The organism is Streptomyces griseofuscus, assembly GCF_014673495.1.
In the GTDB taxonomy this organism is placed as follows: domain Bacteria; phylum Actinomycetota; class Actinomycetes; order Streptomycetales; family Streptomycetaceae; genus Streptomyces; species Streptomyces murinus.
Genome location: NZ_CP051006.1, coordinates 4,278,669 through 4,335,336 on the forward strand (window position 1 = coordinate 4,278,669; position 56,668 = coordinate 4,335,336).

The 56,668-nt window shown below is 71.4% G+C and carries 53 protein-coding genes, 3 tRNA genes and 1 pseudogene (2 of these 57 only partly in view); 26 read left to right on the forward strand and 31 right to left on the reverse strand.

The features are described from left to right. Window positions 1-463 (forward strand): annotated as a pseudogene (locus tag HEP81_RS18985) (IS5 family transposase); it begins 367 nt to the left of the window's first position. Between the two features lie 13 nt (window positions 464-476). Here HEP81_RS18985 and HEP81_RS18990 read toward each other — a convergent pair. Both HEP81_RS18990 and HEP81_RS18995 read right to left on the reverse strand, forming a co-directional pair. Beyond that, on the reverse strand, window positions 477-1,067 hold the full coding sequence (locus tag HEP81_RS18990; protein WP_037650279.1) for a TetR/AcrR family transcriptional regulator: 591 nt from the start codon (window positions 1,065-1,067) through the stop codon (window positions 477-479). Further along, window positions 1,064-2,578, reverse strand: coding sequence for a 3-hydroxyacyl-CoA dehydrogenase (locus HEP81_RS18995; RefSeq protein WP_037650280.1), 1,515 nt, complete (start codon window positions 2,576-2,578; stop codon window positions 1,064-1,066). The genes HEP81_RS18990 and HEP81_RS18995 overlap by 4 nt, the downstream gene beginning before the upstream one ends. A gap of 159 nt (window positions 2,579-2,737) precedes the next feature. On the opposite strand from HEP81_RS18995, the gene paaN reads away from it, so the two are divergent. Then, complete coding sequence (paaN, locus tag HEP81_RS19000) at window positions 2,738-4,429, forward strand: phenylacetic acid degradation protein PaaN (protein WP_037650282.1); 1,692 nt, start codon at window positions 2,738-2,740, stop codon at window positions 4,427-4,429. Window positions 4,430-4,480: 51 nt separating this feature from the next. Here paaN and HEP81_RS19005 read toward each other — a convergent pair whose 3' ends face one another. Genes HEP81_RS19005 through HEP81_RS42365 form a run of 3 tightly spaced genes read right to left on the reverse strand, consistent with a single transcriptional unit; the run spans window position 4,481 to window position 6,980 of the window. Continuing rightward, a complete protein-coding gene (locus HEP81_RS19005; RefSeq protein WP_037650285.1) occupies window positions 4,481-5,233 on the reverse strand; it encodes a TrmH family RNA methyltransferase in 753 nt (250 codons plus the stop codon). Next, window positions 5,230-6,429, reverse strand: coding sequence for an HTTM domain-containing protein (locus HEP81_RS19010; protein WP_037650288.1), 1,200 nt, complete (start codon window positions 6,427-6,429; stop codon window positions 5,230-5,232). Before HEP81_RS19010 ends, HEP81_RS19005 begins: the two co-directional genes overlap by 4 nt. Next, entirely contained in the window at window positions 6,426-6,980 is a 555-nt protein-coding gene (locus tag HEP81_RS42365; protein WP_338058749.1) for a DUF5819 family protein, read from the reverse strand. Before HEP81_RS42365 ends, HEP81_RS19010 begins: the two co-directional genes overlap by 4 nt. A 971-nt stretch (window positions 6,981-7,951) precedes the next feature. On the opposite strand from HEP81_RS42365, the gene paaA reads away from it, so the two are divergent. The 6 genes from paaA (at window position 7,952) to HEP81_RS19045 (ending at window position 12,856) form a co-directional block, all read left to right on the forward strand. Further along, window positions 7,952-8,986, forward strand: a complete 1,035-nt coding sequence (gene paaA / locus HEP81_RS19020) for a 1,2-phenylacetyl-CoA epoxidase subunit PaaA (RefSeq protein WP_037650290.1) — start codon at window positions 7,952-7,954, stop codon at window positions 8,984-8,986. After that, on the forward strand, window positions 8,983-9,270 hold the full coding sequence (gene paaB, locus HEP81_RS19025; protein ID WP_014673816.1) for a 1,2-phenylacetyl-CoA epoxidase subunit PaaB: 288 nt from the start codon (window positions 8,983-8,985) through the stop codon (window positions 9,268-9,270). The genes paaA and paaB overlap by 4 nt, the downstream gene beginning before the upstream one ends. Continuing rightward, window positions 9,267-9,998, forward strand: coding sequence for a 1,2-phenylacetyl-CoA epoxidase subunit PaaC (gene paaC / locus HEP81_RS19030; RefSeq protein ID WP_078967090.1), 732 nt, complete (start codon window positions 9,267-9,269; stop codon window positions 9,996-9,998). The genes paaB and paaC overlap by 4 nt, the downstream gene beginning before the upstream one ends. Next, complete coding sequence (paaD, locus tag HEP81_RS19035; RefSeq protein WP_037650294.1) at window positions 9,992-10,537, forward strand: 1,2-phenylacetyl-CoA epoxidase subunit PaaD; 546 nt, start codon at window positions 9,992-9,994, stop codon at window positions 10,535-10,537. Before paaC ends, paaD begins: the two co-directional genes overlap by 7 nt. Next, window positions 10,537-11,601: a 2Fe-2S iron-sulfur cluster-binding protein gene (locus tag HEP81_RS19040; RefSeq protein ID WP_037650297.1), complete on the forward strand. Its 1,065-nt coding sequence runs from the start codon at window positions 10,537-10,539 to the stop codon at window positions 11,599-11,601. The genes paaD and HEP81_RS19040 overlap by 1 nt, the downstream gene beginning before the upstream one ends. 112 nt (window positions 11,602-11,713) lie before the next feature. Continuing rightward, window positions 11,714-12,856, forward strand: coding sequence for an acyl-CoA dehydrogenase family protein (locus HEP81_RS19045; protein ID WP_037650788.1), 1,143 nt, complete (start codon window positions 11,714-11,716; stop codon window positions 12,854-12,856). 28 nt (window positions 12,857-12,884) lie between these two features. On the opposite strand, the gene HEP81_RS19050 is transcribed toward HEP81_RS19045, so the two are convergent. The 5 genes from HEP81_RS19050 to HEP81_RS19070 all read right to left on the reverse strand — a co-directional run bounded on the left by HEP81_RS19050 (window position 12,885) and on the right by HEP81_RS19070 (window position 18,213). Next, on the reverse strand, window positions 12,885-13,214 hold the full coding sequence (locus HEP81_RS19050) for a rhodanese-like domain-containing protein (protein WP_037650299.1): 330 nt from the start codon (window positions 13,212-13,214) through the stop codon (window positions 12,885-12,887). Between the two features lie 49 nt (window positions 13,215-13,263). After that, window positions 13,264-14,076 (reverse strand): hypothetical protein, encoded by an 813-nt coding sequence (locus HEP81_RS19055; protein WP_037650302.1) that lies wholly within the window; start codon window positions 14,074-14,076, stop codon window positions 13,264-13,266. Between the two features lie 212 nt (window positions 14,077-14,288). Further along, on the reverse strand, window positions 14,289-15,773 hold the full coding sequence (locus HEP81_RS19060; RefSeq protein WP_078967091.1) for a DUF2252 domain-containing protein: 1,485 nt from the start codon (window positions 15,771-15,773) through the stop codon (window positions 14,289-14,291). A 172-nt stretch (window positions 15,774-15,945) separates the two neighbouring features. Then, entirely contained in the window at window positions 15,946-16,485 is a 540-nt protein-coding gene (locus tag HEP81_RS19065) for a MarR family winged helix-turn-helix transcriptional regulator (protein ID WP_037650792.1), read from the reverse strand. Window positions 16,486-16,740: 255 nt separating this feature from the next. Beyond that, complete coding sequence (locus HEP81_RS19070) at window positions 16,741-18,213, reverse strand: MFS transporter (protein WP_051849802.1); 1,473 nt, start codon at window positions 18,211-18,213, stop codon at window positions 16,741-16,743. Between the two features lie 474 nt (window positions 18,214-18,687). Between HEP81_RS19070 and HEP81_RS19075 the strand changes: the two genes are divergently transcribed. Both HEP81_RS19075 and HEP81_RS19080 read left to right on the forward strand, forming a co-directional pair. Next, window positions 18,688-19,737 (forward strand): helix-turn-helix transcriptional regulator, encoded by a 1,050-nt coding sequence (locus tag HEP81_RS19075; protein ID WP_051849804.1) that lies wholly within the window; start codon window positions 18,688-18,690, stop codon window positions 19,735-19,737. A gap of 111 nt (window positions 19,738-19,848) precedes the next feature. After that, window positions 19,849-20,361 (forward strand): hypothetical protein, encoded by a 513-nt coding sequence (locus tag HEP81_RS19080; RefSeq protein ID WP_037650304.1) that lies wholly within the window; start codon window positions 19,849-19,851, stop codon window positions 20,359-20,361. A 14-nt stretch (window positions 20,362-20,375) separates the two neighbouring features. Here HEP81_RS19080 and HEP81_RS19085 read toward each other — a convergent pair whose 3' ends face one another. Next, on the reverse strand, window positions 20,376-20,624 hold the full coding sequence (locus tag HEP81_RS19085; protein ID WP_051849806.1) for a response regulator transcription factor: 249 nt from the start codon (window positions 20,622-20,624) through the stop codon (window positions 20,376-20,378). Between the two features lie 713 nt (window positions 20,625-21,337). Between HEP81_RS19085 and HEP81_RS19090 the strand changes: the two genes are divergently transcribed. Next, a complete protein-coding gene (locus HEP81_RS19090; protein ID WP_154822859.1) occupies window positions 21,338-22,156 on the forward strand; it encodes a hypothetical protein in 819 nt (272 codons plus the stop codon). A gap of 22 nt (window positions 22,157-22,178) precedes the next feature. Here HEP81_RS19090 and HEP81_RS19095 read toward each other — a convergent pair whose 3' ends face one another. Both HEP81_RS19095 and HEP81_RS19100 read right to left on the reverse strand, forming a co-directional pair. Continuing rightward, complete coding sequence (locus tag HEP81_RS19095) at window positions 22,179-22,520, reverse strand: helix-turn-helix domain-containing protein (RefSeq protein ID WP_063755169.1); 342 nt, start codon at window positions 22,518-22,520, stop codon at window positions 22,179-22,181. Window positions 22,521-22,880: 360 nt separating this feature from the next. Then, a tRNA-Leu gene (locus tag HEP81_RS19100) sits at window positions 22,881-22,964 on the reverse strand. A gap of 652 nt (window positions 22,965-23,616) precedes the next feature. On the opposite strand from HEP81_RS19100, the gene HEP81_RS19105 reads away from it, so the two are divergent. The 6 genes from HEP81_RS19105 (at window position 23,617) to pknB (ending at window position 31,863) form a co-directional block, all read left to right on the forward strand. Continuing rightward, window positions 23,617-24,507 (forward strand): FhaA domain-containing protein, encoded by an 891-nt coding sequence (locus tag HEP81_RS19105; RefSeq protein ID WP_037650307.1) that lies wholly within the window; start codon window positions 23,617-23,619, stop codon window positions 24,505-24,507. 10 nt (window positions 24,508-24,517) lie between these two features. After that, entirely contained in the window at window positions 24,518-25,054 is a 537-nt protein-coding gene (locus HEP81_RS19110; protein WP_037650310.1) for an FHA domain-containing protein FhaB/FipA, read from the forward strand. A gap of 140 nt (window positions 25,055-25,194) precedes the next feature. Then, complete coding sequence (locus HEP81_RS19115) at window positions 25,195-26,757, forward strand: Stp1/IreP family PP2C-type Ser/Thr phosphatase (protein WP_172624428.1); 1,563 nt, start codon at window positions 25,195-25,197, stop codon at window positions 26,755-26,757. Between the two features lie 27 nt (window positions 26,758-26,784). Next, entirely contained in the window at window positions 26,785-28,224 is a 1,440-nt protein-coding gene (locus tag HEP81_RS19120; protein ID WP_037650314.1) for an FtsW/RodA/SpoVE family cell cycle protein, read from the forward strand. After that, window positions 28,221-29,696 (forward strand): peptidoglycan D,D-transpeptidase FtsI family protein, encoded by a 1,476-nt coding sequence (locus HEP81_RS19125; RefSeq protein ID WP_037650318.1) that lies wholly within the window; start codon window positions 28,221-28,223, stop codon window positions 29,694-29,696. Before HEP81_RS19120 ends, HEP81_RS19125 begins: the two co-directional genes overlap by 4 nt. A gap of 169 nt (window positions 29,697-29,865) precedes the next feature. Next, a complete protein-coding gene (gene pknB, locus HEP81_RS19130) occupies window positions 29,866-31,863 on the forward strand; it encodes a Stk1 family PASTA domain-containing Ser/Thr kinase (protein ID WP_037650320.1) in 1,998 nt (665 codons plus the stop codon). A gap of 71 nt (window positions 31,864-31,934) precedes the next feature. Here the strand turns inward: pknB and HEP81_RS19135 are convergent, their stop codons facing one another. From HEP81_RS19135 to HEP81_RS19160, 6 genes are all read right to left on the reverse strand, one after another. Further along, on the reverse strand, window positions 31,935-32,687 hold the full coding sequence (locus tag HEP81_RS19135) for a class E sortase (RefSeq protein WP_037650324.1): 753 nt from the start codon (window positions 32,685-32,687) through the stop codon (window positions 31,935-31,937). A gap of 15 nt (window positions 32,688-32,702) precedes the next feature. Beyond that, window positions 32,703-33,767 carry a class E sortase gene (locus HEP81_RS19140; RefSeq protein WP_375139839.1) on the reverse strand — a complete coding sequence of 355 codons (1,065 nt, stop codon included), beginning with the start codon at window positions 33,765-33,767 and terminating at the stop codon, window positions 32,703-32,705. Then, on the reverse strand, window positions 33,764-34,405 hold the full coding sequence (locus HEP81_RS19145; RefSeq protein ID WP_037650328.1) for an aminodeoxychorismate/anthranilate synthase component II: 642 nt from the start codon (window positions 34,403-34,405) through the stop codon (window positions 33,764-33,766). Before HEP81_RS19145 ends, HEP81_RS19140 begins: the two co-directional genes overlap by 4 nt. Beyond that, on the reverse strand, window positions 34,402-34,563 hold the full coding sequence (locus HEP81_RS19150) for a hypothetical protein (RefSeq protein ID WP_037650331.1): 162 nt from the start codon (window positions 34,561-34,563) through the stop codon (window positions 34,402-34,404). Before HEP81_RS19150 ends, HEP81_RS19145 begins: the two co-directional genes overlap by 4 nt. A 61-nt stretch (window positions 34,564-34,624) precedes the next feature. Beyond that, complete coding sequence (locus HEP81_RS19155) at window positions 34,625-35,323, reverse strand: class E sortase (protein ID WP_037650333.1); 699 nt, start codon at window positions 35,321-35,323, stop codon at window positions 34,625-34,627. A gap of 20 nt (window positions 35,324-35,343) precedes the next feature. Beyond that, window positions 35,344-36,132, reverse strand: a complete 789-nt coding sequence (locus HEP81_RS19160) for a DUF881 domain-containing protein (RefSeq protein ID WP_037650335.1) — start codon at window positions 36,130-36,132, stop codon at window positions 35,344-35,346. A 152-nt stretch (window positions 36,133-36,284) separates the two neighbouring features. On the opposite strand from HEP81_RS19160, the gene crgA reads away from it, so the two are divergent. After that, complete coding sequence (gene crgA / locus HEP81_RS19165; RefSeq protein WP_037650339.1) at window positions 36,285-36,539, forward strand: cell division protein CrgA; 255 nt, start codon at window positions 36,285-36,287, stop codon at window positions 36,537-36,539. 235 nt (window positions 36,540-36,774) lie between these two features. Here the strand turns inward: crgA and HEP81_RS19170 are convergent, their stop codons facing one another. Then, complete coding sequence (locus HEP81_RS19170; RefSeq protein ID WP_037650343.1) at window positions 36,775-37,695, reverse strand: rhomboid family intramembrane serine protease; 921 nt, start codon at window positions 37,693-37,695, stop codon at window positions 36,775-36,777. Window positions 37,696-37,790: 95 nt separating this feature from the next. After that, complete coding sequence (locus HEP81_RS19175; RefSeq protein ID WP_037650345.1) at window positions 37,791-38,321, reverse strand: peptidylprolyl isomerase; 531 nt, start codon at window positions 38,319-38,321, stop codon at window positions 37,791-37,793. 202 nt (window positions 38,322-38,523) lie between these two features. Between HEP81_RS19175 and HEP81_RS19180 the strand changes: the two genes are divergently transcribed. Further along, on the forward strand, window positions 38,524-39,171 hold the full coding sequence (locus HEP81_RS19180) for a DUF5324 family protein (RefSeq protein ID WP_051849809.1): 648 nt from the start codon (window positions 38,524-38,526) through the stop codon (window positions 39,169-39,171). 78 nt (window positions 39,172-39,249) lie between these two features. Here the strand turns inward: HEP81_RS19180 and HEP81_RS19185 are convergent, their stop codons facing one another. Both HEP81_RS19185 and HEP81_RS19190 read right to left on the reverse strand, forming a co-directional pair. Further along, window positions 39,250-39,678 carry a DUF7144 family membrane protein gene (locus HEP81_RS19185; protein WP_243279486.1) on the reverse strand — a complete coding sequence of 143 codons (429 nt, stop codon included), beginning with the start codon at window positions 39,676-39,678 and terminating at the stop codon, window positions 39,250-39,252. A gap of 183 nt (window positions 39,679-39,861) precedes the next feature. Beyond that, window positions 39,862-39,934, reverse strand: a tRNA-Ala gene (locus HEP81_RS19190). 181 nt (window positions 39,935-40,115) lie between these two features. Between HEP81_RS19190 and HEP81_RS19195 the strand changes: the two genes are divergently transcribed. Together HEP81_RS19195 and HEP81_RS19200 are read left to right on the forward strand one after the other, a co-directional pair. Beyond that, window positions 40,116-40,664 (forward strand): helix-turn-helix domain-containing protein, encoded by a 549-nt coding sequence (locus HEP81_RS19195; RefSeq protein ID WP_037650348.1) that lies wholly within the window; start codon window positions 40,116-40,118, stop codon window positions 40,662-40,664. Between the two features lie 66 nt (window positions 40,665-40,730). Then, window positions 40,731-42,071 (forward strand): serine/threonine-protein kinase, encoded by a 1,341-nt coding sequence (locus HEP81_RS19200; protein WP_037650352.1) that lies wholly within the window; start codon window positions 40,731-40,733, stop codon window positions 42,069-42,071. Here the strand turns inward: HEP81_RS19200 and HEP81_RS19205 are convergent. Continuing rightward, window positions 42,035-43,315 carry a hypothetical protein gene (locus tag HEP81_RS19205; RefSeq protein WP_051849811.1) on the reverse strand — a complete coding sequence of 427 codons (1,281 nt, stop codon included), beginning with the start codon at window positions 43,313-43,315 and terminating at the stop codon, window positions 42,035-42,037. The genes HEP81_RS19200 and HEP81_RS19205 overlap by 37 nt on opposite strands. 284 nt (window positions 43,316-43,599) lie before the next feature. Beyond that, window positions 43,600-43,728, reverse strand: a complete 129-nt coding sequence (locus HEP81_RS41545) for a DLW-39 family protein (protein WP_003999697.1) — start codon at window positions 43,726-43,728, stop codon at window positions 43,600-43,602. A gap of 349 nt (window positions 43,729-44,077) precedes the next feature. Between HEP81_RS41545 and HEP81_RS19215 the strand changes: the two genes are divergently transcribed. Together HEP81_RS19215 and HEP81_RS19220 are read left to right on the forward strand one after the other, a co-directional pair. Further along, on the forward strand, window positions 44,078-44,473 hold the full coding sequence (locus HEP81_RS19215; protein WP_037650356.1) for a DUF6344 domain-containing protein: 396 nt from the start codon (window positions 44,078-44,080) through the stop codon (window positions 44,471-44,473). A 188-nt stretch (window positions 44,474-44,661) separates the two neighbouring features. Then, window positions 44,662-45,438 (forward strand): glycosyltransferase family 2 protein, encoded by a 777-nt coding sequence (locus HEP81_RS19220; RefSeq protein ID WP_051849834.1) that lies wholly within the window; start codon window positions 44,662-44,664, stop codon window positions 45,436-45,438. 25 nt (window positions 45,439-45,463) lie between these two features. Here HEP81_RS19220 and HEP81_RS19225 read toward each other — a convergent pair whose 3' ends face one another. After that, entirely contained in the window at window positions 45,464-45,652 is a 189-nt protein-coding gene (locus HEP81_RS19225; protein WP_037650358.1) for a ferredoxin, read from the reverse strand. Between the two features lie 64 nt (window positions 45,653-45,716). Next, window positions 45,717-46,229, reverse strand: coding sequence for a hypothetical protein (locus HEP81_RS19230; protein ID WP_037650362.1), 513 nt, complete (start codon window positions 46,227-46,229; stop codon window positions 45,717-45,719). Window positions 46,230-46,777: 548 nt separating this feature from the next. On the opposite strand from HEP81_RS19230, the gene HEP81_RS19235 reads away from it, so the two are divergent. From HEP81_RS19235 to HEP81_RS19245, 3 genes are all read left to right on the forward strand, one after another. Beyond that, a complete protein-coding gene (locus tag HEP81_RS19235) occupies window positions 46,778-50,857 on the forward strand; it encodes an nSTAND1 domain-containing NTPase (protein ID WP_037650365.1) in 4,080 nt (1,359 codons plus the stop codon). A 179-nt stretch (window positions 50,858-51,036) separates the two neighbouring features. Next, complete coding sequence (locus HEP81_RS19240) at window positions 51,037-51,576, forward strand: SigE family RNA polymerase sigma factor (RefSeq protein ID WP_037650367.1); 540 nt, start codon at window positions 51,037-51,039, stop codon at window positions 51,574-51,576. Then, window positions 51,573-52,385: a hypothetical protein gene (locus HEP81_RS19245; protein WP_037650370.1), complete on the forward strand. Its 813-nt coding sequence runs from the start codon at window positions 51,573-51,575 to the stop codon at window positions 52,383-52,385. Before HEP81_RS19240 ends, HEP81_RS19245 begins: the two co-directional genes overlap by 4 nt. A gap of 15 nt (window positions 52,386-52,400) precedes the next feature. Here the strand turns inward: HEP81_RS19245 and HEP81_RS19250 are convergent, their stop codons facing one another. The 4 genes from HEP81_RS19250 to gyrA all read right to left on the reverse strand — a co-directional run. Beyond that, window positions 52,401-53,291, reverse strand: a complete 891-nt coding sequence (locus HEP81_RS19250) for an acyl-CoA thioester hydrolase/BAAT C-terminal domain-containing protein (protein WP_243279487.1) — start codon at window positions 53,289-53,291, stop codon at window positions 52,401-52,403. A 90-nt stretch (window positions 53,292-53,381) separates the two neighbouring features. After that, a tRNA-Ile gene (locus HEP81_RS19255) sits at window positions 53,382-53,458 on the reverse strand. 88 nt (window positions 53,459-53,546) lie between these two features. Then, a complete protein-coding gene (locus HEP81_RS19260; RefSeq protein WP_037650374.1) occupies window positions 53,547-54,272 on the reverse strand; it encodes a DUF3566 domain-containing protein in 726 nt (241 codons plus the stop codon). An 18-nt stretch (window positions 54,273-54,290) separates the two neighbouring features. Then, window positions 54,291-56,668 carry the 3' portion of a DNA gyrase subunit A gene (gene gyrA, locus HEP81_RS19265; RefSeq protein WP_037650376.1) on the reverse strand. It continues 217 nt past the right edge of the window, so the window shows 2,378 of its 2,595 coding nt (coding positions 218-2,595); its start codon lies off the right edge, out of view; it ends in the stop codon at window positions 54,291-54,293.

The window sequence follows — 56,668 nt, forward strand, 5'->3', positions numbered from 1 at the left end:
CAGAGGCGGTCTGACCAGCAAGATTCACCTCGCCTGTGACGGCCTGGGCCGTCCCCTCGCCTTCGTGGTGACGGGCGGCAACACCAACGACTGCACCCGGTTCACCGCCGTGATGGAAGCGATCAGGGTGCCCCGGATCGGGCCGGGACGGCCCCGCGTCCGGCCCGATCACGTCCTGGGCGACAAGGGCTACAGCTCGAAGGCGATCCGCACCTGGCTCCGCCGCCGCGGCATCCCGCACACGATTCCCGAACGGGCCGACCAGATCCGCAACCGAGCCCGGCGGGGCAGCCGGGGAGGCCGCCCGCCGGCCTTCGACCGCGAGGCATACAAACACCGCAACGTCGTGGAACGGTGCTTCAACCGTTTGAAGCAGTGGCGCGGGATCGCCACCAGGTACGACAAGACCACTGAGTCTTACGAAGCAGCCGTCACCCTCGCCTCACTCCTGATGTGGGCGTGACATTTGACAGAACCTAGGCGGCCCGGCGCAGTCCGGAGAAGACCAGCTGGGCGACCGCGTCGGCCACCTCGCGGCCCGAGGCGCCGCGGGCCTCCGGCCGGTACCACTCCACGATGGAGTTGATCATGCCGAAGACCAGCCGGGTGGCCAGCCGCACCTCCACGTCGGGGCGTACGTCCCCGTCGGCGGCGGCCGCCTTGAGCAGCTCGGCGACCCGGTGGTCGAAGTCGCGGCGCCGCTCCAGCGCCCAGCGCTCGGTGGCGGTGTTCCCGCGCACCCGCAGCAGCAGGGTCACATACGGCAGCTCGGATATGAGCACCTCGACCATGCGGCGCACGACGTGCTCCAGGCGCTCCACCGCCTGCCCCTCGCGCGCCGCCGGCTCCTCCAGGATGGCGAAAAGGCCGTCCAGGGCGCGGCTGACGGCCCGCTTCAGCAGCTCCTCCTTGCCGCTGACATGGTGGTAGATCGACGACTTGGAGATGCCTGCCGCCTTGGACAGGTGCTCCATGGAGGTGCCGTCGTAGCCGCGCTGGTTGAAGACCTGGACGGCGACGGAGAGCAGTGTCTCGGGGGTGTACGTGTCGCGCCGGGGCGTGGTCATGAGGTGCCCTCCCGCTTGTCGTCGGCGTAGGCGTGGCGGTAGAGCGCGAGGGAGGGCGCGTAGCGTCCGGAGGGGTCGCGTTCGTGCATCGCGTCCAGGACGTCGTAGGCGAACTCGTCACCCAGCCTGCGGTCCCACGCGAAGGGGCCGAGCGGGTAGTTGACGCCGAGGCGCATCGCGGTGTCGACGTCCTCCTCGGTGGCGACGCCCTTGGCGACCGCGTCATGGGCGAGGTCGATGATCCGGGCCACCGTACGCGCCACGATCATGCCGGGGACGTCGCCGATGACGCTGACGTCCTTGCCGAGCGCCTGGAACAGGCCGACGGCCTCGGCGAGGGTCGTCTGCGAGGTGTCCTGGGAGGCGGACAGGGCGATACGGGTGGCCTTGCGGTAGTCGAGGGCGAGGTCGAAGTAGACGACGTCACGGAACTCCACCGAGGTCTGGCCGTCGGCGAGGACCAGCTGGCCGCCGCCGGGCAGCTCCAGGTGGCCGTCCTCGTCGCCGTCCTCCGTGCGGACCTGGATGCCCGCCTCGCGGATCAGCGCGAGCAGTTCGGCGGCGGGGCCGAGATCGCCCTCGGCGAGGACATAGGCGGGCGGCTGCTCCTTGTCGGCGGTGTGCGGCTCGGGCTTCTCGGCGCCCTCCCCGTGGTCGTACCAGCCGTGGCCGGCCTTGCGGCCCAGGCGGCCGGACTCCACCAGGCGGCGCTGGGCCAGCGAAGGGGTGAACCGCACGTCCTGGAAGAAGGACTGCCACACCGAGTGCGTCACCGCCTCGTTGACGTCCTGGCCGATCAGGTCGGTGAGTTCGAACGCGCCCATGCGGAAGCCGCCCGACTCGCGCAGGATCGCGTCGATGGTGGCCGGGTCGGCGGCCTGGGCCTCATAGACGGCGAACGCCTCGGCGTAGAAGGGCCGGGCGATCCGGTTCACGATGAAGCCGGGGGTGTCCGCACAGGCCACCGGGGTCTTGCCCCAGGCGCGCGCGGTCTCGTAGGCGCGGGTGGCCGAGGTGACGTCGGTGGCGAACCCGGAGACGACCTCGACCAGCGGCAGCAGCGGCGCGGGGTTGAAGAAGTGCAGGCCGAGGAAGCGGCCCGGATGGCGCAGGGCGCCGCCGATCGCCGTCACCGACAGCGAGGAGGTGTTGGTGGCGAGCAGGCAGTCCTCCTCGACGACGTCCTCCAGCTCGCCGAAGAGCCGCTGCTTGACGTCCAGCCGCTCCACCACGGCTTCCACGACGAGGCCGCAGTCGGCCAGCTCCGCGAGCGCCTCCGCGGGTTCGAGACGGGCACGGGCCGCGTCCCGGGCGGTGGCGTCGAGCCGGCCCTTCTCCACCAGCCGGTCCAGACGCGCGCCGATCGCCGCGGCCGCCTCCCGGGCCCGCCCGGGTGCGGTGTCGTAGAGCCGCACGGGATGGCCGGCGACCAGTGCGACCTGGGCGATGCCCTGGCCCATGGTGCCGGTGCCGACGACGGCCACGGGGCTGCTGAGGTCGAGTGCTGTCATGTGCGCGATCCTCCCGCACGGGGTTTTCCACAGATGCGGCGGACCCCCTTGAACCGACCGATCGTTCGGTTACTCTAGCCCTGACCGTCCCATCCCGCTGCTCTTTCCGCCAGGTCCGGAACTCGAAGACGAGTTCTCCAGACGAGGAGTTGGTCCCGCATGGCCGCCGAACTGACCGCCCCCGAGCTGATCGCGAAGCACCGGCCCACTCTCGACCAGGCCCTGGAAGCGATCCGCACGCGCGCGTACTGGTCCCCGCACCCCGAGCACCCCAAGGCTTACGGCGAACACGGCAGCCTGGACGCGGCCGCGGGCAAGGCCGCCTTCGACGCCCTGCTCGGCACCCGCCTCGACCTCGGCCAGGCGGGCACGGACGACTGGGTGGGCGGTGAGATCTCGCCGTACGGCATCGAGCTGGGCGTGAGCTACCCCCACGCCGACCTGGACGTACTGCTGCCCGCGATGAAGGCCGGGCAGCCGGCCTGGCGGGACGCGGGCGCCGAGGTGCGTGCCGTGGTCTGCCTGGAGATCCTCAAGCGCATCAGCGACCGCACGCACGAATTCGCGCACGCCGTCATGCACACCAGCGGCCAGGCCTTCCTGATGGCGTTCCAGGCGGGCGGCCCGCACGCCCAGGACCGCGGCCTGGAGGCGGTGGCGTACGCGTACGCGGAGCAGGTCCGCACCCCCGAGAGCGCCGAGTGGTCCAAGCCGCAGGGCAAGCGCGATCCGCTGGTGCTCACCAAGAACTTCACGCCCGTACCGCGCGGCATCGGCCTGGTCATCGGCTGCAACACCTTCCCGACGTGGAACGGCTACCCGGGCCTGTTCGCCTCCCTGGCGACCGGCAACGCGGTCCTGGTCAAGCCGCACCCGCGCGCGGTGCTCCCGCTCGCGCTGACCGTGCGGATCGCCCGTGAGGTGCTCACCGAGGCCGGTTTCGCCGCCGACCTGGTCGCGCTGGCCGCCGAGCGCCCCGGCGAGGGCATCGCCAAGGCCCTCGCCACCCGCCCGGAGATCCGGATCATCGACTACACCGGTTCGACGTCCTTCGGTGACTGGCTGGAGGCCAACGCCCGCCAGGCGCAGGTCTACACGGAGAAGGCCGGCGTCAACACGGTGATCGTGCACTCCACGGACGACTACAAGGGGATGCTGTCCAACCTGGCGTTCTCGCTGTCCCTGTACAGCGGCCAGATGTGCACCACCCCGCAGAACCTGCTGATCCCGCGCGAGGGCATCCTCACCGACCAGGGCCCGAAGACCTTCGACGAGGTCACCGCCGACCTCGCCCGCGCGGTCGATGGTCTGCTCGGCGACGACGCGCGGGCCAACGCGCTGCTGGGCGCGATCGTCAACCCCGACGTCAAGGCCCGGCTGGAGGCCGCGGCCGGTCTCGGCGAGGTCGCCCTCGCCTCGCGGGAGATCAGCAACCCGGAGTTCCCGGGCGCCGTGGTGCGCACCCCGGTGATCGTCAAGCTGGACGGCGCCAAACCGGACGCCGAGGCCGCCTACATGAGCGAGTGCTTCGGCCCGGTCTCCTTCGCCGTCGCCCTCGACTCGGTGACCGACGCGGTGGAGCTGCTGCGGCGCACGGTCCGCGAGAAGGGCGCGATGACGGTCGGCGCGTACACCACGGACAGCGAGGTGGAGCGGGCCATCGAGGAGGTGTGCCTGGAGGAGGCCGCCCAGCTGTCCTTCAATCTCACGGGCGGGGTGTTCGTGAACCAGACGGCCGCCTTCTCCGACTTCCACGGCTCGGGCGGCAACCCGGCGGCGAACGCGGCCCTGTGCGACGGCGCCTTCGTGGCGAACCGATTCCGGGTGGTCGAGGTGCGCCACCAGGGGTAGCGGAAAGGGCCGTCGGGGGAAGCGGGTTTTTTCTCCCGACGGCCGCGAAGGCTACGCGGCGGGTGCGCCCGCGGTGGCGCTCCAGTGGTACAGCGTCATCGCCACGCTGGTGGCGAGGTTGTAACTGGAGACCTGGGGACGCATCGGCAGCCGCAGCAGATGGTCGGCGCGCGCGCGTACCTCCGCCGAGAGACCGGTGCGCTCCGAACCGAACGCGAGCACGGCGTCGTCGGGCAGCTCGGTGCCCCGGATGTCCTCGCCCTCGGGATCGAGGGCGAACAGCGGGCCGGGCGGCAGCTCGTCGACGCCGAGGCGCTCCACGGCGGTCGCGAAGTGCAGGCCCGCGCCGCCGCGCACCACCGTGGGGTGCCAGGGATCGAGCGTGCCGGTGGTGACCACGCCGGTCGCCCCGAAACCGGCGGCCAGCCGGATCACCGCGCCCGCGTTGCCGAGGTTGCGGGGATTGTCGAGGACCACCACGGGTGCGGTGCGCGGCATCCGGGCGAGCGCCTCCAGATGGGCCGCACGCGCGGGTCGTACGGCGAGCGCGGCGACCCCCGTCGGATGCGGGCGGGCCACGAGAGCGGCGTACGTCTGCTCGGGCACCTCGATGAGCAGGCCGTCCAGGGTCTCCCGTACGTCCCCGGCCAGTTCCTCGGCCAGGGCGAGCGCGGCCCGCCGGTCGGTGGTGACCGCCACCGGCACCTCGGCCCCGAAACGCAGCGCGTGCTTGAGGGCGTGGAAGCCGTCGAGCAGCACGGCACCGGCGGCGTGCTCGCGCCAGCGGATCAACGGGTCGGTCATGCCGTGAACCCTACGCGGCCGGGCGTGCTGTCCTCCGGGGCGCGGGGCGCGGGCACCGTACCGTCCTCGCCGCCGCCCTTGCCGAACCGTCCCCGCGCGCGGGTGGCGAAGGCGCCGACCCGGCGCAGGAAGGACGTCGGCAGGAAGACCGCGTCCGCGGTGATCATCGCCAGCGAGAAGAACGGCAGCCCGAGCACGATCGCGATCACGAAGTGCTCCATCATCAGCAGCACCAGCAGCACGTTCTTCACCCGCCGGTTGAGCAGGGTGAACGGGAAGGCGACCTGCACGATGACGGTGCCGTACGCCACGACCATCAGGATGGTGCCGCTGGTGGACATCAGATCGGCGAGACCGGGCCAGGGCGAGAAGTAGTCCAGGTGCAGCGGGTAGTAGACGGCGGTGCCGTCCTGCCAGCGCGATCCCTGGATCTTGTACCAGCCGGCCGTGGCGTAGATCAGGCACGCCTCGGCCATGATCACCACGAGGGCCCCGTTGTGCAGGACGTTGGCGATCACGTCCAGCAGGATCCGCGGCTCGGCCGAGCGCGCCAGCCGCTGGACCAGCCACCACAGGGCGAGACCCACCCAGGCCGCCCACAGCAGGACGGGGATCAGCCAGGCGCTGTCGAAGAGCCGTCCCGCCGCGGTCGTCACGACCAGGACGAAGCCGAGGACCGTCCACAGGGCGAGGCCCGTCCAGTCGGTGGAGATCCGCTGTTCGCGCGCCTTGCGCCGCGCGTCTAGGGACCACACCTGTCCGCAGCGTGTGAACACGAGGTAGATGGCCATCAGGTGCAGCACGTTGTCGCCGCCGTCGCCGACGAAGACGCTGCGGTTCTGGAGCGACAGGACGCCCACCATGAACAGCACGGACGCCGTACGGGTGCGCCAGCCGAGCAGCAGCGCGGCGCTGGCGAGGATCGCGAGCGCGTAGACGCACTCGAACCACAGCTGCCCGCTCGACCACATGAGGGCCGTGAAAGCGTGGTTGTCCAGGGTCAGCCGCCGGCCCATGTTCCAGTCCCAGGGACCGTCGGGGCCGTACAGCTCCTGGCGGTGGGGGAACTCGCGCAGCAGGAAGAACAGCCAGGTACCGGCGAAGCCGATCCGGATCACGGCGCTCTGGTACGGCCCGAGCGCCGCCTCGGTGATACGGGCGAGCCCGCGCGAGAGGACCTGAGAGGGCTGGTTCACCGCACACCTCCGGCGGCCTCGACGGCGCTCACCGTCCACCAGGGCAGCATCCGGTAGACGGGCTTGTCGGGCACCTGTTCACCGCTCCAGGAGGGGGGCTGCACATTGAGGGTGCAGGAGCGGACCTGCACCCGCTGGATGACGCCGATCCGGCTGGTCGGATCGGTGCGGTACAGGCGCATCACCGCGATCCGGCGCAGGTACTCCTCGGCCAGCGCACCGCGCATGCCGACGGGGCGGTTGTCCGCGGTGTGCGTCGCGGTGACGAAGTCCCAGGCGCGGCGCAGCTCGTTCTGCTGGGTGTGGCTGGGCGCCGGGTTGCCCTTGATGGCGGCGCCGTCCTGGGCGGACAGGTCGGTCCAGCCGGTGGTGCGCACGCTGCCGTCCTTCATCCGCACATCGGCGCGCACCTGCACGGCGATGTTCTGCTGGAGCGGATTGGGAGCGAACAGCTTCCAGTTCTGTTCGAACTCCGGGAAGACCCATGCCTCGACGGCCTTGCCGTGCTGCTTGGACACCGTGTTCTGCGGCGCGAGGCTGAGGAACACCATCAGCAGGTGCACCCCGACGCCGACACCGATGACGGCGACCGCCAGCGCGGCGACGACCTGGTAGCGGGGGGAGAGAGCGGCGAGACCGCGGCGGGCGGTGTCGAGGGCCGGCGCCGGGGGCTGGTGGCTCGGGGGCTCGTGGGGTTCCTGGCCGTTCAGCTCGTCGCAGGTCGACTCCTGCCCCGTCGGCTCGTGGCCGGTCGACTCGTGATCCGTCGGCCCTTCGCCCGGCTCCTCGCCCGGCTCCTCGTCCAGCGGCGTCCGGCCCGGCGGAGTCCGGTCAAGCGGCGCCCGGTCCGGCTCCCGCTCGGCAGATCCGCCGGCGCGCTCGCCCTCCGGAAGGCGGCCCGGAGCGTCTTCAAGATTCCTCGGAGTCTCAGGACGGCCCGAATTTCCAGGGGCCCCCGACCTCTCAGGGGCCTCCGGGCTCTCAGGGGCCTCCGGGCTCTCAGGAGTGTCCGAACTCTCAGGTGTCCCCGAGTTCTCAGGGCCACCCGAATCTCCCGGGGCCTCTGCTTTCTCCGGGGGACGCGCCCCGGCCGACCCGTCCGGGCCGCGCGCGGCCCTCGGGTCCTCGTCGTACGCGTCCATTCCGCCCCGTCCCCCAATTCCGGCTCAGTCGTGGGTCGGCCCACCGGGCCGGCCCCAGAAGCCGGCCCCTTCGATACGGCCGCCCGGCCCGGGCGCCGCGCGGTGCGCGAGCGCCCCATCGCGGCACCTGCACGGAACGGTACTCAGCCCCGGCCACCGAGCGCAGCCCCGGGGCCCGGACCCCGCCGTCCCCGCACGCTTCGTCCACAGACACCGCTCGCCCGGATCCCGAGCCCGCGGATCGCGCTTGTCCACAGGTTCCGCGCGGAGTTTTCCACAGCGGTTGACACTGTCCCGCGGCCCGGCACACCATTGATGCGCACGGACCGAACGATCGGTCGGGAGAATCCCACCGCAGAGCCCGAGGTCAGGGGGATCGCATGGCCACAGCAGCCGCGCAGGGCACGGCCCGCCCGGAGGCGGACGGCGCCCGGAACACCACCGGGGACGAGGCGGAATACCAGCACGTCTTCGACGCGGCGGTGGCCGCCGACGAGCGCATCGAACCACGCGACTGGATGCCCGACGCCTACCGCGCGACGTTGGTCCGCCAGATCGCCCAGCACGCGCACTCCGAGATCATCGGGATGCAGCCGGAGGCCAACTGGATCACCCGCGCGCCCTCCCTGCGCCGCAAGGCGATCCTGATGGCCAAGGTCCAGGACGAGGCGGGACACGGCCTGTATCTGTACAGCGCGGCGGAAACCCTCGGCACCAGCCGGGACGAACTGCTCGACAAGCTGCACAGCGGCCGCCAGAAGTACTCCTCGATCTTCAACTACCCCACGCTGACCTGGGCCGACGTCGGCGCGATCGGCTGGCTGGTGGACGGCGCCGCGATCACCAACCAGGTGCCGCTGTGCCGCTGCTCCTACGGCCCGTACGCGCGCGCCATGGTGCGGGTCTGCAAGGAGGAGTCCTTCCACCAGCGCCAGGGCTACGAGCTGCTGCTGGCCCTGAGCCGGGGCACCCCGGAGCAGCACGCGATGGCACAGGACGCGGTGGACCGCTGGTGGTGGCCCTCGCTGATGATGTTCGGCCCGCCCGACGACGAGTCCCAGCACTCCGCCCAGTCGATGGCCTGGAAGATCAAGCGCCATTCGAACGACGAGCTGCGCCAGCGCTTCGTCGACATCTGCGTCCCCCAGGCCGAGTCCCTGGGCCTCACCCTCCCCGACCCGGACCTCAAGTGGAACGAGGAGCGGGGGAAGTACGACTTCGGCACCATCGACTGGACGGAGTTCTGGGAGGTCCTCAAGGGCAACGGCCCGTGCAACGAACAACGCCTGACCCAGCGCAGACGCGCCCATGACGAGGGCGCGTGGGTACGGGAAGCGGCCGCCGCCCACGCGGCCAAGCACAGCGGCGGCACCGAGGCCGCCGGACACCGGACGACGGGAGCGGAGCGAGCATGAGCACCACCGACTGGCCCCTGTGGGAGGTCTTCGTGCGCTCGCGCCGCGGCCTCTCCCACACCCACGCCGGCAGCCTGCACGCGCCCGACGCCGAGCTGGCGCTGCGCAATGCCCGCGATCTGTACACCCGCCGCGGCGAGGGCGTCTCCATCTGGGTCGTCCCGGCAGCCGCGATCACCGCGTCCTCGCCGGACGAGAAGGACCCCTTCTTCGAACCGGCCGCCGACAAGCCGTACCGGCACCCGACCTTCTACGAGATCCCGGAAGGGGTGAAGCACCTGTGACCGCCACCGGCCCCGTCACCGTCCCGGTGACCGCCGCGCTCGCGCTCGGCGACGACGCCCTGGTGCTCTCCCACCGCCTGGGGGAGTGGGCCGGGCACGCCCCCGTCCTGGAGGAGGAGGTCGCCCTCGCCAATATCGCCCTCGACCTGCTCGGCCAGGCCCGGGTGCTGCTGTCCCTGGCGGGCGACGAGGACGAGCTGGCCTTCCTGCGCGAGGAGCGGTCCTTCCGCAACCTCCAGCTGGTCGAGCAGCCGAACGGCGACTTCGCCCACACCATCGCCCGCCAGCTGTACTTCTCCACCTACCAGCACCTGCTGTACGCCGAACTCGCCGCCGGTGACGGCCCGTTCGCCCCGCTGGCCGCGAAGGCCGTCAAGGAGGTCGCCTACCACCGCGACCACGCCGAGCAGTGGACCCTGCGCCTCGGCGACGGCACCGAGACCAGCCATGAGCGGATGCGGCGCGCCTGTGACGCGCTGTGGCGGTTCACCGGGGAGATGTTCCAGCCCGTGGAGGGACTGGACGTCGACTGGGCGGGCCTGGAGTCCCGTTGGCTGGAGTCGGCCACAGGGGTGCTCGACCGGTCCACCCTGACCGTCCCCGAGGGGCCCCGCACCGGGGCCTGGTCGGCGGGCGCCGGGCGCCAGGGCGTCCACACCGAGTCCTTCGGCCGGATGCTCGCCGAGATGCAGCATCTGCACCGCAGCCATCCGGGTGCGTCATGGTGACCGCCACCGCCCTGGAGGCGGAGCTGCTGGAGCTGGCCGGCTCGGTCCCCGACCCCGAGCTCCCGGTGCTCACGCTCCATGACCTGGGCGTGGTGCGCGCGCTGCGCCTGCACGGCAGCGATGCAGCCGAGGTCGATCTGACCCCCACCTACACCGGCTGCCCGGCCATCGAGGCGATGGCCCTCGACATCGAACGGGTCCTGCGGGAGCACGGCCTGCGCGAGGTCTCGGTGCGTACGGTGCTCACGCCCGCCTGGTCGACCGATGACATCACCCCCGAAGGCCGCCGCAAACTGCGGGAGTTCGGCATAGCTCCGCCGAGGACACGCGAGGCCTCCGGTCCGATACCGCTGACCCTCGGCCCGACCCGCACCGGGGCCGCCGGGGCCGCCGACACCGCCGAGGCGGAGCCGGTGCACTGCCCGCACTGCGGCTCGGCCGACACCGAACTGCTCAGCAGGTTCTCCTCCACCGCGTGCAAGGCGCTGCGCCGCTGTCTGTCCTGCCGCGAACCGTTCGACCACTTCAAGGAGTTGTGATGGCGCGCTTCCACCCGCTCCAGGTGGCCGCGGTCGACCGGCTCACCGACGATTCCGTCGCCCTCACCCTCACCGTCCCGGCCGAACTGCGCGCGGAGTACCGGCACTCGCCCGGTCAACACCTCGCGCTGCGCCGCCGGGTGGACGGCACCGAGGTGCGGCGGACCTACTCGATCTGCTCCCCCGCCCCCGCCCCGGACGGCGAGGGCCCGAGCAGCCTGCGCGTAGGAGTGCGGCTGGTGGAGGGCGGCGCCTTCTCCACCTACGCGCTGAAAGAGATCAACATCGGGGACGAGCTGGAGGTCATGACCCCGGCCGGCCGCTTCACCCTGGAACCGGCACCGGGGCTGTACGCGGCGATCGTCGGCGGCAGCGGCATCACCCCGGTGCTGTCCATCGTCTCCACCCTGCTGGCGCGGGAGCCGGAGGCCCGGTTCTGCCTGATACGGGGTGACCGTACGGCCGCGTCCACGATGTTCCTGGAGGAGGTCGCCGATCTGAAGGACCGCTACCCCGAGCGGCTTCAGCTGGTGACCGTGCTCTCCCGGGAGGAGCAGCAGGCGGGTCTGCCGTCCGGTCGGCTCGACCAGCGGCGGCTCACCGAACTGCTGCCCGCGCTGCTGCCGGCCGAGCGAGTGGCGGGTTGGTTCCTGTGCGGGCCCTACGGGCTGGTGCAGGGCGCCGAGGGGGCGCTGCGCGAACTGGGCGTGGACCGCGCCCGGATCCACCAGGAGATCTTCCATGTGGACTCGGGTCCGACCGCCGCGGGCGTCGCACCGGGGGCCGCGCACAGCACGGTCACCGCCCGGCTCGACGGACGCGGCGGCACCTGGCCGGTGCAGGAGGGCGAGTCCCTGCTGGAGACCGTGCTGCGCAACCGCCCCGATGCGCCCTACGCCTGCAAGGGCGGGGTGTGCGGCACCTGCCGGGCCTTCCTGGTCTCCGGCGAGGTCCGCATGGACCGCAACTTCGCCCTGGAAGAGGAGGAGACGGACGCCGGGTACGTACTGGCCTGCCAGTCCCATCCGCTGACCGAACAGGTGGAGCTGGACTTCGACCGCTGAGGAAACCCCATGGAACGCTCCACGGAGGGGGCCGTCGAGGTTCCCTTCTCCTAGAACCTGTTCTATCTTGACGGCCCGTCAGATGACGACCGCACCGTCGGAGGGACAGGCCGTGGACTTCACCTTCACCGAGGAGCAGCAGGCGGCGGCCGAGGCGGCGCGGGGGGTGTTCGCCGGTGTGGCGCCGGACGCGGTGCCCAGCCCGGCGCTGACCCCGGGCGCCGTGGCCGAGGGCCTCGACCGGGAGCTGTGGTCCCGGCTGGCCGGCGCGGATCTGCTGAGCCTGTTGCTCGACGAGGCGTACGGCGGCGCGGGCCTGGACGCGATCGCCCTGTGCCTGGTGCTGCGGGAGTCGGCGAAGGTCCTCGCGCGGGTGCCGCTGCTGGAGCACAGCGCGGCGGCCGCGGTCGTCGGGGCCTATGGGAGCAAGGAGTCGGGGGAGCGCCTGCTGGAGCGGGCGGGGCGCGGGGAGCTGGTGCTGACCGTCGCCGCGAGCGGTCGCAGCGGCCATGACCCCGCCGAACTCGCCGTCACCGCACGGCGGGAGGGACCGGGTTGGGTGCTGGACGGGGTGCAGACGGCGGTGCCCTGGGCGTACGACGCGGATCTGGTCGTCGTACCGGCGCATATCGAGGGCGCGGCGGCCGGGGGAAGTGTGCTCGCGCTGCTGCCCCGGGGGCTGGGCGGGGTGACGCTCGTCGAGCAGGTGTCCACCAACGGGGAGCGGCTGGCCGAACTTCGGCTGGCGGGGGCGCGGCTGGAGGCGGGCGAGGTCATCGAGGCCGAGGGTGCCTCGGAGTGGCTGCACGCGCTGCTCGCCACCGGCACCTGTGCGCTGGCGCTCGGGCTGGGTGAGCGGGTGCTGGAGATGACCGCTGAATACACCGGCAGGCGCGAGCAGTTCGGGCATCCGATCGCGACCTTCCAGGCGGTGGCCGTGCAGGCCGCCGACCGGTACATCGATCTGCGGGCCATGGCGGCCACCCTGTGGCAGGCCGCGTGGCGGATCGCCTCCGGGGCGCCGGGCGCACTGCCCGCCGCCGGGGATGTCGCGGTGGCGAAGATCTGGGCGGCGGAGGGCGTCCGCCGGGTGGTGCAGACGGCGCAGCATCTGCACGGCGGCTTCGGCGCGGACACCGACTACCCACTGCACCGCTACCACGCCTGGGCCAAGCACCTGGAACTGGCGCTCGGCCCGGCGGCGGCGTACGAGGAGCGGCTCGGCGACCTGCTGGCGGCGCACCCGCTCAGCTGACCGTCGACGGCCGATGGCCGGGGTGGGGTCAGAGCACGTGGCCCGGGCGACCGTCGTCGGTGGTCACCGGGCGGCCCGCGGCGGCCCAGGACTGCATGCCGCCGTCGATGTTCACCGCGTCGATGCCCTGCTGCACCAGATACATGGTGACCTGGGCGGACCGGCCGCCGGAGCGGCAGATCACATGGACACGGCCGTCCTGCGGGGCAGCCTCGGTCAGCTCGCCGTAACGGGCCACGAACTCACTGGTCGGGATGTGCAGCGCTCCCTCGGCGTGGCCCGCCTGCCACTCGTCGTCCTCGCGGACGTCCAGCAGGAAGTCGTCGTCCTTGAGGTCCGTGACACCGACGGTGGGCACACCAGCTCCGAAATTCATGACTCCGACGCTACCCGACGGCGGGCCCGGTTCAGTCCTGCGCCAGCAGGGCCGCCAGTTCCTCCTCGCGCCGGGTGATGTCGGCGCGGAGCTTGTCGGCGATCTCCTCCAGCAGTGCGTCCGGGTCGTCGGGGGCGAGGCGGAGCATGCCGGCGATGGCGCCGTCCTCCAGTTCGCGGGCGACCAGGTTGAGCAGCTCCTTGCGCTGGGAGAGCCATTCGAGGCGGGCGTACAGCTCCTCGGCGGGGCTCGGACGCCGCTCGGGCGGTACCGGCCCCGCGGCCCACTCCTCGGCGAGTTCCTTCAGCAGGGTCTCGTCACCTCGGGCGTAGGCGGCGTTGACCCGGGTGAGGAACTCCTCGCGCCGGGTGCGCTCGTCCTCCTCCTGCGCCAGGTCGGGGTGGGCCTTGCGGGCGAGGTCGCGGTAGAGCTTGCGGGCCTCCTCGCTGGGCCGTACCCGCTCCGGGGGGCGTACCGCCTGGCCGGTGAGCATGGCGGCGGCCTCGGGGTAGAGGCCATGGCCGTCCATCCAGCCGTGCATCAGCTCTTCGACGCCGGGGATCGGCAGGACGTTGGCGCGGGCCTCCGCGGCGCGGCGCACATCCTCCGGGTCACCGGTGCGGGCGGCCGTCGCCTCGGCGATCTCGGCGTCCAGTTCCTCCAGGCGCAGATAGAGCGGACCGAGTCGCTGTTCGTGCAGCCGGGAGAAGTTCTCGACCTCGACGCGGAAGGTCTCCACGGCGATCTCGTACTCGATCAACGCCTGCTCGGCGGCCCGTACGGCCTGTTCGAGCCGCGCCTCGGGGCGGGGGGCGTCGGGTTGTTCGGCTTCCGGGGTGGTCACCCGCCCCAGCGTAGTCGCTGCGCTCGGCTTGAAGCCGGGCCGGATCCGTGCCGGTGGCGGGGGGCGACTCGTCGTGGGGGGGCGGGGCCGTCGGCGAGTGCGGGTACGTGGTGGCTGGTCGCGCAGTTCCCCGCGCCCCTCAGGGGGTTGCAGTGGCCCCCCGAGAAGCCCGAGAAAGGCAAAAAACCCAAGAAGGCCAAGAAGCCTCCCGCTCACACACCCAGTTCCGCCGCTACGCGGCCCGTGCGTATCGCTGTGATCAGGGCCGCGTGGTCGGACTCCGTGATGTCGGCGTAGGTCAGGGCGAAGGCGGCGATGGCGTTGTCGAGGTCCTCGTTCTTGCCGCAGTAGCCGGCGATCAGGCGGGGGTCGGCGCTGTGGGAGTGGGCGCGGGCCAGGAGGGCGCCGGTCATGCGGGCGTAGTCGTCGACCTGGTCGGCGGCGAGGGCGGCGGGATCGACGCTGCCCTTGCGGTTGCGGAACTGCCGTACCTGGAAAGGCCGGCCGTCGACCGTGGTCCAGCCCAGCAAAGTGTCGCTGACCACCTGCATCCGCTGCTGCCCGAGCACGACCCGGCGCCCCTCGTGCGCGACCGGCGGGTTCTCGAAGCCGGCGGCGGCCAGGTGCGGGAGCAGCGCGGAGGGGCGGGCCTCCTTCACCTGGAGGACCAGCGGGTGCTCGCGGTGGTCGAGGAGCAGGACCACGTACGAGCGGGTGCCGACGCTGCCGGTGCCGACCACGCGGAAGGCGACGTCGTGCACCGTGTGCCGGGCGAGCAGCGGGCGGCGGTCCTCGGACAGGGTCGTCAGGTACTCCTCCAGGGACGTGGCGACCGCGGCGGCCTCGCCGTCCGGTATCCGGCGCAGCACCGGCGAGGCGTCGACGAAGCGCCGCCCGCCGTCCGGGTGCGGCTCCGTCGACTTCGCCGCGAACCGGCCGCTGGTGTTGGCCCGCGCCTTCTCCGAGACCCGTTGCAGGGTGCCGAGCAGATCATGGGCGTCGGCGTGGGAGACCAGCTCCTCGTCCGCGATGGCGTTCCACGCGTCCAGCGCCGGGAGCTTCGCCAGCAGCCGCATGGTGTGGCGGTAGGCGCCGGCCGCGTCCCGTGCCGCGGCACGGCAGGTGTCCTCGTCGGCACCGGCCTCGCGCCCGGCCAGCACCAGCGAGGTGGCGAGCCGCTTCAGGTCCCACTCCCAGGGGCCGTGCACGGTCTCGTCGAAGTCGTTCAGGTCGATGACGAGGCCGCCGCGGGCGTCGCCGTACAGCCCGAAGTTGGCGGCGTGCGCGTCCCCGCAGAGCTGCGCGCCCACCCCGGTGACGGGGGTGCGTGCCAGGTCGTACGCCATGAGTCCGGCGGAACCCCGCAGGAAGGCGAAGGGGGTGGCCGCCATCCGGCCCACGCGGATCGGGGTCAGTTCCGGTATCCGGCCGGCGTTGGACTCGACGACGGCGCTCACCGCGTCCGGGCGGGCGGCGTCCGGTGCGAAGACGGCGTGGTCACCGCGCGGCACGCTCGTGCGCAGCGCCTTGCCCTCCTCCTTGGGCGAACCCTGCCGGGGCCACTCGGCGAACCCGCGCACCCGCGGCAGCCTGCGCGCCCCGCCCTCAGGCCGCTCCCCCTGCCGCGGCTCACTCACCACGCCCGCACCGCTCCCGGCCACAGCGACCGCCTCCCCCGTACGCGTCGAGACGAACATCAACTCGGCACGACCGTACCGCCGTCGCCGGAATCCGTGTCAGCCCTGTGGACAACCCGGCGGCTGTGGAAAACCCGCTCGCCGACCCACCCGCCGCGCTCGCCGACCGAACCACCGCTCGCCGACCGAACCACCGCCGGTCACGGACAAGGCCGGTACCCCACCGGCCGGTTCACCGCTCCGGCGTGCCTTCCCCCGCCTCCGCACCCAAGTTCTCGGCCAGCTGGAACAACGCGGGCAGGGCGTTCCCGATGGCCTCGCGAGCCTCTTCGTCCAGGGCGCCGAGCGCGGCGTCGATGCGGCGTTCGTGTGCCGTGGTCCAGGCCTCGAGCTTCTCGCGGCCCGCGTCGGTGAGGGTGACGACGGAGGCCCGGCGGTCGGCGGCGTCGACGTCCCGCGCGACCAGTCCCGCGCTGATCATCTGACCGATCAGCCCGCTGACCGTGCTCGGCGCCAGGCGGCGGCGCGCGGCGAGGTCGCTGATCCGGGCGGGAGAGTGCTCGCCGAGCACCTGGAGCAGCTCGACCTGCGCCATGGGGAGCGTCTCCCACGGATAGTCGGTGCGGATCGAGGAGCGCAGCGCGCGGCGCAGCCGGGTGACGGCCTCGGTGAGCAGACGGGCCTCGGGCGCCTGGACGGACCCCGCCCGTTCCGACCCCGCCTGAGCGGCAGAGCCGGGGGTGGAGACGTCGGGGCTTGGCTGCGCGGACATGCGGAAAGCGTAGCCGGGCGGCATCCGGGAACGGCCGGGCGTCCAGGGCTCGGACGGCCCCCGAGACCGACTCCGACGACCCCGACGACCCCGACCAAACCGACTGACCCGGAAAAGCCCCTCCCGAAGCCGCCCCTTCCCGGCCTCCCCTACGAGCGCGCCCCGAGCACCCCCGCGAGCCCTCTCACGCCCCCTCGCACCCCTCGCACCCGTTCACGCTCCCTCAACCCCACCCGCACCCCCGCTCACGCCCTCTCACCCCTCCCGCATCCCCTCCCGTGCCCCCTCCCTCGGTCCGAACCAAGCCGCCCCCACCGCGACCACCGACGCCACCACCAGCACCACCACGGCCGCCTGGCTCCCACCCCGCCCGGCACCCACGCCCCCGTCCCCGCCGTCCCCCACCTGCAAGGCGAGCGTGACCAGCGCGACCCCGAGCGCCGTCCCCAGCCCCCGGGTCATGTTCACGAGCCCCCCGCCCGTCCCGGACGACCGCGCGGGTATCGCGCCCATGATCAGCGCGTTGTTGGCCGGGGTGAACATCCCCAGCCCCAGCCCGGTCACCGCGAGCACCGGCACCAGCTCACCGATCCCCGGCGGCACCACCAGCAGCGCGGTCAGCGCCACCGTGAAGATCCCCGCGCCGGCCAGGCACCGCCCCCGGTCCGAGAGGCCGCACGGCAGCACCCGGTCGCACCCGGTCGCGGCCAGCGCGAACCCGGCCGGCAGCGCGGTGAGCGCCAGCCCCGCCGTCAGCTCGGACACGCCCCGCGCAGTGAGCACGACGGGCACCAGTACCAGCGGCCCGAACAGCACCAGGTAGCCGCTCAGGGCGCCCACCAGGCCGTACGCCACCGCCCGTACCCGCAGCAGGGCGAGATCGAGCAGGGGCGCGGCCGCCCGCCGCTGGCGTCGTACGAAGGCCCACCCCGCCCCGGCCGCGACCAGGAACAGCGCGGCCACGCCCCAGCCGGGCACCGGCAGCCCGGAAGCCGCGGAGACGCCCATCAGGGCACCGGTGGTGGCCGCGGCCAGCAGCAGGAGTCCCGGCCAGTCGAAGCGGGTGACCCGGGTACGCGCCCGGGTGCGGGGCAGCAGGTAGTGGCCGCCGACGAGCGCGACGACGCCTACGGGCACGTTCACCCAGAACACCCAGCGCCAGCCCAGGGTGGACACCAGGGCGCCCCCGACCGTCGGTCCCAGGGCCAGCCCCAGGGCCTGCGCGGCGGCCTGCACGCCGAGCGCGCTGCGCATCCGCTCGCGCGGCGCGCTGGTGGTCACCAGCGCCACGCTGTTGGCCTGCATCATGGCCGCGCCGGCCGCCTGGACCACGCGGAACGCCACGAGAGCCCCGAGCGAGGGCGCGAAGCCGCAGGCCGCGGAGGCGAGGGTGAAGACGGCGAAGCCATACAGGTAGAGCAGTTTGCGGCCGTGGGCGTCGGCAAGGCGCCCCACGGGCACCAGCAGCGCCACCAGGGCGAGCAGATAGGCCAGCGAGACCCATTCGACGGCCGCGAGCGAGGCGTGGAAGTCGGTGCGCAGACCGCCGTAGGTGAGCGTGACGATGCTGGCGTCCAGCTGACCCATGAACGCGCCGAAGCACACCGCGGCCACGGCCAGCCACCAGCTGTTCGACCGTGCGCGGATCGCCTCGGGGCGGGGCCGCTCCGAGGTGAGCAGCGCGAGCCCGCGCCGTACGGACGGGTGCTGCCGCGTGTCGGTGACCATGCCCCCAGATTACAACGGTCACCGAAATACTTGGTTAGCGTCCTATCTCGATCATCATCCCGGAGACGACACCCGGAGGTGCCACCGGCCTGCCCCGGAGAGCGGCCTCCGGCACCACCCGGAGGAGCGACCCGCGCCGCCCCCTAGGCGACACCGAGCAACCAAACCCCGAAAAACGCACTCACCCACCCCAGGAGCTGTCAGCACAGGTTCCACGCATCCCGGGCGGCATGGCATGGCAGGACGCCTGGACCCGCGTACCCCGCTCCGGGGCCCCGTGGTGCGAGGAGGCCGTGCCGAGTGCGAAGACCGCCAACAGGCCGGTCACAGCGATGAGGAAGCGCCTCATGACGCGAACTCCGTTCCCTATACAAGGACGTTACGGTGATCTCAGTCTCGGAAAACTCAATGTCGTCCGCCAGGTTTCCGATGCCTCATCAAACGGCAAGGCAGCAAGGGGAGGACGGAGCGAACATGGACATAGCTCCTCATTGCCCACGATCGACCCCTGATGAACTCAAGTCGGAGTCTCTGGACTTAAAGGTCTACGCCTGGCTCGTCCGCAACCAGAGAGCGGGCACGCACGACCCCGAGACCATCGCCCGCGAGCTGCCCGCCGACCTCGCCGACGTCCGCCACGCCCTCGCCCGCCTCATCGAGAGCGGGCTGCTGGCCGAGCAGCCGCTGCCGGGGTCCCGGCTGACCGTCGTACCGGCGGAGGCCGCGGCGAGCCGTCGTACCGCGCCCCTGGAGGCGCAGATCCGTGAGCGCCAGGAGGCGATCGCGCACATCAGAAGCAGCGTCGACCCCTTCAGCCTGGTCTTCCAGCGGGAATCGCGCTCCTGGGGCGGCGGTTTCCAGGAGATCTCCACGGTGGCCGAGGTCCGCGACCGGCTCAACCGGCTCAGCGACGGCTGCCGTACCGAACTCGTCTCCTGCCAGCCCGGCGGCGGCTCCCGGGTCCCGGCGGCGATGGCCGAGGCCATGGGGCGCGACCGGGCGATGCTCGACCGGGGCGTCCGCATCCGCACCCTTTACCACCACACGGCGCGTTTCAACGGCCCGAGCCAGGCATACGTTGCGGAACTCTCCGCGCGCGGCGCGGAGTACCGCACGCTGCACGAACTGTTCGGCCGGCTGATCATCGTGGACCGGGAGACCGCCTTCATCCCCGCGCCCGGGCACGACGGCCAGGGCGCGATCCTCATCAGCGAACCGCCGGTGGTGGCCTACCTGTACGACATCTTCGAGCTGGCCTGGACCCACGCCAGGCCGTTCGTCGACGCCACCGGGCGCGCCATGGAGGCGGTCTCCAGGGAACTGCACCGCACGATCCTGCGCCTGCTCGCCGACGGCCTCAAGGACGAGGCGATCGCCCGGCGCCTCGGCATGTCGCTGCGCACGACACGCCGCCATGTCGCCGACATCCTCTCCGAGTTGAACGTGTCGAGCCGCTTCCAGGCGGGCGTCGCCGCGGCCCGTTCCGGGCTGCTGGAGGAGGTGGACGGTCACGCGAACCCGTGACTGACGGTGCGCGTGTCGATACGGCATGCTGCACACAAGAGTCTCCGCTCCGCCCCCTCGGGCGAGGAGCGCGGGACGGCCGCGAGTCACGACGACGATGGTGAAGCCTGCATGGTCTGGGGAAGTGCGTACGACGGCACGGTGGTTCCGGAGTCCCAGGAGGCGTACGTGGAGGAGGTCGTACTCTTCCTCCGCGCCTGCACGGACCGCTCACCCGCCCTGCTGTGGCCCGAGCACGAACCCGCCGTGTACGACACGACGGACCGGACCTCCCCGGCGTCCGACCGCCGGCTGTCCGCGTACCTCGCGCGCAGCCTGGCGTCCGCTCTGGGCGTGCCCGTGAACGAAACCTCCGGCGCCCCGCTCGACGGCCCCGCGCCGGCGCACACCCTGGTGGTGCAGACCGCGGGCCGCACCCACTGGTCCGTCGCCACGGCGGAGGAGCCCGAACGGCCCCTCGTCCTGCCGCTGTTGACCAGCGAGGTCCTCTACCTGCCGCGTGGCTCCCGTACGACCGTCACCGCGGCCGCCGGCAGCCGGCTCATCTCCCTCTCCCTGACCACCCCGGCCCACGGGCGGGGACTGGACCGCGAACCGTTCCGCACGGCCCGACGCCCCCATTGAGTACCCGAGTTCGGTCAGCTCCGGTTCGCCTGGGCGTGCACATCGAACACCCCGCACCTGACCGCGGCGACGACGAGCTGCGCACGGCTCACCGCGCCCGTCTTGCTGCGCAGCCTGCGCACATAGGTGTCCACCGTGTGCCGGCTGATGCCGAGCCGGCGGGCGATGGACGGGTACGTCTCCCCATCGCACAGGGAGGCGAGCACCTCCCTCTCGCGGGGGGAGAAATCGGGTGACGGCATCGTGCCGGCAAGCGAAGACATGGGGGGTCCCTCTCATTCGTCGAACACATGGGAAACGCACGGGGATCGCACTCGGAACACACTGGGACCGCGCTGGGATCGCCTTTCCAGCATGCGAACCTCCGCCCCGCCCCACCACCTCCCGGGCCCCTCAGCAAAGTGCGCGACATGAAGGGGAGGGACACCCCGCAACTCCGGGACCACATTCACGTGGCTACTGCCGACGCCTGCGGATCCGGAGCAGACCTCATGTCCCTCGTCGGCCGTATCGCCGCCACCACCGTCCTCACCGCCGCCCTCTCCGCCTGGCCCTCCCCGCCACCGGCCGGGCCGCCCGCAGCTTGCGGCCACCATCTCCCACACCGTCACCCCGGCCGGCATGTGCGACCTCGGCCACCGCATGCCCGAGGAGAAGTAACCGAACCCGCCCGGGCCCCGGCACCCCGGCGTCAACCCGCCCGGCCCCACCGATGCGCACACGGACCCCCGCCTCCGGGCCCGCGTGTCCATCGCGTCGTAGCCACCACCTCGGCCATTCCCCTCCCCAGATGGCTGGATCGGCACGGCCGGTGGGCACTTGCCGCCAAAGCCGCGCCACGCGTCCGTGGCAGGTGACATCATCTGCGGTACTCACCGCGGCCGGCCCGCCCGCCGCGTGCCCGCGGTGAAAGGGCTGGGCGCGAACGCCGAGGGGGAGCCCGGCTCACCCCGAGGCAGGCAGGTGACGGCCCTCCTTGTCCATGCATGACTTGGGGCTGTTCATGACCTGGTACCACCACGGCTGGCTCGCCGAGTACGCGTTACCGGCCGCCGCCGGCGCCGGCCTCACGTGGATCGGCTTGGCCCGCCACGCGGTGGGCAAGGGCCGACTGCTGGGCAGCCGCCGGTCCGCCGGGCTGACCCTCCTGATCCTCGCCCTGACCGGCGCGGTCGGGATCGTCGCCGCGATGGCGCTGCCCCACCTGGCGAAGCTGCCGCCGCTCACCGCGGGCCTGGCCACCGGCGCCACGGCCATGCCACGCAAGAAGCAGGACGACACGACCCAGCCCTACGTCAAGTTCATGACCCTCGGCATCGCCTGGTTCCGGGAGCGGCTCGAATACCGGATGCATCTCGACGCCTGCCGCTGGTGCGACCGCTTCCTGGACGGCTTCGAGACGTCGACGCAGCTCCGTGTCTTCATCTACGACCTCAGGAACTACCTGCTGGACCGGCATCCCACGCTCACCAAGACGGTCAACCACCTCTTCGACGCGGCGGACGAGGCCATGGTCCACGCCCTCGATGTGCAGACCAGGACCGACGAGGCCCGCCGTGACGCCGGCTCACCCTGGATGCGCGAGCCGACCGCCGACGAGACCTACCTCTGCCGCAGCGCTCTCGGGGAGGCCCGCAACCGCTGCGGGGACCTGTTGCTGCACGCCTACGTGCACGGCCGCCGGACGGAGCAGCCCGAACTCGAGTCCCTGCGGACCAAGGCGCTGTCCGACGACGCCTTCCACAGCTCGCCCGTGCCCCGGCCACGACTCACCTTCCGCCGCAACCGGGTCTAGGGCCTCTCGTTTGGATCAGGCCCTAGCCGACCCGACGGGCGGCCACACTTCTCCCCCGCAGCGGCACGGGCTCACCGCTGCGCACGGACACTCCCTCCGCGGCCTGAGCGCCACGGGGAGAAAATCTGATCTCCACATCGGCATCCAGCGCATCCGCCAGTGATGCCAACGTCCGCACGGTCAGGTTGGCATCGCCCGACATGATCTGACTGACCCGGCCGGGGCTCACCCCCATCGCCTTGGCGAGGTCCGACCGCGACTTCCCCAGCCCCGCCAGCAACCCCGCGAGCGACGCGGTCGCCTGCCGCGCCAACTGGGCACCGGCCGACTCGGCACTGCCCTCGCTCCGACCGAAGAAGCTCATGGAACGACCCCCAACTGGCCTCGCCACAACGGTTGTTGCGGTGTCTCCAGAATGCCACCTTTAGGTCTGACTAAACACTCACTTCCAGTGGAAACCCTGCCACTGACACCTCGTCAGGTTCCGCCGCAACGTCTGTGACCTGCCGATACTCACCCTTGGGCCAGCAGTCCACGACCGCTTCGGCACAACTCCAATGGGCTACGAGGCGACTTCGGTCGGGCTGCGACGGGGCGGTCACCGTCGGACCGACGCCCAGGTCCTCATCGCCGCCGTCGGACCTGAGACCTTCCTCACACGTCCGCGGCGCGCGGGAAAAGAAGAAGGGCGGCATCGCCATTGCGATGCCGCCCATTCCCTCTGTGCGCGAGGGGGGAGTTGAACCCCCACGCCCTTTCGGGCACTGGAACCTGAATCCAGCGCGTCTGCCTATTCCGCCACCCGCGCATTGGGTGTGTCTTCCGGCTTCTGCCCTTTCGGGCTGGCCCCTTCCGACATGCAGAACATTAGCACGTCGTACGGGGTGGGTTCACATCCCTTTCCCAGGGGCCCTGACCAGCCCGTCCACGGCCGGCCCCCGCACCGATCGACCCGGCTCGCCCCGTCGGGCAGGGTGCCGTCGACCGGGCGCACGCCTCACCCGCACGCCGTCCGCGCGCCGCCCCCCCTCCGGCCGACCCCACGCCCCACCCCGCATCGCCCCGCACACGCCCGCACCCGCGCCCGCCCCCGTCGCCGTACTCACACCCCGCCCACACCGTGACCGTCCCCACACCCGTGACCATGCGCACAGCGCCCGGCCGTTTCACCACGTATCAAGGAGTCCCGGTTCACGTATCAACCTCGTACCGGTCCCGGCCATCTCCCCAGGAGAGGGGCGGGGGCGGGGCCCGGTGCGGGACACTGGTCCTGGCCCGGCTCTACGATCCATGCCAGGGAGGAGTTCCGAGCGGAGCGGCTGGGGGAACCGGCTGTTTGCCAGGGGCGTGGATACGATCAGTAAGCAGTACCGGCGGTACCGGGCAACGCACCGCACAGAGCAGCACAGGCACCACACAGAGCAGGACAAGGAACCGACAAGGGACGGAGGAGGTGCCCCATGGGAGTCCTGAAGAAGTTCGAGCAGCGTCTCGAAGGTCTGGTGAACGGCACCTTCGCCAAGGTCTTCAAGTCCGAGGTCCAGCCCGTGGAGATCGCGGGCGCGCTCCAGCGGGAGTGCGACAACAACGCGACCATCTGGAACCGCGACCGCACCGTCGTACCCAACGACTTCATCGTGGAGCTCAGCGCGCCCGACCACGAGCGCCTCAGCCCCTACTCCGGGCAGCTCGGTGACGAACTGGCCGGCATGGTGCGTGACTACGCGAAGCAGCAGCGCTACACCTTCATGGGCCCGATCAAGGTGAACCTGGAGAAGGCCGAGGACCTGGACACCGGCCTCTACCGGGTGCGTTCGCGCACCCTCGCCTCCTCCAGCGACCAGCAGGCGGGCCCCGCCGCGCACGAAGCGCAGGGACAGGGTCCCGCGGCGGCCCCGGGCCGCCCGGGACAGGGCGCACAGGGCCAGGGCGGTTACGGCTATCCGCCGGCCATGCCCGCCGGCGCGCCCCCCATGCCCGCCGCCCCGCCGCCCGGCGCCCGCCCCGGCGGCTACGGCTACCCGCAGCCCGCCACCCAGCGCCCCGCCGCCGCCCCGATGAGCGGCGGACGCACCCGCTACTGGATCGAGATCAACGGCACCCGCCACCAGATCTCCCGCGCGACCCTGGTGCTGGGCCGCAGCACCGAGGCCGACGTGCGGATCGACGATCCCGGCGTCTCCCGCCGGCACTGCGAGATCCGGACCGGAACGCCCTCGACGATCCAGGATCTCGGCTCCACCAACGGCATCGTGGTGGACGGGCAGCACACCACCCGCGCTACGCTCCGCGACGGCTCGCGGATCGTCGTGGGCAGCACCACCGTTATCTATAGGCAAGCCGAAGGGTGAAGCGGGGGCAATGTCAGAGCTGACCCTCACGGTCATGCGGCTGGGTTTCCTGGCCGTACTGTGGCTGTTCGTGATCGTGGCCGTGCAGGTCATCCGCAGCGACCTGTTCGGTACGCGCGTCACTCAGCGCGGATCGCGTAGGGAGGCCGGGCGGGCCCAGCCCCCGAGCGGCCGCCAGGCCGCCAGGCAGCAGGCCGCGCCCCCGCAGCAGCGCGGCCAGCAGAGCGGTGGCGGCGGCCGGCGCGGGCGCAACGCCCCCAGCAAGCTGGTCGTGACCGAAGGCACACTCACCGGCACCACCGTCGCGCTCCAGGGCCAGACCATCACGCTGGGCCGGGCGCACGACTCCACGATCGTGCTGGACGACGACTACGCCTCCAGCCGTCATGCCAGGATCTACCCCGACCGCGACGGCCAGTGGATCGTCGAGGACCTGGGGTCGACCAACGGCACCTACCTGGACCGGTCCCGGCTGACGACCCCCACGCCGATCTCGCTGGGCGCGCCGATCCGCATCGGCAAGACCGTCATCGAGCTGCGGAAGTAGTGCTACATCATGAGTGAGCGCGAACGGAGCGAGCACGCGGCGGCGGACCGCCTTCCGGTCCCCGGCGCGCTCCCGACCGGAGGGTGGGCAGTGTGGCTCGACACGACCGGCTGCATTCGGAGCCGACGGGCGAGGTGCGCATGAGTCTGTCACTGCGCTTTGCCGCCGGTTCGCACAAGGGCATGATCCGCGAGGGCAACGAGGACTCCGGTTACGCCGGCCCCCGCCTGCTCGCGATCGCCGACGGCATGGGCGGCCAGGCGGCCGGCGAGGTCGCCTCCTCCGAGGTGATCTCCACCCTGGTCACGCTCGACGACGACGTGCCCGGCTCCGACATCCTCACCTCCCTCGGCGTGGCCGTGCGGCGCGCCAACGACCAGCTGCGCTCCATGGTCGAGGAGGACCCCCAGCTGGAGGGCATGGGCACCACGCTGACCGCGCTGCTGTGGACCGGGCAGCGGCTCGGCATGGTGCACGTCGGCGACTCGCGCGCCTATCTGCTGCGCGACGGGGTGCTCACCCAGATCACCCAGGACCACACCTGGGTGCAGCGGCTCGTGGACGAGGGCCGGATCACCGAGGAGGAGGCCACCACCCATCCGCAGCGCTCGCTGCTGATGCGTGCCCTCGGCAGCGGTGACAACGTCGAGCCCGATCTGTCCATCCGCGAGGTCCGCGCCGGCGACCGGTACCTGATCTGCTCCGACGGCCTGTCCGGCGTCGTCTCCCACCAGACGATGGAGGAGACGCTCGCCAGCTACCAGGGCCCGCAGGAGACCGTGCAGGAGCTGATCCAGCTCGCGCTGCGCGGCGGCGGCCCGGACAACATCACCGTCATCGTGGCCGACGTCCTCGACCTGGACACCGGCGACACGCTCGCGGGCCAGCTGTCCGACCAGCCCGTCGTGGTCGGCGCGGTCGCCGAGAACCAGAGCCATCTGCACGACAACGGGATCATGCAGACCCCGGCCGGCCGCGCCTCCCACCTGGGCCGCCAGGGCCACGGCGGCGGCGAGTTCGGCCCGCCCGGCTCCGGCGACAGCACCGGCTACGTCCCGGCGGGCAGCTTCGACGACTACGCCGACGGCGACTTCACCAAGCGCAAGGGCCGCAGATGGCTGAAGGCGTCGCTGTACAGCGCCCTCGCCCTCGCGGTCATCGGCGGCGGTCTCTACGGCGGCTACCGCTGGACGCAGACGCAGTACTACGTCGGCACCAGCGAGGAGCACGTCGCGCTGTACCGCGGGATCAGCCAGGACCTGGCCTGGGTGTCGCTGTCGACGATGCAGCAGGACCACCCGGAGATCGAACTCAAGTACCTGCCGTCGTACCAGCAGAAGCAGGTCAAGGCCACGATCGCCGAGGGCGGCCTCAAGGACGCCCAGTCGAAGATCCAGGAACTGGCCGTGCAGGCCTCCGCCTGCAAGAAGGAGACGGAGCGCCAGGACGCCGAGCGCACCCAGCCGGGCAAGCCGCACACGGGCAAGACCAGCGGCACCAAGTCCGACGCGGGCACCACCGGCACCATGAGCACCGCCTCCTTCACCCGGACGACCGCGACCACGAACCCGAAGCCGTCCTCCTCCACGGACACGCCGGGATCCTCGAAGTCTCCGTCCACGACCCCGTCCGCGACCCCCAGCCCCGGCCCCACCCTCTCGGAGGATGAGCAGAAGGTCGTCTCGCTGTGCGGTAAGCAGTAGGCAAGCCGTGAGAGGCCCTGTCACACGATGAGCAGTACGAGTAACTCGCCGACGCATCACACGTCCACCATCGGCGCGATCGGCGCGCCGAGCCGCCGCAACACCGAGCTGGCCCTGCTGGTCTTCGCGGTGCTGATCCCGGTGTTCGCCTACGCCAACGTGGGCCTGGCCATCGACAACCAGGTCCCCGCCGGTCTGCTGAGCTACGGCCTGGGCCTCGGCCTGCTGGCCGGCGTGGCCCACCTCGTCGTACGGAAGTTCGCCCCGTACGCCGACCCGCTGCTGCTGCCGCTGGCCACCCTGCTCAACGGGCTCGGTCTGGTCTGCATCTGGCGCCTGGACCAGTCCAAGGCGCTCCAGCAGATCCATGTCGCGGGCGGCAAGGCGACCAACCAGCTCATGTACACGGCGATGGGCATCGCCCTGTTCGTGGCGGTGCTGTACTTCCTCAAGGACCACCGCACGTTCCAGCGCTACACGTACATCTCCATGATGTGCGCGCTGCTCCTGCTGCTGCTCCCGCTGGTCCCGGGCCTCGGTCTGAACGTCTACGGCGCCAAGATCTGGATCTCCGTCGGCGGTTTCACCATCCAGCCGGGTGAGTTCGCCAAGATCGTGCTGGCCATCTTCTTCGCCGGCTATCTGATGGTGAAGCGCGACGCGCTGGCCCTCGCCAGCCGCCGTGTCATGGGCCTCTACCTGCCGCGCGGCCGCGACCTCGGTCCGATCCTCGTGGTCTGGGCGATGTCCATCCTGATCCTGGTCTTCGAGACCGACCTCGGTACGTCGCTGCTGTTCTTCGGCATGTTCGTGATCATGCTGTACGTCGCCACCGAGCGGACCAGCTGGATCGTCTTCGGTCTGCTGATGTCCGCGGTCGGCGCCGTCGGCGTGGCGAGCTTCGAGCCGCACGTGAAGATGCGTGTGCAGGCCTGGCTCGACCCGCTGAAGGAGTACAAGCTCTCCCAGCAGGGTGTCGGCGGTCACTCCGAGCAGGCCATGCAGGCCCTGTGGGCCTTCGGCTCCGGCGGCACCCTCGGCACCGGCTGGGGCCAGGGCCACTCCGAGCTGATCAAGTTCGCCGCCAACTCGGACTTCATCCTCGCCACCTTCGGCGAGGAGCTGGGCCTGGCCGGCCTCATGGCGATCCTGCTGATCTACGGCCTGATCGCGGAACGCGGCGTGCGCACCGCCCTCGCCGCCCGCGACCCGTTCGGCAAGCTGCTCGCCATCGGCCTCTCGGGTGCCTTCGCGCTCCAGGTCTTCGTGGTGGCCGGCGGTGTGATGGGCCTCATCCCGCTGACCGGTATGACCATGCCGTTCCTCGCGTACGGCGGTTCGTCCGTGATCGCCAACTGGGCGCTCATCGGCATCCTGATCCGCATCAGCGACACCGCCCGCCGCCCGGCACCCGCCCCCGCAGCCAACCCCGACGCCGAGATGACCCAGGTGGTCCGCCCGTCATGAACAAGCCCCTGCGCCGGATCGCGATCTTCTGCGGCCTGCTCGTGCTGGCCCTGCTCGTCCGCGACAACTACCTCCAGTACGTCAAGGCCGACAGCCTGCGCACCGACCCGCTCAACCGGCGGGTCTCCATCGAGCGCTATGCCGCGCCGCGCGGCGACATCATCGTGGACGGCAACCCGGTGACCGGCTCGGTCGAGGTCAAGCACGGCGACTTCAAGTACAAGCGCACATACAAGAACGGGCCCATGTGGGCCCCGGTGACCGGCTTCTCCTCCCAGGCCTTCGGCGGCACCCAGCTGGAGAACCTGGACGACGGCATCCTGACCGGCAATGACGACCGGCTCTTCTTCCGCAACACCCTGGACATGATCACGGGCAAGCCGAAGCAGGGCGGCAACGTCGTCACCACGCTCAACGGCGCCGCGCAGAAGGCCGCGTACAACGGTCTGAAGGCGGTCGGCGGCAAGGGCGCGGTCGCCGCCCTGGACCCGGCCACCGGGAAGATCCTGGCGCTGGCCTCGTACCCGTCGTACGACCCCTCCAGCTTCGCGGGGAACACCGACGACGACGCCAAGGCCCGGAACAAGCTCCTGAAGGAGAACAACCCGGCCGACCCGATGCTCAACCGGGCGCTGCGCGAGACCTACCCGCCGGGCTCCACCTTCAAGGTGGTCACCGCGGCGGCGGCGCTGGAGAACGGCCTGTACACCTCGCCCGACCAGCGGACCAACTCGCCGCTTCCGTACATCATGCCGGGCACCACGACCCCGCTGCCCAACGAGGGCAACCTGCCCTGCAAGGACGCCCCGATGCGGGTCGCGCTCCAGTACTCCTGCAACACCGTCTTCGGCAAGATCGGCGCCGACCTCGGCAACGCCAAGATGCTGGCGGAGGCGAAGAAGTTCGGCTTCGACGCGCAGCAGTTCACCCCGGTCCGCTCCAACGCCTCGGTGTTCTCGGACAACATGAACGCCTCGCAGACCGCGCTGTCCTCGATCGGCCAGTACAACACCGCGGCGACCCCGCTCCAGATGGCCATGGTCGCCTCGGCGGTCGCCAATGACGGCAAGCTGATGAAGCCGTACATGGTGGACGAGTTGGAGGCTTCCAACCTCGACCCGGTGGAGAAGACCAAGCCGCAGGAGATGAGCCGGCCGCTGTCCGCGCAGAACGCGCAGATGCTGCAATCGATGATGGAGACCGTGGTCGAGAAGGGCACCGGTACCAACGCCCGGATCCCCAACGTCAAGGTCGGCGGCAAGACCGGTACCGCGCAGCACGGTGTGGCCAACAGCGCCAACCCGTACGCCTGGTTCATCTCCTACGCCAAGCTCCCCGACGGCAGCTCCCCGGTGGCCGTGGCCGTGGTCGTCGAGGACGAGCACGCCAACCGTGACGACATCTCCGGCGGCGGCCTGGCCGCGCCGATCGCGAAGAGCGTGATGGAGGCGGTCATCAACTCCAAGAAGTGACGGTCATCACATCAGCTTCACAAGGACGCACATTGCGATACCGGTCCGATATCGGGATCCGGGCTTGGCCAGGTCATACAAAGGGAGCCGGGTACCGTAGGCCCGGACGGCAGCCTCGGCGCACAGCGATGTGACGGCCGGGACCGACGGAGAGGGCTGGTAGGTAGCTATGGAAGAGCCGCGTCGCCTCGGCGGCCGGTACGAGCTGGGCCACGTGCTCGGCCGTGGTGGCATGGCGGAGGTCCACCTCGCGCATGACACCCGGCTCGGCCGCACGGTGGCGGTGAAGACGCTGCGCGTCGACCTCGCGCGCGACCCGTCCTTCCAGGCCCGGTTCCGCCGGGAGGCCCAGTCGGCCGCCTCGCTCAACCATCCCGCGATCGTCGCGGTCTACGACACGGGTGAGGACTACATCGACGGGGTCTCCATCCCGTACATCGTGATGGAGTACGTCGACGGTTCCACCCTGCGTGAGCTGCTGCACTCCGGCCGCAAGCTGCTGCCGGAGCGCGCCATGGAGATGACCATCGGCATCCTCCAGGGCCTGGAGTACGCCCATCGCAACGGCATCGTCCACCGCGACATCAAGCCGGCCAACGTCATGCTGACCCGGGGCGGTCAGGTCAAGGTCATGGACTTCGGCATCGCCCGTGCGATGGGCGACTCCGGCATGACGATGACGCAGACCGCGGCGGTCATCGGCACGGCCCAGTACCTCTCCCCCGAGCAGGCCAAGGGCGAGCAGGTCGACGCCCGCTCCGACCTGTACTCCACGGGCTGCCTCCTCTACGAGCTGCTGACCGTACGGCCGCCCTTCGTCGGCGACTCCCCGGTGGCCGTGGCCTACCAGCACGTCCGCGAGGAGCCGCAGGCACCCTCGGTCTTCGACCCCGAGATCACCCCCGAGATGGACGCGATCGTCCTCAAGGCGCTGGTCAAGGACCCGAACTACCGCTACCAGTCGGCCGACGAGATGCGGGCCGACATCGAGGCGTGCCTGGACGGCCAGCCGGTCGGCGCCACCGCCGCGATGGGCGCGGTCGGTTACGCCGGCTACGGCGACGACCAGGCGACCACCGCGCTGCGCCCGGAGTCGCCCGCGGCCGCCACGGCCATGCTCCCGCCGATGAACGGGGACGACGGCGGCTTCGGCTACGACGACCGCCCCGACCGGCGCCGCCAGCAGCCGAAGAAGTCGAACACCTCCACGATCCTGCTGATCGTCGCCGGTGTCCTGGTGCTGATCGGCGCCATCCTGATCGGCAAGTACGCGTTCAGCGGGCACGGCGTGAACGACAAGCCCTCGGTGCCCAACTTCGTCGGCCTGTCCGAGAAGGACGCCCGCGAGACCGCCTCGAACGTCGATCTGAAGGTCACCGTCTCCGGCCGCAAGGCCTGCGAGGACCAGCCCAAGGGCTTGGTGTGCTCGCAGGATCCGGCGAAGGGCATGAAGGTCGACAAGAACACCACCGTCGGCCTGGTGATCTCCACGGGCGCCCCCAAGGTGACCGTGCCGGACGTCCGCGGCATCCAGTTCGACCAGGCGCAGACCCAGCTCAAGGAGAAGGGCTTCACCAACGTCGAGCGCAAGGACGTGGTGTCGACCCAGCCTCCGGGCGTGGTCACCGCGCAGGACCCGCCGGGCGGCAGCAGCCGGCAGAAGGGCACCACGATCACCCTCACCGTCGCCAAGGCGGAGGAGAAGGTGACCATCCCGGGCGATGTCATCGGCAAGTCCTGTGACGACGCAAAGGCCGAGCTCCAGGGCATGGGCCTGGTGCCGACCTGCAACGACCAGCCGACCGACAACCCGGACGACAACGGCAAGGTCCTGTCGATCAACCCGCCGGCCGGCCAGCAGGTCGCCAAGAACACGCCGATCGCGGTCAACGTGGGCAAGGCGCAGAGCGGCCAGGTCCAGGTCCCGGGCATCCAGGGCAAGAAGCTCGGCCAGGTGAAGCAGATGCTCGCCCAGGCGGGTCTGTCGCTGGGCAACGTCACGGGCGCGAACGACGACAACGCGCTGGTCATCAGCTCGAACCCGGCCCCCGGCACCCCGGTCAACCAGGGCCAGGCCATCGACGTGACCACCGTCGGCGGGCCGAACCCCGGCAACAACGGTGGTGACAACGGCGGCCCCAACATCTTCGGCGGTGTCGACGGCTGACACGGTCGTACGAACGAGTGGGCCCCTGCCGGACTCTCCCGGCAGGGGCCCACTCGCGTTCCCGGGGAACCTCAGCGCAGTTCCGGCGGGGGCGTCCGCTTGCTGTCGACCTTCTGCACCCGGACCAGTTCGCCCCACACGATGTAGCGGTAGCGGGAGGTGTAGACGGGGGTGCAGGTGGTCAGCGTGATGTAGTGGCCGGGCTTCTTCCAGCCCGACTCCTTGGGGACCGCGTCGACGACACCGACGTCGTACTTCGAGGTCTCCGGGAGGATCGAGGAGACCTTGTAGACGTACCAGTCGTCCCGGGTCTCGAAGACGATCGGGTCGCCCTTGTGGAGCTTGTCGATGTTGTGGAACTTCGCGCCGTGGCCGTCGCGGTGGGCGGCCAGGGTGAAGTTCCCCTTCTCGCCGGTCATCGGGAGCATCGCCTTGACCGGGTCGGTGTAGTAGCCGGCGACACCGTTGTTGAGGACGTCGGTGCTGGTGCCCTTCTCGACCAGGACCGAGCCGTTCTTCATCGCGGGCACGCGCAGGAAGCCGATGCCGTCCTTGGTGTCCAGCGCGCCGGGCCCCTGGTCCGTGCCCTGCGCCCAGTGCTCGCGCACCTTCTCGGCCTGCTTGTCGGCCTTGCGGTCCGCCAGCACGTTCGTCCACCAGAGCGAGTAGACGACGAAGAGACCGAGCAACAGGCCCACGGTGATGAGCAGTTCCCCGAAGACGCTGACGGCCCCGGCGATCCTGCCCGGACGCCGGCGCCGCTCGGCGGACTCCGGCTCGGGCGCGTCCGTGTGTTCTTCGGTCTCGTCGGCGGTCGCTGCCACAGTGGTTCCTAGCCCTTACTCGATGAGCGCGTCCGGCTTGCCCTTGCTGCGGGGGCGTACCTCGACCATCTTGCCCCAGACGATCAGCCGGTACTTGCTGGTGAACTCCGGTGTACAGGTGGTCAGGGTGATGTAGCGGCCGGGCCCGGTGAAGCCCGAGCCCCTCGGGACCGGGTCCAGCACGCTGGTGTTGGACGGCGAGGTGACCGGGAGTGTCGACGTCACCTTGTAGACGTAGTACGTGTCCTGGGTCTCGACCACCACGGGGTCGCCGGGGGTGAGCTTGTTGATGTAACGGAACGGCTCGCCGTGGGTGTTGCGGTGCGCCGCGAGCCCGAAGTTACCGGTCTTGGCGTCCGGCATCGCGGTCTTCAGCGGCGCCTCGCCGTAGTGCCCGACCATGCCCTTGTCGAGGACCCTGGTGGTGCTGACGCCCTCCGCGATCGGCGCCACCACGTCCAGCTTGGGGATGTGCAGGATGGCGAAGCCCTGTCCGGGCGCGAAGACCCCCGGGTTGCGCTTGCCGTTCGCCCAGGCGTCCTGGAGCTGGTGGGCCTCGCTGCCGGCCTGGGCGTGCGCGCGGACGTTGGTCCACCACAGCTGGTAGGTGACGAACAGCAGCATCAGCACACCGGTGGTGATGAACACCTCGCCGATCGCCCGGCTCGCGATCACCCCGGGTCCCGGCTTGGCCAGCCGCGCCCGCCGCCGGGCCTCCACCCGGGTCAGCGGACGGTCCGGATCGTCCTCCGCCCAGGTGGGGGAGGGCTTCGCCGCGGGCGCGCCGGCGGACACACCGGGGGCCGCGGCCGAGACCACCGGGGCCCCCTGGCCGCCACGGCGCCCGCCGCGCCGCTTGGCCGCCTTTCTGCGGGCCGCACGTCCACCGGGAGCAGGTCCAGGATCAGAGGGGGCCGCTGGGGCCCCAGAGGCCCCTGTGGGCCCCGCCGACGCGGGATCGGCGACCCGCAGGGCCATCGTCTCCGCGTCGAAGGGAGCTTCGTAGGGCGCACCGCCGTGGGACTCGTACGGTTCCCCGCCGCCGTACAAGTCCTCGCGCTCGGGGCGCAGGGCGGTCACGCCGTGGCCCTGCCCACCACCGGGGCGAGCCCCGCCGACCTCGCCACGGCACCCTGGTCGCCGCACTCCGCCAGCCAGTTGGCCAGCATCCGGTGGCCGTGCTCGGTCAGCACCGACTCCGGGTGGAACTGCACGCCTTCGACGGGCAGTTCACGGTGGCGCAGGCCCATGATGATGCCGTCGTGCGTACGGGCCGTGATCTCCAGCTCGGCCGGGACCGTCGCCGGCTCGGCGGCCAGGGAGTGATAGCGGGTGGCGATGAAGGGGGAGGGCAGCCCGGCGAAGACGCCCTTGCCATCGTGCTCGACCGGGGAGGTCTTGCCGTGCAGCAGCTCGGGCGCCCGGTCGACCACGCCGCCGTACGCCACCTGCATCGACTGCATGCCCAGGCACACGCCGAAGACCGGCACCCCGGTGGCCGCGCAGTGGCGGACCATCTCCACGCAGACGCCGGCCTGCTCGGGGGTGCCGGGGCCGGGCGAGAGCAGGACGCCGTCGAAGCCTCCCCCGCGCACGTGCGCGGTCGACACCTCGTCATTGCGCAGCACCTCGCACTCGGCACCCAGCTGATACAGGTACTGGACGAGGTTGAAGACGAAGCTGTCGTAGTTGTCCACGACGAGAATGCGCGCACTCACTGGTTGTCCACCGTCACATCGTTGAAGGGCAGCAGTGGCTCGGCCCACGGGAAGACGTACTGGAACAGGACGTAGACCACCGCCAGGGCCAGCACGACGGAGACCAGCAACTTCACCCATACGTTTCCCGGCAGATGCCGCCAGAACCAGCCGTACATGCCGTCCTTGCCGTCCCTTCCGTGTCCCTACGGCACCAGACACACGCCGTACGTCACCAGACTAGCGGCGCAGCGCGTCCGGTTCGCCTGACTCCACAGGCTGGGTGGAGTCCAGATGCGCCCAGACGATCAGCCGGTGACTGTGGCCCCATTCGGGATCGCACGTGGTCAGCGTCAGATAGCGGCCCGGACGCGAGTAACCGGACTTCCGTGGCACAGGGTCGATGACTCCGATGTCGGTCGGGACGGTTTTGTAGGGCCCTTTGTCGATCCGATACGTGAACCAGGTGGTTCCGTCGGTGAGCACCACCGCGTCACCGGGCCGCAGCCTGGGGAAGTCCTTGAGCGGATCGCCGTAGGTGCGCCGGTGCCCGGCCACCGCGAAATTGCCCACCTGGCCGAGCCCGGCGGTGCCGCCGTAGTGCGCGAGTCCCTTCGCGAGCACATCCCGGCCGGTGCCTTCGAGGACGGGCTTGTTCCACGTGAAACCGAGCCGGGGGATGTACATGATCGCGAAGGGCTTGCCGTAGTGGTACGGCGCCGGGGGCGGGTGCGCGGCGGCGGGGTCCGCCGGGGCCGTGGTGGTCGTCGCGGCCGGCACGCTGCCCGTGGACCACTGCTTGTGCAGCTGGTCGATCTGGTCGTTCATGGCGCCGTCGGCCCGTACGCCGGTCCAGAAGAGGACGTAGGCGACGAAGAGCACGATCAGGGTGCCCACGGTGACGCACAGCTCGCTGAGGGTCCTCACGATCAGGCGCACGGCGGCTCCTGGGCGGGCGGCTACTGCACGGGCTTCGCGTAGTGCAGGTCCACTGTGCCGGAGTAACCCGGAAGAGTCACCGTGCCGTCGTCGGTGACTTTCCAGCCGAGGCCGTAGACGTTGACGTACACCATGTAGGTCTGGATCGCCTTGCTGTCCGCGAGCGACTGCTGGAGCCGCCCGGGGTCCCCGATCGCCGTGATCTTGTACGGCGGTGAGTAGACGCGGCCCTGGAGGATCAGCGTGTTGCCGACGCAGCGGACCGCGCTGGTGGAGATCAGCCGCTGGTCCATGACCTTGATGCCCTTGGCGCCGCCCTGCCACAGGGCGTTCACCACGGCCTGGAGGTCCTGCTGGTGGATGACCAGGTAGTCGGGCTGCGGCGGGGGATAGCCGGGGAGCTTGGCGGTGGCGTTGGGCGGGGCGTCGTTCAGGGTGACGGTGACGGCCTTGCCGGTGAGCTTCTGGGTGCCCGCGCTCTTCTCCAGGCCGGTCAGCCGCCGGTCCTGCGCCTTGCTGCTGCCGCCGTCGCTCTTCGCCAGGGACTCCACGCCGTCGCGCAGGGAGGCGTTGGACTCGTCCAGGCCCTTGTTCTTGCGGCTGCGCTGCTGGATCAGGTCGGACAGCTTCAGCAGGGAGCCGTCCTGGCGGATGTCGGTGCCCTTGGCCGTGTCGAAGCTGGTGAAGAAGATCAGGCCCGCGAGCGCGAAGACGGCCGCGGTGAGCATCCGCACCGGGCGCACCCGCGGCCCGCGACGAGGGCCGGAACCCATTGCTCCCGTACCGGGGGAGTCGGCAGAATTGCTCAACGTACCCTTGCTCTCCTTCGGCGCCACGGAAGCACTACGCTAACGGACGCCCGGGGGAGCACACAGAAGTCGTCATGTTGGCCACTTGTACGCTGCCCGAGCCCGACCAGTTAACTGCGCGGCCACGCAGCGCATCGACAGGAGAGACCCTCGTGCCGAAGTCACGTATCCGCAAGAAGGCCGACTTCACGCCGCCGCCGGCGAAGCAGGCCGCGGCGATCAAGCTGAACAACCACGGCTGGGTCGCCCCTGTCATGCTGGCCATGTTCGTCATCGGTCTGGCCTGGATCGTCGTCTTCTATGTGACCGACGGCTCGCTGCCCATCGACGCGCTGGACAACTGGAACATCGTGGTCGGCTTCGGCTTCATCGCCGCCGGTTTTGGTGTCTCCACGCAGTGGAAGTAGCCCGGCTCCGCTGAGTTATCCACAGGCCCGAGGATTTCCACAGCACCCTGGGGAAAAGACTACGATCTGTGGATAACTCATCGAGCGTTGACGCCGGTACGACTGCCGTACCGGTTGTCACACACCCGTTCGCACCCATGGCGACCTGCGAAAACGCATCCGAGCAGTAACAGGCGCACCTGAGACCCTACGGTGTGCACAAGATCCGACACCCGCTGTGGACAACGGTTCGGTATCAGGTGAGCTGGCCCGTCCTGACCAGGGTGAGAACGGCCACCGCCACGAGCACCAGGGCACAGGTGCCGTACTGGATGAGCGCCCGGTTGCGGCGCGGGGCGTGCACCATCGCGTAGCCGGTGACGACACCTGCCACCAGGCCGCCGACGTGCGCCTGCCAGGCGATGTTGAAGCCCGGGGTGAAGGTGATGATCAGGTTGATCACCAGCAGGGCGAACAGCGGCCGCATGTCGTAGTTGAGCCGCCGCATCAGCACACCGGTGGCGCCGAAGAGGCCGAAGATCGCTCCGGAGGCGCCGAGCGAGGGCGCGTTCGGGGCGGCGAGCAGATAGGTGAGCGCGCTGCCCGCGAGGCCCGAGACGGCGTACAGGGCGAGATAGCGGGCGCGGCCGAGCGCCGCCTCCAGGGGACCGCCGATCCACCACAGGCTGAGCATGTTGAACAGCAGATGCGTGAACCCGGCATGCAGGAACATCGCGGTCAGCAGGCGGTAGTACTGCCCCTGGGCGATGCCCTGCACCCCCGGGATCAGGGGCGTGTACGCCTGCCCGATCACCTCGAAGCGCTGGGTGAAACTCTCGCCGACGGCCAGCTGCACCAGGAACAGGGCGATGTTGATCCCGATGAGCACCTTGGTGAGCAGCCGGGGGTCCGCCGTGATGGGGCCGCCGGCCACGGTGCGCGGGCGGGCCGCGGCCATGGTTCGTCCGGCGCCACCGCCGCCCGGTGTGTGCTGGTGGGCGGGACCGCCGCCGTGGACGCACTCGGGGCACTGGAAACCGACGGAGGCGCTGACCATGCACTCGGGGCAGATGGGGCGCTCACAGCGGGTGCAGCGCACCCCGGTCTCACGGTCCGGGTGCCGGTAGCACACGGGCACGCTCCGGGCGCCCGGCGCGCTGCTTGCGACGTGGTCCATGATCCCCTCGCTCCTCTGGCACTCCCCCGGCACATACCCCGCCCCGCCCATCCTTACGGACGAGCGGGGCGTTTGGTTCCCGGTGGGGCGTTCCGTCAGCCCTCGCGGCTCTCGATGACGACCGACTCGATCACGACGTCCTGGGCCGGACGGTCGTTACGACCGGTCTTCACGGCCGCGATCTCGTCCACGACCTTCTGGCCGGCGGGGTTGGTGACCTCGCCGAAGATGGTGTGCTTGCCGGTCAGCCAGGTGGTCGGCGCGACGGTGATGAAGAACTGCGAGCCGTTGGTGCCCGGGCCGGCGTTGGCCATGGCCAGCAGGTAGGGCTTGTTGAAGGACAGGTCGGGGTGGAACTCGTCCCCGAACTTGTAGCCCGGACCGCCGATGCCGGTGCCCAGCGGGTCACCGCCCTGGATCATGAAGCCGCTGATGACACGGTGGAAGACCGTGCCGTCGTACAGCGGGTCGTTGCTCTTCTTGCCGGTCGCCGGGTGGGTCCACTCGCGCTCGCCCTTGGCCAGCTCGACAAAGTTCTTGACCGTCTGCGGCGCGTGGTTCGGGAACAGCCGGACCTCGATGTCGCCGTGGTTGGTCTTCAGGGTGGCGTAAAGCTGCTCGGCCACGATCTGCCTTCCGTCGTCTTCTGTCGTCTTCCTGCGACCTCTGATCCTCGCATGTGTGGGCGCTCGGGGTGCCAGTCGGCCAACCGAAGGAGCGCGCGGCACCCATATGCCCGTCCGCGCATGCCGCAAGGACCGTTGGCAGGCATGATCCGTAAAAGGGTGGAAAGTCGAATTCCGTACGCCACCGAGGAGGAGGAAACCCGTGACCCGCATTGACAGCGTGCGCGCCGCGACCGGCTCGGCGAAGGACAGCGTGCTGCACGCCGCGGAAGTGGTGGCGCCCTACGCCGACACGGCCAAGGAGCGTGCCGCGTTCTACGCACAGGAGGCACGCGTACGGCTCGCGCCCGTGGTGTCAGGGGCCGCAGAGCAGGCCCGCACGCAGTACAACGCCCAGCTCGCCCCGCGTCTGGAACAGGCCCGGCGCACCTATGTCCCGCCGAAGGTCGACCACGCCGCGCAGGAGGCGGCCTGCCGCACCCGCAAGGCCGCCCGGCAGGCGGCCGAGTACTCGCGCCCCCGGATCGAGCAGGCGGTGGCCGCCGCCGGACCGGTGGCGGACGAGGCCGCGGCCCGGGGCGCCGCCGCGCTGGTCGCGCTGCGCGGCCAGGTCTCCGCGCGGGACATCCAGAAGCTCGCCCGGCGCAACGCGCGCAGGTGCCGGGCCGGACGCGCCGCGAAGATGGTGGCGCTGGCTGCCCTGGTGGCGGGCGGCGCCTTCGCGGCATGGAAGTGGTGGGAGCGCCAGGCCAACCCCGAGTGGCTGGTCGAGCCGCCGGCCGCGACGGAAGTCCCCGAGTCGGGCGGTCTCGGCTCGGTGGACGGCAGCGGCGGCGAGGAGCAGCCCTGAGCATTCACCCAAGAACGGGCTCCTTCCGATGGAAGGAGCCCGTTTCACAGTGAAACGTACTTGGACTCACCCTGGGTCTTACCGGGCGCGCTCGATGTGCGACCTGGTCAGGGCGAACAGGATCAGCAGATCCAGGGCCATGACGGGGATCGCCCACGCCGGGTAGTACGGCACGAACATGAACTGGGTGATCAGGCTGATGCCCGCCGCCACCACACCGAGCCCGCGGCCCCAGCTCATGCCCGCGAGCAGACCGAAGCCCGCGACGACGAGCACGATGCCGATGACGAGGTGGATGATGCCCCAGGACGTCAGACCGAAGCTGTAGGCGTACCCCGTGGACGTGACGAACAGCCCGTCGTTCGCGATGCCCGCCGCACCCATGAGGATGCTGAGCGGCCCGCTGAGCATCAGCATGATCCCGGCGGCCAGGGAAGCGCTGTCGACCGTATGACCACCACCGGGTTCCCTGGGCCCGTGCCGCGTCTTGTCGGATGCCACTGTCATGGGCGTCGCCTTCCTGTGCGGCACGACCGACGACAGCGGCCGTGCGAAGCCAGCCACGCTCTTCCTGACAGGATCACCGCAATCCCCCGGACCTGCGACCGCAGCCCGCCCCATCGACCGCCGGGCAGCACAAAGAGCCCCTCTGACCTGCGTCTGCGCAGATCAGAGGGGCTCTTTTGACTGTGGAGCCTAGGGGAGTCGAACCCCTGACATCCGCCATGCAAAGACGGCGCTCTACCAACTGAGCTAAGGCCCCGGGAAAGGGACGGCGTCCGGAGGGGGTTTCCCGGCCGGTGCCGGGGACCAGAGTACCGGGTCACCCCCCGTATCCCGCAAAAAGATTGGGGGTCCCCGCAGATGACCACGCTCCGTAAGATGCTCAACCGTGGTTCGCTACAGCGAACCGCGGTTTTCAGGGGAAGCGATGGGGAGACGCAATGGACGCCGCACAGCAGGAAGCCACCGCAAGAGCGAGAGAGCTTCAGCGGAACTGGTACGGGGAGCCGCTGGGGGCGCTCTTCCGTAAGCTGATCGACGATCTCGGGCTCAACCAGGCCCGTCTCGCGGCGGTTCTGGGGCTGTCCGCTCCGATGCTCTCGCAGCTGATGAGCGGCCAGCGCGCCAAGATCGGCAATCCCGCGGTGGTCCAGCGAGTGCAGCTGCTCCAGGATCTGGCGGCACAGGTGGCGGACGGCAGTGTCAGCGCGGCCGAGGCGACCGAGCGGATGGACGAGATCAAGAAGTCCCAGGGGGGCTCGGTGCTGAGCAACACCACGCACACGACGAACGGTTCGGGCGCGCCCACCGTCAAGCGGGTCGTCCGCGAGATCCAGTCGCTGCTGCGCTCGGTGGCCGCCGCGAGCGACATCATCGACGCGGCGGACGCGCTCGCCCCGACCCAGCCCGAACTCGCCGAGTTCCTGCGGGTCTACGGTGCCGGCCGCACCTCCGACGCGGTCGCGCACTACCAGTCCCACCAGAACTGAGCGCCCGCCCGGCGCAGGGGGAAGCCGGGAGGGGCGGGGGCCCGAGGGGGAGGAGCTGCGGCAGTCATGGGTGAGATGTTCAACGGCCGGTACGAACTGGCCGACCCGATCGGGCGCGGCGGCGCGGGCGACGTCTGGCGCGTCTGGGACCACCGGCGGGGGCGCTATGTGGCCGCCAAGGTGCTCCAGCAGCGCGACGCCCACTCCCTCCTGCGCTTCGTGCGCGAACAGGCCCTGCGCATCGACCATCCCCATGTGCTCGCCCCGGCCAGCTGGGCCGCCGACGACGACCAGGTGCTGTTCACCATGGACCTGGTCGCGGGCGGCTCCCTCGTCCGCCTGGTCAACGACTACGGCCCCCTGCCTGCGGCGTTCGTCTGCGTCCTGCTCGACCAGTTGCTGTCCGGGCTGGCCGCGGTGCACGCGGAGGGGGTCGTGCACCGGGACATCAAGCCCGCCAACATCCTTCTGGAGGCGACCGGTACGGGCAGGCCCCGGCTGCGGCTCGGGGACTTCGGCATCGCCATGCGCTTCGGTGAACCGCGTCTGACCGAGACCAACCTCGTGGTGGGCACGCCCGGTTATCTCGCCCCGGAACAACTGGCGGGCGCCGACCCGGACTTCACCGCCGATCTGTTCGCGGTGGGACTCGTCGCCGTATATCTGCTCAAGGGCGCCAAACCCGACGCCAAGGAACTCGTGCGGTACTTCACCGAGCACGGCACCCCGGGCGCGCCCAAGGGCATTCCCGGGCCGCTGTGGGAGGTCGTCGCCACCCTGCTCCAGCCCGATCCGGGGGCGCGGTACCGCTCCGCCACGGGGGCCCGCAAGTCGCTCGCTCCGGTCATCGAACTCCTGCCGGAGCCGACCCTGGACGACGAGCCGATCGAGATCTTCGACCAACTACCACCCCTGCCCCCGGGTTTCGGGCCGAGCGGTCCGCTGAAGCGCTCACCGAGGTCCCTCGCCGCCCCGCAGCCGGACGCCGGCACCGGCTCCTCGTCGGACACGGGCACCGGCTCCCTGTCGGACACCGGAAGCTTCCGGCTCCCGCCCCCGGCCGCCGGCCCCACACCGCCCCCACCGGCCGTACCGCCTCCCCCCTCCGAGCCCCCCACTCCCACGCCGTCCTACGGCTCCTGGACCCCATCGCCCGCGCACCCCGGGCACCAGGCGCACCCCGCGCCCCCGCATCCCGGCGACAGCATCACCGCCGCTTACACGACCCCGGCGCCCCAAACCCCGCACGTCCCCCCGGTTTCCCCGCCCGTCACCCCCCGCACCCCGGCCACGCACGGCCGCCGTGCCCGGCGCCGTCCCGGCCCCCCGGCCAAGGCCGTCGTGCCGATCCTGCTGCTGGCGCTGGCCTGCTACGCCGTGGGTTTCTGGGCGCTGACCCGCGTCTGAGCCCGCCGGACCGCCAGCGTCCAGCCGCCGAGCACCAGCAGCAGCGCGGTCCCCAGCCCGATCCCGCCGGCCGCGACGGCCTTCATCGCCGGTGAGCCGGTGCCTCCGGCGCCCCCGGCGCCGCCGCCCCCGATCGGCGGCGCCGCCTCGTCCTGGGCCGTCGGCGTGAAGACGCCGTCCGGCTCCGGGCGCCCGGCGTACCCCGGCCCGGCGTGCGCCCGGCCGTCCACCCGGACCCGCAGGGTCACCTCGTACGGCCCCGGCCCGAACGTCTCGGTCAGCCGGTCGCTGAGGTGCAGCACCAGGTAGTAGTCCCCGGCGAAGCGCAGGGCGCTGACGGCGGCTGGGGCGGCGTAGCGGTTGGCGTACTCGACGGGCGGCAGCGGTGCGAGGGCGACCTGCTTGCGGACACCGGTGTAGCCGAGGGAGACATCGTCGGCGAGGCCCCGGACGGGGTCGTAGAGGGAGAGGTCGAGGGCGCCGCCGATGTACCCGTGCCCCGCCGCGCCGCCCAGTTCGGCGGTGGCCTGCAACCGGCGGCCCCAGTCGAGCGGCACCTTGTAGAACACGGTCCGGCCGGGCACGAGAGCGGTCCGCCAGACCCCAGGGCCCAGCGCCCGGGCCGCCGTGAACCCCGCCCCGCCGGCGCGCTCGCGGGTCTCGCCGGTGATCGGCTCGGGCGAGGCGGAGTCCCAGGTCTGGGGGGCACCGGTGGGGCCGGGGGAGGTGAGCCGGGGTTCCATGACGGGTGCCAGCTCCAGGTCCCAGGGCGCGGACGTGCCCCCGGTGTCGAGACGTTCGACCAGCACGGAGTACGTCCCCGCGCCCCGGCACAGTGCCCGGCCCGCCTCTCGTTTGCCGAGGGCGGTGACCGGACGCGGGCTGAGTCCGGCGCCGAAGCGGGCGGTGGCGAAGGAGCAGGCCGTGCCGTGCGCGTCCCGGACGGTGACCCGGATGCCGTCGGTGGAGGTGACATCGGTGTGCGCGGGCGGCACGGCGGTGACCGGGACGTAGGCGGTGGCCGTGGCGTCGGCGAGGTCGAGGCGGTAGGTGAGCCGGCCGTGCGCGGGCAGCGAGCCGCGATAGACACGACCGGGGTCCAGGCGGGGGGCACCCGCGGCGGAGGCCGTGCCCTCAATGGTTTGGGCGCCGGGGGCGAAGGCGTAGGCCCCGGGGCCGGTGGCGGCCGGCGCGGCGGCGGCCGGGAGCAGTCCCGTACCGCACAGCCCCAGTGCCAGGAGCACGGCGGCCGGGCGCCCGCCGCCCCGTATCCGTGCCCCGCGTCCGTGTTCCCACGCCCCGCGCCTGCGCCGCCGCACGTGCACCCCCTATGACGTCACGTCCTCGCGGCCCATCCTGCCCCGGCGGCCGCTGCGCCATCAGGGCATTGCGCGGGACCGTCCGAAAGACCCCGCCCCCGGACGCCCGCCGCGGCCACGCGTACCCCACCCCGCGGGGCCCCGCAACCCAAAGCAAAGGCCCCGGTCGCTTGATGCGACCGGGGCCTGCTGAAATTCTGGAATCGGACTCACGAACCCGTGGGCACGGAGTCAGTCGCCTCCGTCCACAGGTCCTGCTCGGCGCGATCCGCCTGAATCTGGCGGTACACGAGGAGCCCGCCGATGGCGGCCAGTGCGACCAGGAGCAGCTTCTTCACCGCGCGACCTCGTCTTTCCTTGACGTAGGGGACCTCTGGCGCCCGACTATACACACCGGCCGATATCGATCGGTGACCTACGTCCGGCCTCAACTCCGGTCCCTGCCAGCGCAATAGCCCAGGTCGGACGCCGTTCCGGTCGGAGGGTGATCACACCTCCACGGACGGTCACTTTGCTCCCCCTTCGCGCATGCTGACCGGGATTTAGGGGTTTTCCGACCTTCTTACGGCCATCCGAGTGGTGTTCATCAGAACATCGCCGCGCCACGGGCGTCGGTCCACCACTTCGCGATCCACATACACATCATGAGGAAAGTACGCAAATCGCCCAACCCGAAAGTGAGGGGCCATGGACCGGAACAAGGTCATGAAGCTGTGGACTGCCATCGTCACCGCCTTTCTCGCGCTGTGCACGACGCTCGGACTCGTGAGCGCCGCCACCGCCCCCGCGGCCGCCGCGCCGCGCACCGAGAGCCCCCGCACCGAGACCGCGCAACGCACGGTCCCGGCGATCCCGGCACCACGGCATTGGTCCTGGTCCTCCACCAAGGCCCTGCCCCCCACGATGAAACAGCGGATCAGGGCCGAGGCCCACGGGAAATCCCCCAGCTGCCGGCACCGAGCCCTCGACGACAGCGAGCTGACATCGGACGGCCACGAGACACAGAAGGCCCGCGAGGCGCAAGAGACGGAACGGACGCGGGAGACAGAGGCCAGAGAGCCCTCCGCATCGCTCGACTGCTGAACCGGCCCTCCTCTCCCCCTCGGTACCGCGACGTCTCGACAACTCGGCGACTTGCGTACGCACGGTCGACACGGAAGGACCCCCGGCCACGGCCGGGGGTCACGCGCGCGTTCCTCCAGGGGCCCGAACCACCCCGGGCGCGGCCTGAGACGATGGCCACGACATCCCGGAGAGGTCTTTGAGAGGTGGTGAGTGCTGCCGTGACCCGGCACACCACCGTTGTCACCGTCGTCACCGCCGTGCACGCCCCCTCGGCCCGGTTCCTGCCGGATGCCTGGGCATCCCTGTGCGAGCAGGAGCTGCCCGGCGGCGCGCGCTGGGAGTGGGTGATCCAGGAGGACGGCACGACGGACGAGGTCCGCCCCTACGTCCCCGAGGATCCGCGCGTCGTCTTCCACCAGGGCAGACCCGGTGGCCCGGGGGTCGCCCGCACGATCGCGCTGGCACACGCGCGGGGCGCGTATGTGAAGGTCCTGGACGCCGACGACCGGCTCACCCCGGGCGCGCTCGCCCGCGATCTCGCCGTGCTCCAGGCACGTCCCGACCTCGGCTGGACGACCTGCCGGGTCCTGGACCTGCTGCCCGACGGCTCCACGGCCGGTTTCCCCGGCGACCCGGACGAGGGCCCGCTGGAACGCGGCGCCGTGCTGCGGCACTGGCAGGCGAACGACTTCCGGCCCCCGGTCCATCCGGCGACCCTGTGTGTGCGCCGGGAGCTGCTGACCGCGCTGGGCGGCTGGATGGCGCTGCCCGCCTCCGAGGACACGGGGCTGCTGCTGGCGCTGGACGCGGTGAGCCGCGGCTGGTTCTCGGCCCAGGCCGGGCTGCTCTACCGCAAGTGGGAGGGCCAGGTCACCGGCCAGTCCTCGCACACCGACCCCGCGGAGCGCACGGCCCGCGCGGCGGTCGCGGAGGCCAGGGCACGCGCACTGGCCGACCTCGGCTGGACCTATCCGGCGCCGTGAACGCCGTACGCCTGCGGACGCACCCCTACTCCCCGAGCACGATCGCCTGCGAGGGGCACCGTTCGGCCGCCTCCCGGACCCCCGGTTCCTCGGCGGCGTCCTCCTTGCCGGGCAGCACCACGCCGTAGCCGTCCTCGAAGGCGAACACGGCCGGGGCCCGGAACGCGCACTCCGCGGAGCCGTAACACGCGGCGCGGTCGACGGTGACCTTCATACGTCCTCCAGCCCTCCCTGGGCACTTCGAGTTCCAGGACGTCACTGCCCGGCCGGGCGGGCGCTCAACCGGCCGCTGACGTACCGGCCGCGGCCACGAGCCAGTGGGCGACCCGGCGGACCGTGGGCTCGTCCAGCCGGCCAGCCAGCGTCCGCACGGCCGCACCGTCCTCGGGAGCGAGGTCGTACAGCCCCGCCCTGCCCAGGGCGGCGGTGAGCACCTGGTGGCGACGGTTCGTCATGCGCTCGGCCAGCTTGTCCGGTTCGGATGTTCCAGACGGTTCACCCGGCTCAGCCGAGTCGCCCCGTTCATCCCGTACGACCGGCCGCTCGGCGGCGGCCTTCTCCTCCGGGGTGCCGTACAGCCGCCAGTCGCCGCCCCCGGGCCCCCACAGTGCGAGCGTCAGCTCGGCGCCGCGGGCCCGCACGGTCCGGGTCATCTCGCCGACGGCGTACAGCACGGGCGCCCGGTACGGGGACTGCGCGGCCGGGACCCAGGAGTCCCGGGCGGCTTCGTGGACCATCGCGACCCAGCGCGGGGCGCCGGACGGAGGCGGGCACGGGGAAGGCTCGGGCATGGCACACACCCCTTCGGGAAGAGCCGGTGCCCGCGACCGTAACTGACGGTCCGTCAGATGGCCAGGTGTGTCGCGACGGAAAAGTCCCCCTGCCGCCGGCACCGGTCCCTCCCCTCGTGGGGACCGGTGCCGGGCGGTGCGGGACGTCGATCCGCGCCTCGTCGGCGTGATGGAGCGGATCGAAGCATGAAAGGCGATGAAGAGGTGAGGAGTGGCGAGGAGCGAGGAAGGTCGTGGGGGGAAGTGGGGGGTGGGGGCAGGTCGGCCGGGTACGGGGCGGATCAGGTGTCGGATCGCCGACCGCTCGCGGCTTCCGATGGAAGTCGACCGAAAATGTGCAACGCCATGAGGTGTCTCTCCGAGCGCCGGGCCGTTGGCCTGTCCGGACGGTGTGTGACGGTTCCGCTACCGGGGTTGCGATCCTGCCATTTGTCGCCGCCGGGGAGGAGATCCCCGTCTCCGGAGCGGGGCTTATCCGCAGGTCAGCCGTATAAGGTGGGTTTTCCGGTCCGGACGTCCACAGGCGGGGGGAAGTGAGGGGTGGGACCTTGGGTTCCGACTCAGGGGCACGCACAGCTTTCGCCGAGCGCCTCGCGCTGCTCTACAAGGAGGCCGGAAACCCTCCCCTGAAAAGCGTCGCCGAGGCGGTCGGCCGGCTACAGCGGGTCGACGAACGCGGCCGCCCGGTGCGCGTGTCCGCGCAGCGGATCAGCGACTGGCGGCGGGCCAAGAACGTGCCGGCCCAGTTCACCGCCCTCGCGGCGGTGCTCCAGATCCTGATCCCGGAGGCGCGTCGCGCCCGCCCGCACCCGGTCTCCACGGGCCTGTACGACCTCGGCCACTGGCAGCGCCAGTGGGAGCGCGCGCTGGCCGACCCGGTCGGCGATCGTGCCGCGCCGCCCGCCTCGCCCGCCGAGGAGAACGGCCGGCCCCCCGCCCAGGCCCCGCCCATCACCGGCGGCGTGTGCCCCTACCGGGGTCTCGCGCCGTACCGGCAGGAGGACGCGCGCTGGTTCTTCGGCCGGGAGCGCAGCACCGACGCGATCATCGCCCAGCTGCGCACGGCGGGCCGTACCGGCGGACTGGTGATGCTCGTCGGCGCCTCGGGCGCGGGCAAGTCCTCGCTGCTGAACGCCGGCCTGGTCCCGGCGATCGCGGGCGGCGCCCTGGCCGACGCGGGGCTCAGCCCGCAGCCGGACGGCGAGCCCGGACAGCGCACCCCGGTCGTCCAGCTGGTGCCCGGCGCCGATCCGCTCGCCGAACTGGTCCGCCGTATCCCCGAACTCGCCCCCGTGGCCGCCGAGGCGCGCGCGGCCGAGCGGGCGGCAACGGCCCGGCAGCAGGCCGCCGAGGGCACCGCGTCCGCGGGTGCCGAGGTGCCCCGGATCGTGCGCAGCGCCCGGGCCGCGGTCACGGAGTGGGCGCGCCGGGAGGCACCGCCGGGGGTCCGGCCGGTGATCATCGTGGACCAGTTCGAGGAGACGTTCACCCTCTGCCCCGACGAGGCGGACCGCCGTACCTTCATCCAGCTGCTGCACGCCTCCTGCACCCCGCCCTTCGGCGCGTCCGGACCCGCCCCCGTCCTGGTCGTGCTCGGCATACGCGCCGACTTCTACGAGCAGTGCCTCGGTTACCCGGAACTGGCCGACGCGCTCCAGCACCGGCACATGGTGCTCTCCCCGCTGACCAGCGGCGAGCTGCGCGACGCGGTGACCGGCCCGGCCAAGGCGGTCGGCCTGGAGCTGGAGCCGGGCCTCGCCGAGCTGATCGTGCGCGAGGTGAGCGCCGACGGCCCGCGCGGGGCGCACGACGCGGGCGTGCTCCCGCTGCTCTCGCACGCCCTGCTGGCCACCTGGCAGCGCCGCAAGGCCGGGAAGCTGACGCTGGCCGGCTATCGCGCGGCGGGCGGCATCCAGGGCGCCGTCGCCGCGACCGCCGAACGCGCCTGGTCGGGGCTCGATCCCGCCGCCCGTACGGCCGCCCGGCTGCTCCTGCTGCGCCTGGTGCGGCTCGGCGAGGACACCGTGGCCACCCGGCGGCGCGGCACCCGGCGGCAGCTGGCCCAGGAGTCGGCGGACCCCGGCAAGACCGAGGAGTCCCTGGAGGCGCTGGTCCGGGCCCGGCTGGTGACGCTGGACGCGGAGACCGTGGAGATCACCCACGAGGCGCTGCTGCACGCCTGGCCCCGGCTGCGGCACTGGATCGACGACAACCGCAACGACCATCTGCTGCGCCAGCGCCTGGAGGAGGACGGCCGGTCCTGGGAGGACTCGGAGCGGGACAGCTCGCTGCTGTACCGGGGCTCCCGGCTCGAACAGGCCCGCGCCTGGGCGCGCTCGGCGGGGGACACCTATCTGACCCGCAGCGCGGTGGAGTTCCTGGCCGCCTCGGTACGGCTGCGCAAGCGCACGGTGTGGCTGAGCCGGGCGGCGGTGGCCGCCCTGGTGGTGCTCGCGCTGGTCGCGGGCGGCTCCGCGGTGATCGCCTGGCAGCAGCGCGACGACGCCGTGTTCGAACAGGTGCTCGCCGAGGCGGACCGGGTGCAGCGCACCGACCCCTCGCTCGCCGCCCAGCTGGACCTGGTCGCCCACCATCTGCGCCCCGATGACAAGGGCACGTACAGCAGGCTGATCTCCATCGTGAACGCGCCGCTGGCCACCGCGCTGTCCGGCCACACCGGAGCCGTATACCTGACCTCCTTCAGCCCCGACGGCCGCACCCTGGCCACCGCCAGCTACGACCGGACCGTACGGCTGTGGAACGTGTCCGACCCGACCCGGCCCCGCCCTCTCGGCGGGCCCCTGACCGGGCACTCCAGCTGGGTGAGCAGCGCGGTGTTCCGTCCCGACGGACGGGTGCTGGCCAGCGCGGGCGACGACGGCACGATCCGGCTGTGGAACGTCGCCGACCCGGCCCGTCCGACCACGCTCGGCGCCCCCCTGGCCGGTCACTCGGGCACCATCTACCTGGTCGCCTTCAGCCCAGACGGGCACACCCTCGCCTCCGCGGGCGAGGACGGCACGGTACGGCTGTGGAACGTCTCCGACCCCGCGCACCCGACCGCGCTCGCCGTGCTGCGCGGGCACACCGCGGCCGTGCGCAGCGTCGCCTTCAGCCCCGACGGGCACACCCTCGCGGCGGGTGGCGACGATCACATGATCCGGCTGTGGAAGGTGACCGACCCGCGCCGGCCGGCCTCGCTGGGTGTGCTGCGCGGCCACACCGACATCGTGCACTCGGTCGCGTTCAGCCCGGACGGGCACACCCTGGCCAGCGGCAGCGCGGACGACACCGTACGGCTGTGGGACATCGCCGACCCCGCCGCGGCGAAACCGCTCGGCGCCCCCCTGACCGGGCACACCGGGCCCGTCTGGTCGGTGGCGTTCAGCCCCGACGGCGGACGCCTCGCCGCCGCGAGCGCGGACAGCACGGCCAGCCTGTGGAACGTCAGCGACCCGAACTCCCCCTCGCAGATCGGCGAACCGCTCGCGGGCAGCAGCGGCGAGATGTACGCGCTGGGCTTCAGCCCCGACGGACGCACCCTCGCCACCGGCAGCGGGGACGCCAAGGTGCGCCTGTGGTCGATCCCGACCTCGGACATGATCGGCCGCTCCGGGGCGTTCAGCCCCAACGGGCGGGTGCTGGCCACCACCGCGCGCGACGGACGGCTGCGGCTGTGGAACGTGGCGCACCCGGGGCGGCCGGTGCGGCTCGGCCCGCCGTTCATGAGCGGCAACGGCGCCGACACCCTCGCCTTCTCGCCGAACGGCCGCACCCTGGCCGTCCTCACCGGCGAGCAGAAGGTGTACCTGTGGAACGTCTCCGACCCGTCCCACCCCTTCCTGCCCGGCCCGCCGCTGCCGCTGCGGACCCGCTTCATGGGGCCCAACGCCCTCGCCTTCAGCCCCGACGGGCACACCCTGGCCACGGCCAACGACGACCGGACCATAAGGCTGTGGAACGTGTCCGACCCGGCCCGCCCGGCCCCGCTCGGCGCGCCGCTCGCCGGCCACCACGGCTACATCAACGCGCTCGTCTTCAGCCCCGACGGGCACACCCTGGCCAGCGGCAGCGCGGACAGCACCATCCGGCTGTGGAACGTCACCGGCCCCGCGGCGAAACCGCTCGGCGCCCCGCTCACCCGGCACACCGGCCCGGTCAACGCGCTGGCCTTCACTCCCGACGGCAAGGCACTGGCCAGTGGCAGTGACGACGACACGGTCCTGCTGTGGAACGTCACCGACCCCACCGCGGCCAGGCCGCTGGGCGCGCCGCTCACCGGCCACACCGAGGCGGTCACCTCGCTGACCTTCGACGCGGACGGCAACACGCTGGCCAGCGGCGGCGACGACAACACGGTCCGGCTGTGGAACGTCACCCACCCCACCGCGGCCCGGCCGATCGGCCAGTCCATGACGCCCAACGCCAAGACCGGCACGTTCCTGTCCTTCAGCCCCGGCAGCCGCGTCCTCGGCGTCTCCAGCGGCCCCGACACGGTCCGCCTGTGGGACCTGGACGCCGACACGGCCATCGACCACATCTGCTCGGTCACCCGGGGCGTCCTGACCCCCGCGAAGTGGCAGGAGTACCTTCCGCGGCTGTCCTACGACCCTCCGTGTGGCCACTGATCGGCCAACTTCCGTTTTTTCCCTCCGACTTGGCTCCACCCGACCGACAACCTTGTTACCCTTGGCCATAGCCCGATCGCTGGTGCATCCCCCGTCGCCAGCGATCGGGTCTTTTCATGCCCGCCCGGGGCAACGACCCGCGCGGCCCATGGACTCCCTTAGATGTTCAGGAGGTGTCCATGGAGGACGGCAAACAGGACCGGGACGAAGAGTTCGGCAGATTCATGACCGCCCGCTGGTCACGGCTGCTGCGGACGGCCTTTCTCCTCACCGGGGAACCGCACTCCGCCGAGGATCTCGCCCAGTCCACGCTGGAGCGGGCCTACACGGCCTGGCACAGAGTCGGTACGGCGGACGACCCGGACGCCTATGTCCGGCGCGTGATGATCAACCTGCACGCCCGTCGGCACCGGCGCAAGCTCAAGGAGTTCCTGGCGCCGAAGGGCGATTCCGGCCTGGTGCGCGAGGAGGCCGACCGCGGCGACCGGATCACCCAGGCCGTCGACCGCGAGGTGCTGCTCCGGGCGCTCGCCCAGCTGCCCGCGCGGCAGCGCCAGGCGGTGGTCCTGCGCTACTGGGAGGACCTGACGGAGACCCAGACCGCACACGCGATGGGCTGCTCCGTCGGCACGGTCAAGAGCAATACGGCCAAGGGGACAGCGAAGCTGCGCCTCGTCCCGGCGCTGGCCGACGCGGTCCCGCAGGGGAGGCGGGCATGAGGGACACGGACGGGATGGAGCACGGCATGGCACAGGACAGGATCGCCCTCCTCCTCGCGGACGCGGCGCAGGAGATCGAGACCGGCCCGGCGCCCGTCGCGGCGGTCGTACGGGGCGGCCGGCGGCGCCGGGCCCGGCGGTGGGCGGTGACGGCGGTCGCGGCCGCGGTGGTGGCGGGGGGCACGGTGGGGGCGGTGACGGTACTGCCCGACCACGATGCGGCCTCGCCGGCGGACAGGGGGGCCGGCGAGCAGCTGGTGGACGAGCCGGTGATGTCGACGGTGGGTTCGGGCACCCGCGACGGTGGGACGTGGAGCGTGAACGCCAAGGTGTGGCCGGCGCCCCGCGACCGTAGCGAGGCCGTCCGGCAGATGAAGGCCATGGCGGACTGGGGCTTCACCCCGGTGACCTCCGGCAGTCCCTCGGACCTGATCGGCAGGACGAGCTACTTCATCTCGCGCGCCTACCAGAAGGGCGCCGACGCCCCCACCTTCAGGCTGGTGGCCTCCGACACCGTCGCCGAGCTGCCCCACCCGAAGGGCACCGAGATCCACGTCTTCACCAAGCCCCTCACCCCCGGCTCCGGCGCCCAGAGCCTGGCGGTCGGCATGGTGGCCACCACGGCACGCCAGGTCACCTGCCACTGGAAGGACGGCCGCACGACCACGGCAGATCTCGCGCCCGCCGACACCCCGACGCCCCCCACGGACGCCACCATCGGATACGTCCGCGGCTTCCCCACCGCCAACTGGTTCTTCTGCGCGGCCCCCGGCAGGACCGCCTACAAGTCCGCGGAGGTGACCAAATAGCGGGCACGTGGCCGCTCAGCCCAGCAGCGCGTCCAGGAGGTGCGGCCAGGCGGCCGCGCCGAGCAGCCCGTCGGCCTCCGGTGTGCCGCCGTACCGGAAGGTCGGGGACGGCGGCGGGGGGAGTTCGCCGGGGAAGAGGGGCCGGTGGCCGGCGTCGGCGCGGGTGATCAGGCGGACCGGCGCCCCGGCCGCGCGCCGGCGCTCGGCGAGCCGCTCGGCGTAGGGCTCCGAGGGCCACATCGCGTCGTCGCCGCCCGCGACCAGGATCAGCTCGGCCCGCGCCGCCTCGACGGGGATCTCCGCCGCCGGGAGCAGAGCGGCGAAGGTCCGCTCGCTGCGCTCGTACCAGCCCCGGATGGCGACGGGCCCGCCCTCCGGCTCGGCGGGCGTCCAGGAGTCGTCCATCGGCACGAAGGGCAGCGGCCGGCCCCGCCATGTCCAGCACGAGCGGTACGGGCGGTCGGCCCCGTCCCGGCCGGGCCCGACATTGCACCAGACCAGCGGGCTGGGCGACAGGGCGGCCACCACGTCCACCCGGTCGTCGCGCACGGCCGTGAGCAGGGCCGCCTCGGCCCCCTTGGACACCCCGAGCACACCGATCCGGCGCGCCCCCGTGCCGCGCAGCAGATCGACGGCGGCGGTGAAGGTCTCCAGCGGGACCTCACAGATCCCCGGCGGCTGCCCGGGCCCACCGAACCAGCGGATCGTGAGCGCGGTGATCCCCTGCCGGGCGAGCAGCCGCGCCCGCTCCCGCATGACCCGCCCACTGGACCCGGCCAGCACCAGCACCCCGACCGCGCTGCCGCCCACAGGGGAGGCCAACAGCCCCTCCCAGGGCTCGGCCAGCTCCCGCTCCACGATCTCCACAAGACCCCCGAGTGTCCCCGCCGCCGTCGGTCCTTTCACGGAAGGGCAGTTGGGCCTGCACGCCGATCCGATGAACCGCCCTCGAAATGCCGAAGACCCCCGACCGAAATCGGTCGGGGGTCTTCGCGCTGGTGGGGCTAACAGGATTTGAACCTGTGGCCTCATCCTTATCAGGGATGCGCTCTAACCAACTGAGCTATAGCCCCGCCGCGCTTTGCGGTGTGTGTCCCGCGCGCTGACTCCTGAAGATTAGCGCACGACCACGTCAGTCCCAAAATCGGTTACCGGCGGGCGTCACTCGTCCTCGGCGAGGGTCAGTTCGACGCCGCCCACGAAGCCCGCGGAGAGGTTGTAGATGAAGGCGGCGAGCGTGGCCAGCGCGGTCGCCAGGACGACGTCGATGACCGCGATGATCGTCGTGAACATCAGGACGTGCGGAAGCGAGAGGAAGGACTGGAGGTCGAAGCCGTTCGCCTCGTTCGAGCCGGTCGCCTCCGAGATCGTGCCGCCGACCGTGGAGAACACGCCCATCGCGTCCATGACCATCCACAGAACCGCCGAGGCGACGATGGTGCAGATGCCGAGCGCGATGGAGAGCAGGAAGCTGACCTTCATCACCGACCACGGGTCGGCCTTGGCCACCCGCAGCCGCGCCTTACGGGTGCGCGGCGCGGTCCGCACGCCGGTACGGGGGCGCCGTACCCCGCCGGCCGCCGGCTGCGCCGGGTAGGCCTGCGGCGGGTGGTACGGCCCGCCGGGCTCCTCGGGGCGGCGCTCCCCGGGGAGCGGAGACGACGACTGCGCCTCGCCGGCCGCGGCCGGGCCTCGGGTGTCCGTCACAGTTCCCCCCTGGGGTGCAGACGTGCCGGAGGTGTCCGCCGCGGACGGCCGCACCGGCTTCAGGTTGGTCGTATGCGGGTCGGTGGCCGTCCCCGCATGCGCGGCGGAGCCACGGCCGCCGCCGTCCGTCTCCGTACCCGTGGAGGTACCGGCCGATCCGGCGCCCGTGGCTCCGCTCACGATGACTCACTCCTCGTGCTACTCGGCCGAGGGCGCCTCACCCTCGTCCGTGCCGGTGGCCTGGGCCTCCTCGGCGGTGATGTCGTCGGCGTCCTCACCGTCGACCTCCTCCGCCTCGCGCCCCGCCTCGGCGTTACGTGCGATACCTACCACGGCATCGCGCTTGCCCAGGTTGATCAGTTGGACGCCCATGGTGTCACGGCCCGTCTCCCTGACCTCGTTGACTCGCGTGCGAATCACACCACCGGACAAGGTGATCGCGAGGATCTCGTCGGTCTCCTCCACGACCAGCGCCCCGACGAGCGAACCACGGTCCTCCACGATCTTGGCGGCCTTGATGCCGAGGCCGCCGCGGCCCTGGACGCGGTACTCGTCGACGAGGGTCCGCTTCGCGTACCCGCCGTCGGTGGCAGTGAACACGAACGTACCGGGTCGCACCACATTCATCGAGAGAAGCTCGTCGCCCTCGCGGAAACTCATCCCCTTGACGCCGGAGGTGGCGCGGCCCATCGGGCGAAGGGACTCGTCCGTGGCGGTGAACCGGATCGACTGCGCCTTCTTGCTGATCAGCAGCAGGTCGTCGTCGGCCGAGACCAGCTCGGCGCCGATCAGCTCGTCGTCGCCGCCGTCCTCGCGCTCCCGCAGATTGATCGCGATCACACCGCCGGAGCGGGGCGAATCGTAATCCTTCAGAGGCGTCTTCTTGACCAGGCCGGACTTGGTGGCCAGCACCAGGTACGGCGCCGCCTCGTAGTCCCGGATGGCGAGGATCTCGGCGATCGCCTCGTCCGGCTGGAAGGCGAGCAGGTTCGCCACGTGCTGGCCGCGCGCCTCCCGGCCCGCCTCGGGCAGCTCGTACGCCTTGGCCCGGTACACCCGGCCCTTGTTGGTGAAGAACAGCAGCCAGTGGTGCGTGGTGGAGACGAAGAAGTGGTCGACGATGTCGTCCTCCTTCAGCTTCGTGCCCCGCACCCCCTTGCCGCCACGCTTCTGCGCCCGGTAGTCGTCCGTCTTGGTCCGCTTGACGTAACCGCCGCGCGAGACGGTGACGACGATGTCCTCCTCGGCGATCAGGTCCTCGATGGACATGTCGCCCTCGTACGGGATCAGCTTGGTCTTGCGGTCGTCGCCGTACTTCTCGACGATCGCGGCCAGCTCCTCGCTGACGATGCCGCGCTGGCGCACCGGGGAGGCCAGGATCTGGTTGTACTCGCTGATCTTCGCCTGGAGCTCGTCGTGCTCCTGGACGATCTTCTGCCGCTCCAGGGCCGCCAGGCGCCGCAGCTGCATCTCCAGGATCGCGTTGGCCTGGATCTCGTCGATCTCCAGGAGGCCCATCAGGCCGGTGCGCGCGATGTCGACGGTGTCGCTGCGCCGGATCAGCGCGATGACCTCGTCGATGGCGTCCAGGGCCTTCAGCAGACCGCGCAGGATGTGCGCGCGCTCCTCGGCCTTGCGCAGCCGGAAGCGGGTCCGGCGCACGATGACCTCGATCTGGTGCGTCACCCAGTGCCGGATGAACGCGTCCAGGGACAGCGTGCGCGGCACGCCGTCGACCAGCGCCAGCATGTTGGCGCCGAAGTTCGTCTGGAGGTCGGTGTGCTTGTACAGGTTGTTCAGCACGACCTTGGCGACGGCGTCCCGCTTGAGGACGATCACCAGACGCTGGCCGGTGCGCGAGGACGTCTCGTCGCGGACGTCCGCGATGCCGCCGATCTTGCCGTCCTTCACCAGGTCGGCGATCTTCTGCGCCAGGTTGTCCGGGTTCACCTGGTACGGCAGCTCGGTCACCACCAGGCACTGCCGGCCCTGGATCTCCTCGACCTCGACCACCGCGCGCATCGTGATCGAGCCGCGCCCGGTGCGGTACGCCTCCTCGATGCCCTTGCGGCCCACCACCAGGGCGCCGGTCGGGAAGTCGGGGCCCTTGATGCGCTCCATGAGCGCGTCGAGCAGTTCCTCGTGCGAGGCCTCGGGGTTCTCCAGGTACCACTGGGCGCCGGCCGCGACCTCGCGCAGGTTGTGCGGCGGGATGTTGGTCGCCATGCCGACCGCGATGCCGGCCGAGCCGTTGATCAGCAGGTTCGGGAAGCGGGACGGCAGGACGGTCGGCTCCTGGGAGCGGCCGTCGTAGTTGTCCGTGAAGTCGACGGTCTCCTCGTCGATGTCGCGGACCATCTCCATCGACAGCGGCGCCAGCTTGCACTCGGTGTAGCGCATCGCCGCGGCCGGGTCGTTGCCCGGGGAGCCGAAGTTGCCGTTGGAGTCCACCAGCGGCATCCGCATCGACCACGGCTGGGCGAGTCGCACCAGGGCGTCGTAGATGGAGGAGTCGCCGTGCGGGTGGTAGTTGCCCATGACGTCACCGACGACACGGGCGCACTTGTAGAAGCCGC

Coding starts and splice junctions, on each gene's coding strand:
- HEP81_RS18990 (WP_037650279.1), bottom strand. CDS start 1,067: ATGACCACGCCCCGGCGCGACACGTACACCCCCGAGACACTGCTCTCC.
- HEP81_RS18995 (WP_037650280.1), bottom strand. CDS start 2,578: ATGACAGCACTCGACCTCAGCAGCCCCGTGGCCGTCGTCGGCACCGGC.
- paaN (WP_037650282.1), top strand. CDS start 2,738: ATGGCCGCCGAACTGACCGCCCCCGAGCTGATCGCGAAGCACCGGCCC.
- HEP81_RS19005 (WP_037650285.1), bottom strand. CDS start 5,233: ATGACCGACCCGTTGATCCGCTGGCGCGAGCACGCCGCCGGTGCCGTG.
- HEP81_RS42365 (WP_338058749.1), bottom strand. CDS start 6,980: ATGGTGTTCCTCAGCCTCGCGCCGCAGAACACGGTGTCCAAGCAGCAC.
- paaA (WP_037650290.1), top strand. CDS start 7,952: ATGGCCACAGCAGCCGCGCAGGGCACGGCCCGCCCGGAGGCGGACGGC.
- paaB (WP_014673816.1), top strand. CDS start 8,983: ATGAGCACCACCGACTGGCCCCTGTGGGAGGTCTTCGTGCGCTCGCGC.
- paaD (WP_037650294.1), top strand. CDS start 9,992: ATGGTGACCGCCACCGCCCTGGAGGCGGAGCTGCTGGAGCTGGCCGGC.
- HEP81_RS19040 (WP_037650297.1), top strand. CDS start 10,537: ATGGCGCGCTTCCACCCGCTCCAGGTGGCCGCGGTCGACCGGCTCACC.
- HEP81_RS19060 (WP_078967091.1), bottom strand. CDS start 15,773: ATGTTCGTCTCGACGCGTACGGGGGAGGCGGTCGCTGTGGCCGGGAGC.
- HEP81_RS19065 (WP_037650792.1), bottom strand. CDS start 16,485: ATGTCCGCGCAGCCAAGCCCCGACGTCTCCACCCCCGGCTCTGCCGCT.
- HEP81_RS19070 (WP_051849802.1), bottom strand. CDS start 18,213: ATGGTCACCGACACGCGGCAGCACCCGTCCGTACGGCGCGGGCTCGCG.
- HEP81_RS19075 (WP_051849804.1), top strand. CDS start 18,688: ATGGACATAGCTCCTCATTGCCCACGATCGACCCCTGATGAACTCAAG.
- HEP81_RS19080 (WP_037650304.1), top strand. CDS start 19,849: ATGGTCTGGGGAAGTGCGTACGACGGCACGGTGGTTCCGGAGTCCCAG.
- HEP81_RS19085 (WP_051849806.1), bottom strand. CDS start 20,624: ATGTCTTCGCTTGCCGGCACGATGCCGTCACCCGATTTCTCCCCCCGC.
- HEP81_RS19095 (WP_063755169.1), bottom strand. CDS start 22,520: ATGAGCTTCTTCGGTCGGAGCGAGGGCAGTGCCGAGTCGGCCGGTGCC.
- HEP81_RS19105 (WP_037650307.1), top strand. CDS start 23,617: ATGGGAGTCCTGAAGAAGTTCGAGCAGCGTCTCGAAGGTCTGGTGAAC.
- HEP81_RS19110 (WP_037650310.1), top strand. CDS start 24,518: ATGTCAGAGCTGACCCTCACGGTCATGCGGCTGGGTTTCCTGGCCGTA.
- HEP81_RS19115 (WP_172624428.1), top strand. CDS start 25,195: ATGAGTCTGTCACTGCGCTTTGCCGCCGGTTCGCACAAGGGCATGATC.
- HEP81_RS19120 (WP_037650314.1), top strand. CDS start 26,785: ATGAGCAGTACGAGTAACTCGCCGACGCATCACACGTCCACCATCGGC.
- HEP81_RS19125 (WP_037650318.1), top strand. CDS start 28,221: ATGAACAAGCCCCTGCGCCGGATCGCGATCTTCTGCGGCCTGCTCGTG.
- pknB (WP_037650320.1), top strand. CDS start 29,866: ATGGAAGAGCCGCGTCGCCTCGGCGGCCGGTACGAGCTGGGCCACGTG.
- HEP81_RS19150 (WP_037650331.1), bottom strand. CDS start 34,563: ATGTACGGCTGGTTCTGGCGGCATCTGCCGGGAAACGTATGGGTGAAG.
- HEP81_RS19170 (WP_037650343.1), bottom strand. CDS start 37,695: ATGGACCACGTCGCAAGCAGCGCGCCGGGCGCCCGGAGCGTGCCCGTG.
- HEP81_RS19185 (WP_243279486.1), bottom strand. CDS start 39,678: ATGACAGTGGCATCCGACAAGACGCGGCACGGGCCCAGGGAACCCGGT.
- HEP81_RS19195 (WP_037650348.1), top strand. CDS start 40,116: ATGGACGCCGCACAGCAGGAAGCCACCGCAAGAGCGAGAGAGCTTCAG.
- HEP81_RS19200 (WP_037650352.1), top strand. CDS start 40,731: ATGGGTGAGATGTTCAACGGCCGGTACGAACTGGCCGACCCGATCGGG.
- HEP81_RS19215 (WP_037650356.1), top strand. CDS start 44,078: ATGGACCGGAACAAGGTCATGAAGCTGTGGACTGCCATCGTCACCGCC.
- HEP81_RS19225 (WP_037650358.1), bottom strand. CDS start 45,652: ATGAAGGTCACCGTCGACCGCGCCGCGTGTTACGGCTCCGCGGAGTGC.
- HEP81_RS19230 (WP_037650362.1), bottom strand. CDS start 46,229: ATGCCCGAGCCTTCCCCGTGCCCGCCTCCGTCCGGCGCCCCGCGCTGG.
- HEP81_RS19240 (WP_037650367.1), top strand. CDS start 51,037: ATGGAGGACGGCAAACAGGACCGGGACGAAGAGTTCGGCAGATTCATG.
- HEP81_RS19245 (WP_037650370.1), top strand. CDS start 51,573: ATGAGGGACACGGACGGGATGGAGCACGGCATGGCACAGGACAGGATC.